The sequence below is a fragment of the Agromyces mediolanus genome, from assembly GCF_044917495.1.
In the GTDB taxonomy this organism is placed as follows: domain Bacteria; phylum Actinomycetota; class Actinomycetes; order Actinomycetales; family Microbacteriaceae; genus Agromyces; species Agromyces mediolanus_B.
Genome location: NZ_JAVSSI010000016.1, coordinates 1 through 56,188 on the forward strand (window position 1 = coordinate 1; position 56,188 = coordinate 56,188).

The following is a 56,188-nucleotide window of genomic DNA, read 5'->3' on the forward strand; positions in this document are numbered from 1 at the left end:
TTGTGGATGTGGGGGGGTCTGCGGGAAGAACAAGAAGACAAGCACACCCCCCCTAGAATTTTGATAGTTTTTTTATAATCCCCCGAGAGGTGTGAGGCGGCACCGAGCACCAACGCCCGGGGTGTGGCGGCGCGGGGTGGGCGCGCACGCGGGCGGGGGCGCGAAACGACTGGGGGGCCGCCCCCCCCCCGCTCGTATCGCCCGGCGCGCCGGGCTGCGCTCAGGCCTTGCTCAGCCCGTAGATCGGGCTCTTCGCCTGCTCGGCCTCGTGGTCGGGCCCGAGCGGGATGCCGCTGCGGTCGCGCAGCAGCAGGCTCGCCACGAGCCCGAGGAGCGTCATGCCCGCGAGATACCAGGTGACCGACATCGTCGTGCCGGTCGCGTCGACGAGGGCCGTCGCGATCGACGGCGCGAACGCCCCGCCCAGGATGGCGCCGATCGCGTAGGAGATCGAGACGCCGGAGAAGCGGATCGACGCGGGGAACAGCTCCGAGTAGAGCGCCGCCTGCGGCCCGTACGTGAAGCCGAGGCCGATCGTGAGCACCGCGAGCCCGAGGAAGAGCAGTCCCACCTCGCCCGTGTTCACGAGCGGGAACAGCGCGAACACGCCGCCGAGCTGCAGCACCCAGCCGATGAGGTAGGTCGTGCGGCGTCCGATCCGGTCGCTCAACCAGCCCGCGAACCACGTCGAGAGCAGCCAGGTGACGGCCGAGCCCGCGACCGCCCAGAGCACCGGGCCGCGCTCGAGCGCGATCGGGCCCTCGGGGTTCGTCGCGTAGTTCTGGATGTATCCGCCGGTCGTCATGTAGCCGACCGCGTTGTTGCCGGCGAAGACGAGCGCCGCGATGATCACGAGCAGCAGGTGCTTGCGGAACAGCTGGATGATCGGCATCCGCGTCTGCTCCTTGCGGTCCGCGATCTCGACGAAGACCGGGCTCTCCTCGACGCTGCGGCGCACGTAGTAGCCGATCAGGATGAGCACGACGCTGAGCAGGAACGGGATGCGCCAGCCCCACACGAGGAAGGCGTCGCCGGGCGCGATGACGGCCATCAGGGCCATGGTGCCCGAGGCGAGCAGCAGGCCGAGCGGCACGCCGATCTGCGGGGAGGCACCGAAGAGGCCGCGCTTCGTCCGCGGCGCGTGCTCGACCGCCATCAGCACCGCGCCGCCCCACTCGCCGCCCGCCGAGATGCCCTGCACGACGCGGAGCAGGATCAGCAGGATCGGCGCCGCGACGCCGATCGCGGCGTAGGTCGGCAGGAGACCGATGAGTGCCGTGGCGACACCCATCAGGATGAGCGTCAGCATGAGCACGAGGCGGCGGCCGTACTTGTCGCCGAGGTGCCCGGCGAGGAACGCGCCGAAGGGGCGGAACAGGAAGCTGATGCCGACGGTGAGGAAGGAGAGCAGCGTGCCGACGCCCGGACCCGCCGGGGCGAAGAACAGCTCGCCGAACACGAGGCCCGCCGCCGAGGCGTAGATGAAGAAGTCGTACCACTCGACGGTGGTGCCGACGACCGTGGCGAAGACGACTCGCCTGCGGTCGGCCGCCTGCGCGATCGTGCCGGTCGGGGTGAGCCCCGGAGGGTGCTCTGCTGCGCTCATGGCTGACTCCTTCGTCTGATCAGGGGCTCGGTGAGCGAGCGCCGCACGATCACCGAGGGCGGTCGCGACGAGGGGGTCGTCGACGACCGGCATCCATGATGATATACGATTTCAGATTTCTTCTCGACCCGACCGCACGCGAGCACGCTCAGGCGTGGTGCAGGGCCGCGAACTCCTCCGGCGGGAACGTGGTGTCCGTGTCCCCCAGCAGCAGCGCGCGGTACGTCGCGGTCGCCGCCTCCTCGAGGTTCAGCGCCCGCCGGAACGCCATCGCCACCGAGTCCCCGAGCGCCGAGCAGCCGTGGTGCCCCATCACGATGCAGTCGTGCTGGCGCGCCTGCTCGGCGGCGCTGTCGGCGAGCGCGTCGGAGCCGTTCGGGAAGAACGGCGTGCGGCCGATCGAGCGCACGTAGTACGCGTGGTCGAGGGTGATCAGGCGGATGTCCCGGCCGAGCGCGTCGAGCAGCACCGCGTGCTGCGGGTGCACGTGCACGACCGCGTGCACATCGGGGCGCACGGCGTAGCTGCGCTGATGCAGCTTCCACTCGCTCGACGGCGTCGCGCCGGCGAGCACCTCCCCGTCGAGCGTCATGACGGCGAAGTCGTCCGGGGTCAGGCGGTCCAGCCAGGTGCCGGCGCCGGTCACGACGAAGCGCTCCTCGTCGATGCGGGCCGAGAGGTTGCCGCCGGATGCGAGGGCGAGCCCGCGGGCGACGATGTCCGAGCCCACGCCCACGAGTTCGGCGACGAGTTCCCGCGTGCGGGCGTCGAAGGCGGCGGATGCGGCGGGCGCCGGGGATGCGGCGGTCATGCGGTGATCCTCTCGGGGGTCGGGAAGGTGCCGAGCCCGTCGTCCTTCGGCGAGCGCAGCAGGAAGGTGAGGCCGAAGCCCACGAGGTACAGCGAGGCGATGATCCAGACCGTGCCCTGGATGCCGATCGGCGTGACGAGCCCGGCGATGACGGGGCCGACGAACTGACTGAGGCCCGCACCGAGGTTCAGGATCGCGACGGCGGCCGCCTTGTGCTGCGGGGCGAGCAGCGGCACGATCGCCGAGAGCGGCACGAACATGCCGAGCGCGAGGCCGTAGACGATCGCGATGGCGATGGTGATGCCGAAGTTCGGGCCGATCGCGGTCGGCACGTAGTAGAGAGCGAGCACGGTGACGAAGCAGCCGATGCCGCCGGCCCAGGCCACCACGTTGACTCGGCCGATCCAGTCGGACAGGTACCCCGAGATGAGGTTGGCCGCGACGTTCGCCGCGAGCATGGTGCCCCAGATCGCCTGCCACTCGGCGAGGCCGAAGCCAACGTCGCGCACCATGTACGTCGTGAGGAAGACGACGAAGGCGTAGAACGAGAGCGTGTTGATGATGCGCACGACGCCGCCGACGCCGACCTTCGGATTCGACGCGACGATCGTGATGCTCGAGACGACGCCCTTGACGCTGTTCGCGAGCGTGACCTTCTGCGTGACGGGGTTCCGCAGGAGGAAGAGCACCATGAGGCCGCCGACGACGACGAAGGCGAGCGCCATCCAGAGCGTCGCGAGCTCGCCGATGACCGGGATGACGGCGCCGGCGAAGTAGGAGCTCAGCACGCCGAGGCCGAGCGTCGAGAAGAACCAGTACCAGCCGACCGCGCGGCCCATGACCTGCTCATCGGTGCCGATGGTGATCCAGACGAGGAAGCCGTAGGCGAACATCGGGTAGCCGAGGCCGCGGATGCCGAAGGCGAGCAGCATGACGCCGTAGTTGCCGCCCATCACGCCGAACACGAGGAAGACGAGTTCGAAGACCACCCAGATGGCGAAGCCGAGCATCATCACCCGCTTCGGCCCCCAGGCCTCGGCGAGGGCGCCGCTCAGCCAGGCGGCGACCGCGACGACGATGCCGTAGACGGCCCAGAGCGTGGCGACCTGGCCGGCCTCGAAGCCGAGCTCGTCGAGGTAGGGCGACAGGAAGCCGGCCTCGATGCCGTCGCCGATCATGAAGATCGTCAGGGCGACGAAGCCCCAGGCGAGCGGGCGGGCGATGCCCTGCGTGCGGAGCAGCCGGCCGAACCAGGTCTCGGTGCCGGCCGTGGGGGTGGCGGTCATGGGTGGACTCCTCATTGAGTGCGCAGTCTCGCTGCGATACATCGGGGGATCGTGTACATTTGTTCACAAGAATGAACTTCTGCTCAGTCATCATCCGGCGAAGCCGTGGCGCTGTCAAGCCCGGACCCGGGACTGGGCCCGGCACGACGGTCGCGCCGGGGCAGCGCATGGGAGGATGACGGCATGCTCTTGGGTCGCGTCGCACGCATGTACTACGAGCACGGCTTGACGCACCAGGAGATCGCCGACACGCTCGGCGTCTCCCGCATCCGCGTCACCCGGCTCCTCGCCGAGGCCCGCGAGACCGGCGTCGTCGAGATCATCGTGCACGTCGAGGAGTCGCTCTTCGCCGACGACGAGCGCGACCTCGCCGCCGCGTTCGGGCTGCGCCAGGTGTGGATCTCCCCCAGCGTCGCCGACGAGCAGAAGGCCGCCCGCGCCTTCGCCAGCGTCGGCGCCGAGGCGCTCGCCGCGAAGCTCGACCGCGACGCGGTGGTCGCGCTCGGCCTCTCCACGGCCGTCGCCCTCGTCGCCGAGGAATTCCCGGAGCAGCCGCTCGCCGCGAGCTTCGTGCCCGTCGCCGGCAGCGTCAGCGGACTCGTCAACGGCGCGAACCCGCACGAGCTCGCCCTCGCCTTCGCCCGCCGCACGAACGGCCGCGCGTTCCACCTGCCCGCCCCGCTCCTCGCCGCCTCCCCGGAGGCGGCCGCGGCCTCCCTGGCCGACCCCGGCGTCCGCGAGGTGCTCGAGCTCGCCGCCCGTGCCGACACCCTCGTCGCCGGCATCGGCGGCACGGCGCGCGGGCAGGGCCTGCTGCTCTCCTCCCTCGGCGAGGCCGAGCGCGAGCGGCTCCTCGCCGACGGGGCGGTCGGCGACCTCGCCGGACGGTTCTTCGACGCGGATGGCGAGGCCGTGCACGGCGCGCTCGATGCGCGCGTCGTCGGTCTCGGCCTCGACGAGCTGCGGGCCATCCCGAACCGCCTCGGAATCGCCCGCGGCGAGACGAAGCTCGCCGCGCTGCGCACCGCGCTCTCCAGCGGGCTCGTGAACCTGCTCGTCACCGACTCCGACACGGCGAAGGCGCTCCTCGCCGGCTGAGCGCGGCGCGCGCAGCCGGCGAGTCCCGGGACCGGCTACACCGCCCGCTCGGCGAGCGCGCGGGCATTGGCCACACCCGGCACCTCCTCGCCGGCGAGCCAGCTCCGCAGCGCGGTGGCCGCGATCCGGGAGTGCTCGGCGATCACGTCGTCGGAGGCGCCCGCGATGTGCGGGGTCATCGTGACGTGCTCGAACGAGAACAGCTCGGAGTCGCGCGGCAGCGGCTCCTCGTAGAAGACGTCGAAGCCGGCGCCCGCGATGCGCCGCTCGCGCAGCACCTCCATGAGCGCGGCCTCCTCGATGATCGCGGCGCGGCCGGCGTTCACGAGGAACGCGCTCGGCTTCATGAGCGCGAGCTCGCGGGCGCCGATCAGCCCCTCGGTCTCGGGCATGAGCGGCACGTGCACGGTCACGATGTCGGCGCTCGACATGACCTCGTCGAGCGGGGCGATGCGCGCCTCCTCGCCGAAGGCGTCGGCGGGCAGGAAGGGGTCGTAGACGAGCACGTCCATGCCGAAGCCGCGGGCCCGCCGGACCATCCGCCGCCCCACCGCGCCCCCGCCGAGCACGCCGAGGGTGCGCCCGCCGAGGCCGATGCTGCGGAAGCGCTCGTACGGTTCGAACACGTCGTCGGCGGTCCAGTTGCCCTCGCGGAGCCAGCGCTCGGAGGCGCTCACGTGGCGCACGGTCGCCATCAGCAGGGCGAAGCTCAGGTCGGCGGTGACCTCGGCGTTGCGGCCGGGCGTGGTGATGACGGGGATGCCGCGGGCGGTGCAGGCGTCGAGGTCAACGTTGACGGGCTTCGCACGGCAGGAGACCACCGCCTTCAGCGCCGGCGCGAGCGCGAGCGTCGCCGCGTCGACGACGTCGAGCTCCGCGACGATGACCTCCGCGCTCGCGAGCTCGGCCTCGAGGCCGCGGCTCGCGAGGGAGGCGCCGTCCATCGTCGCCTCGACGAGCACGACGTCGAAGGCGTCGGCGAGGGCGGCCGCGACGCCGGCGTCGAAGGCGGCGGTCACGAGGATCTTGGGTCGGTGGGTCACGGGGGCTCCTCCTCGGAGTGGATCGGTGAGTCGGTGGTCGGTGGGCCGGGACGGGCGCGCGGCGACGGGGCGCGGACGGAGGGCGGTGGGATGCCTCAGCCGGCGAGCCGCGTCGAGGCGGCACGGAGCCTCCGCAGCGCGGGCCAGTGCGGGCGCATCGCGTCGCGGATGGCGAGGAAGTCGCCGTACGCCTCGGCGTAGACGGCGGAGCGCTCGGCATCCGGTGCGAACACGCTCGTGTCGGGCGCGAGGGCCTCGACGGCCGAGGCGAGATCGTCCGCGTGCCCGGAGGCGACGAGCGCGAGGCTCGCGACCCCGCGCGCGCCGACCTCGGGGGCGTCCTGCCGGACGATCTCGCGGCCGGTCACGTCGGCGAGGATCGCGCAGAGCAGGTCCGACTCCGAGCCGCCCCCGCAGACGAGCAGCGCGCCGGCGACGCCGAGCACGTCGAGGCTCTCGCGCAGCGAGAAGGCGATGCCCTCGTAGCCCGCGCGCAGCAGCTCGGCGGGCGTCGTGGTGACGCTCATGCCGTGCCACGAGGCCGAGGCCGCCGAGTCGAGGAAGGGCGCGCGCTCGCCGCTCGGGGAGCCATAGGGCAGGTAGAGCACGCCGCCGGAACCGGCCGGAACCGCGGCGGCCTGGCGCTCGACCTCGGCCCAGTGGTCGCCGGTCAGCCCGAGCGTGGCACGCACCCAGTCGAGGTTCGGCGTGCCGGTCATGGGCGCCATCGACTCGAGCACCTGCGTGCCGCGACCGGTCGAGAGCACGATGCCGGCGTCACTGCGCACGTGCGCACGGCTCGGCTGATTGACGCCGACGAAGCCGGTGGTGCCGAGGATCGCGTAGCCCTGGCCGTCACCGATCGCCCCGAGGCCGACGCCGGCGGCCGCGGTGTCGACGAGGCCGACGGCGACGGGCGTGCCCTCCGGCAGCCCGAGCTGCGCGGCCGCGGCGGCGGTCACCCGACCGGCGAGCGACTGCGGATCGCGCACCTCCGGCAGGCCCGCCCGGATGCGCTCGTGCCCGAGCGCGTCGACGAGTTCGGCCGAGTAGGCGCCGGTCGCGGTGTCGAGGTAGGTGCGGGACGCCTCGCTCGGGTCGGTCGCGATCTCGCCGGTGAGCCGGTAGCGCAGCCAGTCCTTGCAGTTCAGCTGGTGGGCGAAGCGCTCCCGGGTCTCGGGCTCGGCCTCGAAGAGCTCCTCGGCGAGGAGCGGCAGCGCGCCCGCGAACAGCGGCGACCCGGTCGCACGCTGCACGGCACCGGCGCGGCCGTCGGCCCGCCAGGTCTCGAGCCGTTCCGTGGCGCGGCCGTCGAGCCAGAGCGCGGCGGGCCGCACGGGCCGCCCCTCGCGGTCGACGAACCAGGCGCCGTCGCCCTGACCGGTGATGCCGATGGCGAGGATCTCGGGGTCGTCGTCGGCGCGCACCTCCTCGAGCACCGCGGTGATCGTGGCGGACGCGGCATCCCAGATCCGATCCAGGTCCGCCTCGGCGCGGCCGCGGGCGTCGCGCTCGATGCGCACGCTCGATCTGGCGACGCCGGCGATCGTGCCGTCGAGCCGGAACGCGACCGACTTGACCGAGGTCGTGCCGGCGTCGATTCCGAGGACAATCGGGGTGCGTCTCTGCATGGGCCCATCCGAACATTAGTACGCGTGCGTGATCGATTGTTCACAGCGTACCTCGCGAACCGCGATCGGTCCAATGCCGTCCGCCCGCGGCGCATCCGTCCGCGCACCGCGATGCATCCGCCCGCGCGTTGCGTCCGCGCCAGTTCGGCCGCGTTGCGCCACCACTACTGACGCGCCGCCACGGAACTGGCGCTCGCGCGCGGCCGCAGCAGCCACCAGGCGATCGAGACGACGAGCACGCCGAGCAGCGCGCCCGCGGCGACATCGTGCGCGTAGTGCACTCCCTCGAGCACCCGGGCCGACGCCGCGACGATCGCGAGGACGAGCGCGAGCCAGACCGTGACCCGGCGCTCGGCGGCCAGGGCGATCACGGCGGCCAGGGCGAAGGCGACCGTCGCGTGGTTCGAGGGGAACGACCAGTCCCCCGCCGGCGGACAGTCCGCCGCGATCCCGCTCGACCAGCACGGCCGGCCCTGCCCGACGAGCAGCTTGATCCCCTCGCTCGCAGCGTAGGCGAGCGGCACCGCGGCGCTCGCGACACCGAAGCCCAGCAGCCGACGGCGGTCCCGGCCGCGCAGCAGGCGGATGGCGACGAGCAGCCACAGCCCGCCCAGCGATCCGAGCGCGACGAGCGTCAGCGCGCCGATTCCCGGCAGTGCCGCCGCCGGGGCGACCGCCTCGTGCATCCTCCCCGGCAGATTGCCCGGAACGACGGACAGGAGCAGGAACGCCGCGGCGAGCGCGAGCAGCAGGACGGCGGGCAGGAGGAGCGGATGGCGGAGCGACATGGACCTCGACCGTACGTGGACGGGCGTGAGGCGTCATCCGCCTCGAGTCGGCCCCCGCGTCATCCGTTCGATCGACATCGACCGCCGACCCTGAGTTTCATCAGGGGTGGTACTCGCTCCGGAACACGTCGTTCAACGTGACCGTCGTGAGCCCGCGATCGGCGATGATGCCGTGCAGCTGCGGGAACACCTTCGTCACCGGGTCGAAGTTCAGATGCCCGATCACGATGTGCTGCGGCAGGAACCACTCCCCCGCGAGGTCCACGATCTGCTGCTCCGACACGAGCCCCGAGTCGGCGAGCGAGCCGTACCAGAGCGTCGGCGTCGTGTATCCGATCGACGCGGCCGCGGCGATCACGCGGTCGTCGTAGTAGCCGAACGGCGGCCGGAAGAAGGGGCGCGCGTCGACGCCGTAGAGCGTTCCGAGCAGATCGTGGGTGCGCTGCAGCTCGTCGACGATCTCCTGGTCGCCGAGTTCCGTGAGGTCCGGGTGGCTCCAGGTGTGGTTCGCGAGCTGCACCTGCCCGGCGTCGACGAGGGGTCGCAACGCGTCGGCGTTGTCGGTCCAGGCGTCGTAGCAGCCCGTTGCGAAGAGGGTGAGCCGCACGCCGGTCGTCGCGGCGAAGGCGGCGTACGCGGCGACGACGGCGGAGTCGGTGCCGTCGTCGGCGGTCCACGCGAGCAGGGTCCCCTCGCCGGGCAGCCCCGTGATCGGCTCGGACGGGGCGTCGACCCGGTCGAGCACCGGTGCCGCCTGGCGGGTCTCGACGTGCACCGCGCCGGGCACCGCGGCCGGCCCCGGTCGCGGCGGCGGCGCGGTCGGCGTGCTCGGCGCCGTGGCGACCGGTGCCGCGGGACGCTCTCCGGCGCACGCGGCGAGGGTGCCGCTCACGAGCGCGGCGGCACCGAAGCCGAGGACGGCGCGGCGGGACGGTTCGCCGTGGTTCGCTCCGCTGCGCATGCCCACTCCCCCCGGGTGAACGTCGATGCCCTGCTCGCGGCGATCTTCGCACGGCGCCTGCGGCCGCGGCCGCCCCGGCGCGGCATCTCCCCGCGTTCTGGGGGTGCCGCTCGCGAGCGAGATCGCCGCTCGGATCGGCACGACGTGCGGGCGCGCATCGGGCTGACTAGGCTGCCCGGATGACGCGCGAGCACGACGCCCCGGACGACCACGAGCACCCCGGCGCACCGGAGCCGACGCAGGAGGAACCGCACGCGCACGGGCATGCGCCCGCGCACGACGAGGCCCACGCCTTCGACGGCGCCTACTGGGAGGCGCACTGGACCGAGGCCGACCCGCACGGCGCCGCTCCCCCGAACCCGCACCTCGCCGAGCTCGCCGGCCTCGCGCCGGGCACCGCGCTCGAGGCGGGCTGCGGCGAGGGCGGCGAGGCCCTCGCGCTCGCCGAGCGCGGCTGGCGGGTCACGGCGGCTGACGTCTCGGCTGAGGCGCTGCGGCGAGCGCGGCGCCGACCGGGGGCCGAGCGCGTCGAGTGGCGGCAGGCCGACCTCGGGAGCTGGGCGCCGAGCGAGCGCTTCGACCTCGTCACGACCTTCTACGCGCACCCGGCGATGCCGCAGCTCGACTTCTACGCGCGGATCGCCGAGTGGGTCGCGCCCGGCGGCACCCTGCTCGTCGTCGGCCACCAGCACGACCACGGGCATCCCGAGCAGGCGAGCGCGAGCGCCGACGCCGTCGTCGCCCGGCTCGACGCCGACGAGTGGTCGATCGCCGCCGCGTTCGAGCGCCCCCGCCGCGCCGTGGCACCCGGCGGGCGCGAGATCGAGCTGCACGACGTCGTGGTCCGCGCGGTCAGGGCGGCCTCCCCGGAGCAGCGCGCCGGCAGCCCTACGCTGGACGGATGATCGAGTCGGAGAAGCCCCGGTCCGCCGCCCCCGCCGTCGCATCGCTCTCGACCGGGGCCGTTCGCGGCCTCGAGGAGGGCGGCGTCCGCCGCTTCCTCGGCATCCCCTTCGCCGTGCCGCCCACCGGGACCCACCGCTTCGCCGCCCCCGTCCCCGTCGCGCCCTGGGAGGGCGTCCGCGCGGCCGAGCGGTTCGGGCCGACGGCGCCGCAGCCGCCGTACCGCGGCGCGCTCGGCGAGCTGCTCAGCTGCCCCGTGATCGAGGGCGACGACGTGCTCACCGTCAATGTCTGGACCGCGGCGGCCGCCGCCCCTGCCCCGGCGCCGGTCGTGCTCTGGCTGCACGGCGGGGCCCTCGAGCGGGGCGCTGCGGCTCAGCCCGGGTACGACGGCACGACCTTCGCGCGCGACGGCGTCGTCTTCGTCTCGGCGAACTACCGGCTCGGCGCCGAGGGCTTCAGCGTGCTCGACGGCGCACCCCGGAACCTCGGGCTGCTCGACGCGGCCCTCGCACTCGAGTGGGTGCACCGGGAGATCGCGGCGTTCGGCGGCGACCCCGCCCGCATCACGATCATGGGCGAATCGGCGGGCGGCGCGCTCGTCGCCGCCCTGCTCGCGCGCCCGGCATCCCGCGCCCTCGTCGCCGGCGCCATCATCCAGTCGGGCCCGCTCGAGGCGGTCGTGCCGGCGAAGGCGCGACGCGCGTCCGATGCGATCGCGGAGCGGCTCGGCATCCCGGCCACCCGCGAGGCCTTCGCCGCCGCGCCGACCGGCGAGCTGCTGCGGGCCCGCTCGGAGATCGCCGCCGGATCCTCGCCGCTGAACGGAGCGCCGGGCTTCGCGCTCGCGATCGACCCGGACACCCTGCCCGCCTCCCCGATCGAGGCGCTGGTCGATGCCGAGGTGCCGATCCTCATCGGCACCAACACCGACGAGTACCGGCTCTGGCTGAGCCCGGAGGCCCTCGGCGAGATCGGCCGGATGAAGGCCTGGCTCGCCCGGCGCGTGATGCGCATCCCCGAGCGCGCCGCGCGGGCGGTGCGCCGCGCCTACCCCGACGCCTCGCCGGGCGAGGTCCTCGGCCAGCTCGTCACCGACCGGCTGCTGCGCGCCCCCGCCACTCGCCTCGCCCGGTCGCGGATCGCGCCGACCTTCGTGTACGAGTTCGCCTGGCCGAGCCCGGTCCGCGAGCTCCGCGCGGCGCACGCGATCGAGATCGCGTTCGCCTTCGATCGGCTCGACGACGAGGACGCGGTGCGTCTGAGCGGGACGGATGCCCCGGCCGCGCTCGCGCGGGACATGCACGCTGCCTGGGTCGCCTTCATCGCGACGGGCGACCCCGGCTGGCCGGCGTTCACCGACGGGCGGATGACCCGGGTGTGGGACGAGCGCGCGCAGACGGTGCCGCAGCGGCGGGCCGAGGTGGTCGACGCACTCGGGTAGCGCGAGCGCCGGGGCGGGTGCCCCTACTCCGGCACGCGGTACGCGTACAGGTGGTCGTTCCTGGTGTCGTTCATCGCGTTCTTCAGGAAGACCGGCAGCATGAGGTCGCGGACCGCCGTCGCGAATCGGGATCCCCCGCCCTGCTTCTGACGGCCGAGCTTCCGCGCGTAGGCGACGACCGCCTCGACGCGCGGCCGACGCAGCCGCTCGAACTCGTCGAAGGCGGCGGTGGGATCGGCCTCGCGGCGGAGACAGCCCGCGAGCGTCGCCGCATCCTCGAGCGCGAGGGAGGCACCCTGGCCGGCGTTGGGCGAGGTCGCGTGCACGGCGTCGCCGACGGCGACGACGCGGCCCCGGTGCCAGCGCGGCACGTGCGCGAGGTCGAAGATGCCGTACGCCCCGATCTCCCCCTCCACGCCGTCGAGGATCCGCGGCACCGGGTCGGGATCGGCGGCGTGCGCCCGGCGCAGCTCGTCGAGCCAGGCGGATGCCGGCACGTCCCGCAGCGCGGCCCGGTCCCCCGCGGGGCGGCTCGGATTGGCGAACCAGTACACCGTGCCGTCCTCGCGGACGAGGTAGCCGAAGAATCCGCGGTCGCCGAAGACCATGTGCTGGCGGAGCGGGGTCGGTTCGAGCCCCGGCACCCGGGCGAAGCCGCCGACGCTGAGGATGCCGGTGTACGAGGGCTCCGGGGCGTTCGGGTCGATCCAGCTCCGCGTGAACGAGCCGATGCCGTCGCAGCCGATGAGCACCTCGCCCCCGGCACTGCCGCCGTCGGCGAAGCGTGCCGTGACGCGACCCGCCGCTTCCTCGATGCCGTCGAGCCGCGCACCCCAGGCGATCGGGATGCCCGCAGCCTCGACCGCGTCCCGCAGCACCTGGTGCAGCCAGGCCCGGCGGACGCCGACCGAGCCGCGTTCGGGCGCCCCTGCGGGGCCGTTCGGGACGGTGCCGAGCTTGCGGCCCCGGCCGCTCCACATCTCGAGGTAGGGGCTGAGGTGCCCGTCGGCGACGAGCCGCTCGCGCAGCCCGAGGGTTTCGAGCACCGCGAGCCCGTTGCTGGCGACGTTCAGGAACAGCCCGCCGTAGGAGTCGGGTTCGCCGCGCGATTCGAACAGCCGCACGTCCCAGCCGGCCCGGTGCAGGAACAGCGCGGTCGCGGGCCCGGCGACACCGCCGCCGATGATGAGCGCCTCTGGCATGGCTCGCCCTTCGCTAGATTGGAGGTGGACAGAGTCTCGAAGTTCGAGTCTCTCTATTTTAGAGAGGTTATCAGGTGGTCGACTCCTCCTCAAGCCGCGCGCGCGCCATCGCCGAGCACGCCGAGGCGATGCGGGGCTTCATGGCGCACGCCGTGCTGTTCCAGGACGCCGTCGCGCGCTCCGCCGGGCTCAACGGCACCGACCTCCAAGCGCTCGGCCTGCTGCTGAGCGAGGGGCCGGCCACGCCGGGCGAACTCGCACAGCGCACCGGTCTGACCGCAGGCGGGGCGATCACCACCATGCTCGACCGGCTCGAGCGGAGCGGATTCGTCACGCGCAGCCGCGACGAGGCCGACCGCCGCCGAGTGCTCGTGGCCGCCCTGCCGGAGGCCATCTTCGCCGCGGTCGGCCCCGTCTACGGGGGCGTCGCGGATCGCTGGAACGACTACCTCGACACCCTGAGCGAGGAGCAGATCCGCTTCGCGACCGAGTTCCTCGAGCGCGCCGCCGCCTTCAACCGCGACGAGACCGAGCGCCTGCGCCGGGAGCCGCGCGCGCGATCCTGACCCGAACGTCCGGCGGCCGGACTCCGTGCTTGCTCGCGTCGAGGCATCCTCGCTATGGTGCTTTGGATACTGAATCCAATGGAGGAATCAGCCCATGACGCCTGACGCCGGATCGCGCTCGCAGCTCAGCAGACGCGGCATGCTCACCGGAGCCGCCGCCCTCGGCGCCGGCTCCCTCGCCCTCGGGGCGGGCCCCGCCGCAGCCTCCCCGCTCCGGGCGCCGAACCACCGCACCAGGGTCGTGCTCGCGGGCACCGCCGGCGGCCCGCCGCCGCAGGAGGGCCGGCTCGGCATCTGCACCGCGCTCGTCGTCGAGGACCGCGTCTACCTGATCGACCTCGGCCCGGGGGCGGTGACCGCGTACGCCCAGGCCGGCCTCACGATGGAGCAGATCCGCGCGGTCTTCGTCACGCACCTGCACTCCGACCACCTGGCCGAGGTCTACAACCTGTTCTGGCTGAACTACGGCGCGCCCGGCGCCCGCGGGAACATCTCGCAGCGCGTCGACGTCTACGGGCCCGGGCCGGCCGGCGCCGTCCCGCAGGCGCCCGGCGCTCCCGTGCAGCAGCCGGATGCCCCGACGCCGGGACTCAGCGATTTCCTCCGCACCGCGGTCGCGGCGACGGCGTACGACCTGAACACGCGGATGGCGGAGAGCCGCAAGCCCGACATCTGGAACGTCATCGCGCCGCACGATCTCGAGCTGCCCGACGTCGGCGCGAGCCCGGCGAACCGCGTACCGATCATGGAGCCGTTCCAGATCCTCGACGACGGATTCGTGCGCGTCAGCGCCATCCTCGTCGACCACCCGCCCGTGTTCCCCTCCTTCGCGTTCCGCTTCGACACCGCCGACGGCTCGGTCGTCGTGAGCGGCGACACGGCCCCGTCGGACAACCTGGTCCGGCTCGCCCAGGGCGCCGACGTGCTCGTGCACGAGGCGTACGACCACGACTACTTCGCGGCGATCAACCCGCGGTTGGCGGAGACGTTCTCACGCACGCACACCCGGTCCGAGCAGCTCGGCGAGCTCGCGACGCGGGCCGGCGTCGGCACGCTCGTGCTCAGCCACCTCGTGCCCGCCGGCATCCGCGAGGTGCGCGACGCCGTCTGGAAGCGCAAGGCGCGCACCGGCTTCCGCGGCGAGGTGATCGTGGGCCGCGACGGCGACGCGATCGGCGTCGGCCGGAAGCGGAGGTAGTGATCTGCCGAGAGCGGAACGAAGTCGAGGCCCCGGCCGCCCTTGCTAGCGTCGGAGGATGGACGAACTCCTCGCGCCCGTGCTCGCCCACCTCGATCGTGCCGAGCCGGGTGAGTTCGCCGGCGTCTACCTGTACGGCTCATCCGTGTCGGGCGGCCTCAGGCCCGACAGCGACATCGACCTCCTGGTGCTGACGAGGCGCTCGCTGACGACGACCGAGCGCGAAGAGTTGACCCGCGTGCTGCTCGACTCCTCGGCCTGGTCGGGGCACGCCGACACGTTCCCCGAGGCGGCGGAGGGGCGCTCGCTCGAGCTCACCTGCGTGGTGATCGGGGCGGATGGCCGCTGGCCCGAGCCGGCGGTGCACGATTACCAGTTCGGCGAGTGGCTGCGCGCCGACATCCTGGCCGGCTCGACGCTGGAGCCGACTGACGACCCGGACGTCCCGATCCTGCTCGCGACCGCGCAGACCGCGCACCGCGTGCTGCGCGGCGCGCCGCTCGCCGACGTCGTCCAGCCCGTGCCGATGTCGGCGCTCACCGAGGCGATGCTGGGGATCATCCCCGACATCCTCGAGGAGATCGTCGGCGACGAGCGCAACACGCTCCTCGCCTTCGCGCGCATCGTCACGACCCTGCGCACCGGGGGCGACATCGTGCCGAAGGATGTCGCGGCCACCGCCGTGGCCGCCACGCTGCCGCCCGACGCACGGGCGCTCATGGAACGCGCGCGGGACGGCTACCTCGGCGTCGCGGCCGATGACTGGACGGGACTCGGCGAGGAGGTCACCGCGCTCTCGCACGCGCTCGCGCGGCACGCCGAGGAGCTCGCCGGCCGCGCCGCGACGCCGGGGCGCGAGTAACCAGCACGGAGCCCGCCTGGCCAGCGGTACCCTGGCCGGTGACGCGGAACGGAGGACGAGTGCGGGAGGTCTCTCGTGGCGGCATCGCCCTCTCCGTCGCACTCGGGCTCATCGCCGGCTACGTCGACGCGGTCGGGTTCATCGAGACGAGCGGGCTGTTCGTCTCCTTCATGAGCGGGAACTCGACGCAGGCCGGGGTCGAGCTCTGGGACGTGGGGCTCGCCGACGCGCTGCTGCCGCTAGGGCTCGTCGCCTCGTTCGTCGTCGGCGTCGCCCTGGGCGGCGCGCTCGGTGCGCACGGGACGAGGCGCGCCTGGATCATCGCCGCGGCCGCAGCGGCCGTCGCGGCGACCGCGGCGCTCGCTCTGGTCCCGGACGCCGCCTGGCGGTTCGGGCTCCTCGCCGCCGCGATGGGCGCGCTCAACACGCTCTACCTCGCCGACGGGCGTGCACGCGTCGCGATCACCTATGCGACAGGGACGCTCGTGAGCCTCGGCCTGGCGCTCGCGGCGCTCGTCACCGGACGCTCCAGGACGGCGTGGCGGCGCCCGCTCCTGCTCTGGGGCTCGCTGGCCGGCGGTGCCGTCATCGGGGCCGCCGCGCACCGCGCGCTCGACGGGCTCGCGCTCCTGCCCGCAGCGGGCGGGCTCGCGGCGATCGCGATCACCATCGCGGTCACCGTCGCGCAGGCAGGGCGGGCCGGCCGGGCCTAGGCGGGCGGGGCGATGGCTGCGCGCCGCGAGGTCTCGGCCGACGCATGACGTGGACCGCCGGCGACCGCTCGGGCCGGCGCTCGCTCCGCTCGGCTACGCCGGCACGCGGTTCAGCAGCACGTATCCCTCGGGCACGGCCGCTTCGAGCGCCGCGTTCGCGGTCGCATAATCGGGGCCCTCCGCCTCGATGGGCTCGCTGCGGTCGGCGCGGATCACGCCCTTCGCCGTCGTGATGCCCTCCTTCATCGAGAAGTGCGCCTGGATGAGCACGTGCCCGGCAGGGACGAGCGCCACGAGGGCGTCGTACGCGGAGCCCCGGTCGTGCCCCTCGGCGACGAGCTCGGTCGTGGCGACGGGGCGGATGGATCCGATGAGGCGCATGCCTCGATCGTAGGGCTCGCTGCGGCCCCGCCGAGCCAGGACGAGCGCGGCCCCGAGGTGCCGCCCCGCGAAAGCCCAGGGATGCACGCCCCGGGAGGCCAGGTAGGATGGAATGCGCTTTCCCACACACGACCTCGATGGGAGACTCTCTGATGCGGATGACCATCCTCAGCGGCGCGGGTCGATCGGCCGACCCCTGGCACCCGTACGCGGAGACATCTGCGGCGATCGCCGAGCTCGGTTCGGCGACCGGTTTCGAGGTCGAGGCCGTCCCCGGCGCCCTCGAAGGACTCGCCGAGTTGTCGGAGCGCTCCTCGCTCGTCGTCGTGAACGCGGGCGATCCCGAGGGCCCCGGCCTCGATGGCTCCGTGCCGAGCGCCCCGGCCGACGCCGAGCTGAGCGCCCTGGCCGCCGAACGGTTCGATGCCGCACTCGATCGCGGCATCGGCATCCTCGTCGTGCACTCGGGGGCGGCCGCCCTGCGCGAGGTGCCGGCCTTCGGCGCTGCGCTCGGCGCCCGCTGGGAACGTGGCCGTTCATGGCACCCCGACCAGGGTGATGCCAGGGTCCTCGTCGTGGGTGATCACCCGATCGTGCGGGGCCTCGGCGACTTCGAGGTCTTCGACGAGCGGTACACCGACCTCGTCCCGAACGCCGGCTTCGAGGAGACGAGCACGGTGCTCGCCGCCCACGAGGAAGCCGGCCGGATGCATCCGCTCGCGTGGGCCCGCGAGCTCGGGCGGTCGCGGCTCGTGTACTCAGCACTCGGGCACGACGCACGGTCGTACCGATCGGCCGGGCATCGCGCGTTGCTCACCGGCGCGCTGCGCTGGCTCGCTGCGACCTAGCAGCGTTGCGGGCGAGTCCGGCCACTCAGCGCTCGGCGGGGCCGTCCTGCCAGCCGCCCGACCAGGCGGCGCGATCGAGCGGGAGCTCGCGGAGCGCGTCGAGCAGCCCACCGGGCAGCTTCACGGCGAGCAGCGCGTCGGTCGCGTCGAGATCGGCGGTCGTGCGCATGCCGATGATCGTGCGGTCGATGCGCGGATCGTCGGTCGAGAAGCGGAGCGCGGCCGCGGCGAGCGGCACTCCGGCCTCGGCGCAGAGCAACGCGGCGACGGCGGCCGCCTCGACGATGCGCGGGTCGGCGATGTCGTAGGCGTAGCGGTCCGTCGGCGGCGGCCACGCCGTGAGGAACCCGCCACCGTACGGTGAGGCATTCGCCGTGTCGACGCCGAGCGAGTGGGCGAGGTCGAGGAGCGCGTCGGCGCTCCGGTCGACGAGCGTGAAGCGGTTGTGGGTGATGAGCGCGTCGAAGTGCCCGGTCTCGAGAAAGCGCCGCATCAGCGCGGCGGGGCCGCCCGCGACGCCGATCCGCAGCACCGTGCCCGCGGCGCGCGCTTCCACGAGCGCCGCCATGGGGCCGTCGACGGCGGTCACCTCGGCCCACGAGATGTTCTCCGGGTCGTGCAAGTAGACGAGTGGGAGGACGTCGAGACCGAGCCGCTCGCGGCTCTCATCGATCGAGCGGCGAACCCGGGCGCCCGTGAACTCCCCGCTGCGCATATCGCGGTCGGCCTTCGTCTGGATCACGATGCCGTCTGGCACTCCGCCGAGGGCCTGAATCGCCCGCCCGATCCGGCGTTCGGTCTCCCCGTGCCCGTAGTTGTTCGAGGTGTCGATGGCGCGGACGCCGCTGCCCCCGAAGATCCGTGCGACGAGCCCGGCGGTCTCGGCTTCGGGGGTGTCCACCGTCGGAGAGGCCTCGTTCCATGCCACCCACGAGCCGGTGCCGGCTGCGAGTGCGGGTGCCGTCGTCGTGGTCAATCGAGCTCCTTCGATCCGACCCCGACCGCCACGGCCGGGAAGATGCTGCTACATTCGCTCGAGCAGGAATGCGTATTCCTGCTCGATCGAGGCGATGCTAGCCCGCCCTCGGTCTCGTCTGCAAGGAGGCTTGATGCGCACCGACCCGATCGCAGGGCGAGCCCGCCCCCGCGCCGCCTTCGTGATGCGCGACGGGCTCGTCGACCGGCTCTTCACCCCATCGCAGCTCGCGGCCCTCGACGGGCTGCTCGCGGTCGAGGGAACCGGTTCGTTCGACTCCCTCGCCCCGGTGCCTCCCGAGACCGAGGTGCTCATCTCCGGCTGGGGCTGCCCGGCCATCACTCCGGCGGCGCTCGAGCGCCTTCCCGGGCTGCGCGCGATCTTCCATGCGGCCGGGACCGTCAAGGAGCACATCGATCCGTCGGCCTGGGAACGCGGGATCCTCGTCACCACGGCCGCCGCGGCGAACGCCCTGCCCGTGGCCGAGTACACCCTCGCCGCGATCCTGCTCGCAGGCAAGGGGGTGCCGTCGATCATCGAGGCCTACCGGGATCGGCCGGAGCTCGATCTCGAGCAGGAGTTCCCTCGGATCGGCAACCACCGCCGCCGGGTGGGGATCCTCGGCGCCTCGAAGATCGGGCGGCGCGTGATCGAACTCCTGCAGCCCTTCGACGTCGAGGTGCTCGTCAGCGACCCGTACCTCCGAGCCGACGATCCGCTCCACGGCCAGGCGACCGAAGTCGGGCTCGAGCGCTTGTTCGCCGAGTCCGAGGTGCTGAGCGTGCACGCCCCGCTCCTGCCGGAGACGGTGGGACTCGTGAGCCGCGAGCTCATCTCGACGCTGCCCGGCGGAGCGGTGCTCATCAACACCTCCCGAGCGCCGATCGTCGATCAGGACGCGCTCGTCGAGGCCGCGACGGCGGGGCGGATCAGCGCGATCCTCGACGTCACCAGCCCCGAGCCCCTGCCGCTCGACCACCCGCTCCGGTCGACGCCCGGCATCGTGCTCACCCCGCACGTGGCCGGCGCCCTCGGCAACGAGCTCCACCGCCTCGGCGCCCAGGTCGTCGACGAGGTCCGCCGCTACGTGGCCGGCGAACCCGCCGCCCACCCCGTCGGACTGGCCGATCTCGCCGCCATGGCGTGATCGGGTTGACAGCGGGCAAGCGCATGCCTAGCATCAGGAAAGCGCATTCCCGCAGAGTTCCATCCCGAACCGGTCGACGGAATGCCCACCGGAGTTCCAAGCTGGTCACCCATCAAAGGAGATGCCCCCAAATGAGAAGAACCCTCACGGCGATCGGCGCAAGCGTCGCCGCGCTCGCCCTTCTTGCCGGTTGCAGCGCCGGCGGCGCCGGTGAGCAGCCGGCCGATGGCGAGGTCACCCTCGAGATGTGGTCGTGGGACCCGGGGATGGCCGACATCGTCGACGTCTGGAACTCGGAGAACCCCGACATCCAGGTCAAGCTCAGCGACCCTGCCGGCGGCGACGAGCTCGTCAGCCGCATCCTCACCGCCCACAAGTCGGGCGACGCGGCCGACATCGTCAAGGTCGAGTACCAGTCGCTCCCCGCGCTGATCGCGAACGGCGTGGCCGCCGACATCACCGAGTACGTGCCCGACGCCGCGAAGGACTTCACCCCCGGAGCGTTCGCGCAGGTCGAGTTCGAGGACAAGACCTACGGTCTCCCCCAGGACTTCGCACCGCTCGTCTTCTTCTACCGCCAGGACATCTTCGAGCAGTACGGCCTGAAGGTCCCGACCACCTGGGACGAGTACGCGGCGACCGCTCGTGCGCTGCACGCCGCCGACCCCTCGAAGTACCTCGGCACCTTCAGCTCGACCGACCCGGGCTGGTTCACCGGGCTCACCCAGCAGGCCGGCGCCAACTGGTGGAGCGCCTCCGGCGAGACCTGGACCGTCGACATCGACGACGACGCCTCCGTCAAGGTCGCCGACTACTGGCAGGGGCTCATCGGCGAAGGCGTCGTCAAGGGCGACCCCTTCTGGTCCCCGCAGTGGAACAAGGAGATGGACGACGGCACCTACGCCGGCTGGATCTCCGGCGCCTGGGCCCCCGCGCAGTTCGGCGGCATCGCGCCGAACAGCGCCGGCAAGTGGGTCATGACCTCGCTGCCCGCCTGGACCGCCGGCGACACGACGACGGGCATCTGGGGCGGTTCGGCCACCGCCGTCACGACGGACTCGAAGCACCCCGCCGAGGCTGCGAAGTTCATCGACTGGTTCAACACCAGCGACGAGGCGCTCGCCCTCCAGGTCGAGAAGATCAACATCTTCCCCGCCGCCCTGAACGGACAGCAGCTCGACGCGCTGAAGACCCCGCCGGCCTACATGCCGAACCAGCCGAGCTACTACGCCGACGTGGCCGCGATCGCCGAGAGCGCGCGCAGCTTCGACATCTGGGGGCCGAACGCCACCGTGACCTTCGGTGCCTACAACGACGGCTTCGCCAAGGCGATCACCGACGGGACGGCCTTCAGCGAGGTGCTGAAGACTATGCAGACCGTCACGGTCGACGACATGGAGAAGCTCGGCTTCTCGGTCGAGAAGTGACCCCGGCGGGGAGGCCGGCTCGGCCTCCCCGCCCCATCCAGTCCCCACCCGGGCCACGAAGGAGCAAAGTGGGCACCAGCACCGCGCCCGAGACGGCGGCCTCGAGCCGTCGCCGATCGGCGACCACCCGGCGGCGATCCCGCAGAAACACCGGCTTCGCGCTGGCCCTCCTCGCACCCGCGCTCGTGCTGCTCGCGTTGTTCACCTTCGCGCCCGGCATCTACGCCTTCATCCTGAGCCTGCTGCAGCGCCGCGTCTCCGGGGGCCTGCTCGGCGGCGAGACCAGCCTGGAGTTCGTCGGATTCGCGAACTACCTGGCCACACTCGGCGACGCCGAGTTCTGGGCGAGCCTCGGACGCATGCTCGTCATCGCCGGCATCGGCGTGCCCGCCACGATCATCCTCGCCGCCCTCTTCGCGCTCTGCCTCGACGCCGACCGCACGCGCCTCGTGGGCGCCTGGCGCATCGCGATCTTCCTCCCCTACGCGGTGCCCGGGGTGATCGCCTCGCTGCTCTGGGGCTTCCTCTACCTGCCCGCGACGAGCCCCATCGGCGGCGAGGTCGTGGACTACTTCGGCGGCACCGAGGTCTTCTTCTCCGTCGCGAACATCGCGGTGTGGGGCGTGGTCGGCTTCAACATGGTCATCATGTACACGGCCCTCCGCGGACTGCCCCGCGAGATGTACGAAGCCGCGAAGCTCGACGGCGCCGGCGAACTGCAGATCGCGCTCCGCGTCAAGCTGCCCATGATCAAGCCGGCCATCGTCATGTGCTCGCTGTTCTCCGTGCTCGGCGCGCTGCAGCTGTTCAACGAGCCCACCACGCTACGGCCCCTCGCGAACGCCATCTCGTCGACCTGGGTCCCGCTCATGAAGGTCTACACCGACGCGTTCGTGCACGACGACATCTACGGCGCCGCGGCGACGTCGCTGCTGCTCGTGGCGCTCACCGTCGCCGCATCGGTGCTCGTCAACAGCATCGGCTCCGCCATCGGACGCTCCGGCCAGAGGAAGAAGTCATGACCATCGCCCTCGACCGCACCGAGACGCCCGTCGCGCACGGCGACGCCGGGCACCCCCGCGGACGCACCGCGCGCACGACCGCGCGCCGCCGCACCAACCTCTTCTCGACGGCCGTCCTCGTCATCGGCGCGCTCTACTGCGTGCTGCCGGTGCTCTGGATCCTCGTCGCCGCGACCAAGTCCCCCGCCGAGCTGTTCTCGACGCCGACCGCGGTCCCGTCGTTCACCGGCGGCTTCTGGGAGAACCTCACCGGGTTGTTCGCCTACAAGGACGGCGTCTTCGGCCGTTGGATGCTGAACTCGGCGCTCTACGCGGGCGGCGGTGGACTGGCGTCCACCCTCATCGCCGCGGCCGCGGGCTACGCGCTCGCGAAGTACCGGTTCCGCGGCTCGACGTGGATCTTCCGCCTCATCGTCGCGGGCGTGCTGCTGCCCCAGATCATGCTCGCCATCCCGCAGTACCTGCTACTCGCCCAGGTGGGCCTCACGAACAGCTACCTCTCGGTGATCCTGCCCCTGCTGGTCAGCCCGTACGCGATCTACCTCTGCAAGATCTACGCCGAGTCCTCGGTACCCGACGAGATCATGGAGGCCGCCCGCATCGACGGCGCCTCGGAGTGGCGCATCTTCGTCTCGACGGGTCTCCGCTTGATGGCACCGGCCCTGGTGACGGTCTTCCTGCTCCAGTTCATCGCGATCTGGAACAACTTCCTGCTGCCGTTCATCATGCTCACCGACGACACGAAGTTCCCGCTCACGCTGGGCCTGTTCGCGATGCTGCGCTCGGGGGCGTCCCAGGCGGCGCTGTACTCGCTCGTGATCATGGGCACGCTGCTCGCGATCATCCCCGTGGCGATCCTGTTCCTGTCGCTGCAACGCTACTGGCGGCTCGACCTGCTCTCGGGCGGCGTGAAGGCGTAGCGGCCGGTGGATGCCTCGTGCGGCCAGCCGCCCGAGGCATCCGCTCAGCGCTGCGGAGTGCTCTCGCGGAGCATCGGCCGGGTCGGGATGACGTTGCGGCGGAGCTCGCTCGGGCCCGCCGTTGCGCGATGGACCGCCTCTCGTGCGACCTCGTCGAGCGGCACGTGCACGGTCGTGAGCTTCGGCACGACATCGCGCAGCGTCGTGATGTCGTCGAATCCCGCGACGCCGAGCTCCTGCGGCACGGCGATGCCACGCTCGCGCAGGCTGGCAAGAGCGCCGAGCGCGACGTCGTCGGAGATCGCGAAGACCAGGTCGGCCGCGGCGAGCGCATCCCGGTCGAAGCCGTGCAGCAGCGAGTGCGCACCCTGCCAGCTGAACTCGGGATGCAGCACGCGCTCGGCGGGGATCTCGACGCCGACCGAGGCGAAGCCGGCGATGAAGCCGTCGACGCGTTCCTGCAGCGAGCGCAGCGGGGCCGCGGAGCCGAGCACCAGTGGTGTGCGGTACCCGCGCCCCGCGAGCTCCACGGCGAGTCGGTGCGCGCCGTCGTAGTTGTCGAAGTCGACGGTCTCGAAGGGCATGTCCGAGCGGCTGATCAGCACGACCCGCCCGCCCGTCTCCTGGTACCGGGCGAGCTCGGTCTCGAGCGCGCGGTCGGCCGGGGCGTCCAGGTAGCCGGTGCCGGCGAGGATGATCGCCCGCGGCTGCTGCCCGCGAAGCTCGCGCACGAGCTCGAGCTCGCGGTCGAGGCGGCGGTCGCTGACGGCGAGGGAGACCCTGAGGCCCACCTCCTCGGCCGCTCGCATGATGGCTGCGGTCATCGCCGCGAAGTAGGCGTCGGCGACGCTGCTCGTGATCAGAGCGATCGTGCGCGACGCGCCGCGGGCGACCGCCTGGGCGGCGAGGTTGGGGGTGTAGCCGAGTTCGCGTGCGGCATCGAGCACGAGCGTGCGCGAACGGTTGTCGACGCGCTTGGCCGATCCGTTGATGACGCGGGACGCGGTCGACTGCGAGACGCCGGCGAGGCGAGCGACGTCGCTCAGTGTCACCGGTCGGCGGGAGGAGCTGGCATCGGCGGTCACGAGGGAAGCCTACCGGGCGGAGACGGGAATGCGCATTCCTGCTACGATCTGATGCATGCATAGTGGCGACCGCGCGTACCCGGACCTGCAGCTGCTCATCGACGGGCGGTGGATCGGCGCCGACGAACGAGACACCGTCGACGTCGAGAACCCGGCCACTCGCGAACACATCGGGCGGGTGCCCGTGGCCGTGGAGGCCGACGTCGAGCGCGCGCTCGACGCAGCCGACCGTGCCTTCGTGCCGTGGCGCGACACCTCACCGCACCGCCGGGCGGCGATCCTCATGCGGGGTGCGCAGCTGCTGCGCGAACGGCGCGAGGAGATCGCCGTCGCGATGACGCTCGAGAACGGCAAGCCGTACGGTGACTCCCTCGGAGAAGTCGACTACACCGCCGACATCATCGACAGCCTCGCCAGCGAGGCGCCGCGCACCTACGGCCACGTGCTGCCGACGGCGGCCGCGGACGGCCGCACGCTCGTCGTCTCGGAGCCCATCGGCCCGGTCGCCGCCTTCACACCCTGGAACTACCCGCTCACCGTGCCCGGGCGCAAGGTCGCCGCCGCGCTGGCCGCGGGCTGCACCGTCGTGATCAAGCCGGCCGAGGAGACCCCTGCGAGCGCCGTAGCGCTCGCCCGGGCGCTGACCGACGCCGGCCTGCCCGACGGCGTCCTGAACGTGCTCTTCGGCGACCCCGCGGCGATCTCGGCCCGGCTCATCGCCTCGCCCGTCATCCGCAAGGTCTCGTTCACCGGATCGATCGGCGTCGGCACGCTCGTGGCGAAGCAGGCGGCCGGGCTCGCGAAGCCCGTCATGCTCGAGCTCGGCGGGCACGCCCCGGTGCTCGTCTTCGACGACGCCGATGTGGAATCGGTCGCGGTGCAGGCGCTCGGGGCGAAGATCCACAACACCGGTCAGTCGTGCGGCTCGCCCGTCCGCTTCTACGTGCACGAGCGCGTGCACGAACGCTTCGTGGAGCGATTCGCCGCCCTGCTCGACGCCGTTCGCGTCGGCGACGGCTTCGACGACGCCACCGAGATGGGCCCGCTCGCGAACTCCCGTCGGCTCGCCGCGATGGCCCCGTTCATCGACGACGCGCTGGCGCGGGGGGCGACGCTCGCCGCGGGCGGTCCGGCCGATGGCGCCGGCTACTTCGTCCGCCCCACGCTCCTCGCCGGGGTGCCGGACGACGCACTCGTGATGCACGACGAGCCGTTCGGCCCGATCGCCGCGACCAGCACCTTCACCGACGAGGACGAGGTCCTCGCCCGAGCGAACGGGCTGCCCTACGGGCTGGCCGCATATCTGTTCACCGCGGACGCCGACCGCGCGTTGCGCATTCCCCGCGGGCTCGACGTCGGCATGGTGAGCGTCAATCGGTTCGGCGTCGGCGCGAGGGACACCTTCTTCGGTGGCCGGAAGGCGTCCGGCTTCGGCTCGGAGGGCGGCCCTGAGGCCGTCGACGAGTACCTGGTCCGGAAGCTGATCGCGCAGGGCTGACCCGGACGGCGTCCCCGGACGCTCTCGTCCGGGGACGAGCGCCGCACACCAGGGCACGGCAGCCGAGCGTCCGCTTGCGCCCGCCGAAACGCGACGAGGGGGCGGATGCCGAAGCATCCGCCCCCTCGTTCGCGAGAAGCGGGACCCTAGAAGTCCCAGTCCTCGTCCTCGGTGTTGACCGCCTTGCCGATGACGTACGACGAGCCCGACCCGCTGAAGAAGTCGTGGTTCTCGTCGGCGTTCGGCGACAGCGCCGAGAGGATCGCCGGGTTCACATCGGTGACCGACTTGGGGAACATCGGCTCGTAGCCGAGGTTCATGAGCGCCTTGTTGGCGTTGTAGTGCAGGAACTTCTTGACGTCCTCGGTGAGGCCGACGCCGTCGTACAGGTCCTGCGTGTACTGCACCTCGTTGTCGTAGAGCTCGTAGAGCAGCGAGAAGGTGTAGTCCTTGATGTCCTCGCGCTCGGCCTCGCTCACGAGCTCCAGCCCGCGCTGGAACTTGTAGCCGATGTAGTAGCCGTGCACGGCCTCGTCGCGGATGATGAGGCGGATGAGGTCGGCCGTGTTGGTGAGCTTCGCCCGGCTCGACCAGTACATCGGCAGGTAGAAGCCGGAGTAGAACAGGAAGCTCTCGAGCAGGGTCGAGGCGACCTTGCGCTTCAGGGGCGAGTCGCCGCGGTAGTACTCCATCACGATGGAGGCCTTCTTCTGCAGGTTCTCGTTCTCGACCGACCAGCGGAACGCGTCGTCGATCTCCTTCGTCGAGCAGAGCGTCGAGAAGATCGAGGAGTAGCTCTTCGCGTGCACCGACTCCATGAAGGCGATGTTCGTGTACACCGCCTCCTCGTGCGGGGTGAGCGAGTCGGGGATGAGCGAGACCGCGCCGACGGTGCCCTGGATCGTGTCGAGCAGGGTGAGGCCGGTGAAGACGCGCATCGTGAGCTGCTGCTCCTCGGGCGTCAGCGTGTTCCACGACTGGATGTCGTTCGACAGCGGCACCTTCTCGGGCAGCCAGAAGTTGTTCACCAGGCGGTTCCAGACCTCGAGGTCCTTGTCGTCCTGGATCTTGTTCCAGTTGATCGCGTTGACGTGGTCGACGAGCTTGATCTTGCCGGCGTGCGCCGGGTCGTTCCGCGCAGAGTTGACCGGGTCGGTGAGAGTCATCGGTGGGGGTCCTTCGTTCCAGCCGTTAGAGCGTGCAGCTCACGCACATGTCGAGCTCGGTGCCCTCGAGGGCCATCTGCCGCAGGCGGATGTAGTAGATGGTCTTGATGCCCTTCTTCCACGCGTAGATCTGCGCGCGGTTGATGTCGCGCGTGGTCGCCGTGTCCTTGAAGAAGAGGGTGAGCGAGAGGCCCTGGTCGACGTGCTGCGTCGCCGCGGCGTAGGTGTCGATGACCTTCTCGTAGCCGATCTCGTAGGCGTCCTGGTAGTACTCCAGGTTGTCGTTCGTCATGAAGGCCGCCGGGTAGTACACGCGCCCGAGCTTGCCCTCCTTGCGGATCTCGATCTTCGAGGCGATCGGGTGGATCGACGCCGTCGAGTTGTTGATGTACGAGATCGAGCCGGTCGGCGGCACCGCCTGCAGGTTCTGGTTGTAGATGCCGTGCTCCTGGATGGAGGCCTTCAGCGCGCGCCAGTCGTCCTGCGTGGGGATGTGCACGTTCGAGTCGGCGAACAGGCCCGCCACCTTCTCGGTCGCCGGCACCCACTCCTGCTCGGTGTACTTGTCGAAGAACTCGCCCGAGGCGTACTTCGAGTCGGCGAAGCCGTCGAACACCTCGCCGCGCTCGATCGCGATCGTGTTCGAGGCGCGCAGCGCGTGGAACAGCACCGTGTAGAAGTAGATGTTCGTGAAGTCGACGCCCTCCTCGGAGCCGTAGAAGACGCGCTCGCGGGCGAGGTAGCCGTGCAGGTTCATCTGGCCGAGGCCGATGGCGTGCGACTTGTCGTTGCCGTCCTCGATGGAGCGCACCGAGGTGATGTGGCTCTGGTTCGACACCGAGGTGAGGCCGCGGATGGCGGTCTCGACGGTCTTGCCGAAGTCGGGCGAGTCCATGGTGAGGGCGATGTTCAGCGAACCGAGGTTGCAGCTGATGTCCTTGCCGATGACGTCGTAGGAGAGGTCCTCGTGGTAGGTCGTCGGCGTGTTCACCTGCAGGATCTCGCTGCACAGGTTCGACATGTTGATGCGGCCCTTGATCGGGTTCGCCTTGTTCACCGTGTCCTCGAACACGATGTACGGGTAGCCCGACTCGAACTGGATCTCGGCGAGGGTCTGGAAGAACTCGCGCGCATTGATCTTCGTCTTCTTGATGCGGGCGTCGTTCACCATGTCGCGGTAGTTCTCGGTGAGCGGCACGTCGCCGAAGGGCTTGCCGTAGACCTTCTCGACGTCGTACGGCGAGAAGAGGTACATGTCCTCGTTGTTCTTCGCGAGCTCGAAGGTGATGTCCGGCACGACGACGCCGAGGGACAGCGTCTTGATGCGGATCTTCTCGTCGGCGTTCTCGCGCTTGGTGTCGAGGAAGCGCATGATGTCGGGGTGGTGCGCCGAGAGGTACACTGCGCCGGCGCCCTGACGCGCGCCGAGCTGGTTGGCGTAGCTGAAGCTGTCTTCCAGCAGCTTCATCACGGGGATGATGCCGGAGGACTGGTTCTCGATCTGCTTGATCGGCGCACCCGACTCGCGGATGTTCGAGAGGAGCAGCGCCACACCGCCGCCGCGCTTGGAGAGCTGCAGCGCCGAGTTGATGCCTCGGGCGATCGACTCCATGTTGTCCTCGATGCGGAGGAGGAAGCAGGAGACGAGCTCGCCGCGCTGCGCCTTGCCCGTGTTCAGGAAGGTCGGCGTGGCCGGCTGGAAGCGGCCGGCGATGATCTCCTCGACGAGGTCGATCGCGAGCTGCTCGTCGCCGCGGGCGAGGCCGAGCGCGGTCATCACGACGCGGTCCTCGAAGCGCTCGAGGTAGCGCTTGCCGTCGAAGGTCTTGAGCGTGTAGCTCGTGTAGTACTTGAACGCGCCGAGGAAGGTCTCGAAGCGGAACTTCTTCGAGTAGGCGAGGTCGTTGAGCTTCTGGATGAACTCGAACGAGTACTCGTCGAGCACCTCCTGCTCGTAGTACTCCTTCTCGACGAGGTAGTCGAGCCGCTCCTTCAGCGAGTGGAAGAAGACGGTGTTCTGGTTGACGTGCTGGAGGAAGTACTCGCGCGCCGCCTCACGGTCCTTCTCGAACTGGATCTCGCCGTTCGGGCCGTAGAGGTTCAGCATCGCGTTGAGCGAGTGGTAGTCCATTCCGCTCGACACCCGGGGCGCCTCGATCAGCGCTACGCCGTCAGTCGTTGCTGCTGTGCTTGCCAAAATGCGTCCAATCCCTCGTCGACGGCGCGAACGTCGTCTGGTGTTCCGAATACTTCGAAGCGATACAGATGCGGCACGGCGCACTTGGCGGCGATGATGTCGCCGGCCAGGCAGTAGCCGGTGCCGAAGTTGGTGTTGCCGGCGCCGATGACGCCGCGGATGAGCGCCCGGTTCGCCGGGTCGTTCAGGAAGCGGATGACCTGCTTCGGGACGGCGCCGTTGCCGTCTCCTCCGCCATAGGTCGGGACGACGAGCACGAACGGCTCGTCGGCGCTGAGCGGCTCATCGCGCGCGAACAGCGGGATGCGATCGGCCGGGCGGCCGAGCTTCTCGATGAAGCGCTGCGTGTTGCCCGAGACGCTCGAGAAGTAGACCAGGTTCGTCATGTTCCCTCCCTCACGTCGTGCACGGCCGGATCTCGTGGAGCTCACCGACCGCCATGACTACGCGAGGCGGGCGGCCAGCTCGTCGATCTTGTCGGGACGGAAACCCGACCAGTGGCCGTCGTCGGTGATGACGACCGGGGCCTGCAGATAGCCGAGCTCCTTGACCTGCGCGAGCGCCTGCTCATCGACAGACAGGTCGAGCACTTCGTACTCGATGCCCTTGCTGTCGAGGGCGCGATACGTCGCGTTGCACTGCACGCAGGAAGGCTTGGTGTAGACCGTGACCGTCATGGGTTCCCCTCGTTCTCTCGAGCCCCGCGGAGGAGCTCGCCCCCGGTTTCTAGCTGATGTCTTCGATACTACATCTTGTGTTCACCCGACGGTGAGGCCACAACATGCTGTAGTTACATTCGTGTAGTTATCCACGGGGTTATCCACTGGATTTCCCCAGGACGACCGAGCCAGATCGGCGGAAATCCGCCCTTCCGACCCCTGTTATCCACAACGTCGGCGGACTTCGAAAAAGTCCATGTGGAGAGTCGCCCCGGCGTGTCGCGGCGTGTCGCCGATCCCCAAGACCTTGGGGCTCCTGCTGAGCCGACCCCTACATCTGGTGTTGTGGGATCAGCTTCCCACCGACCACCGACATTCCGGCGTCGACACGCGCCGCGAGCGCTGCACGTCCGTGCATCCGCGGCGCTCGGGCGCCCAGCAGCGCGACGCCGAGCAGCGCGAGCGAGACGAGGGCCGGCGCGGGGGCGAAGCCCACGACGAGCGCCGTGCCGACACCGAGCACTCCGGCCGGGACGGCGAGCCAGGCGGGCACGCGCGGCAGCGCGTCCGCGAGGGCCGTCAGGAGGGGCATCCGCTCCGAGCCGGCCGGGCCCGCACCCGCGGGCCGATCGTTCCCGGACCCCGGTGCCGGGCGGCGCGGCACCCGCTCCCAGCGGGCGAAGGCGCGCACCGCGAGCGCGGTGACCGCCGCGGCCCCGACGAGCCAGAGCGGACGGCTCGCCCACCACTCGGCGCTGAGCGGCTCGGGCAGCGCGAGCCCGAAGCTCGCGTTCGCCGCGAGCAGCCCCGCCGCGAGCAGCACGAAGGCGGGCAGGTGCCAGAGGTACATCGTCATGCCCCACTCGCCGAAGCTCGCGACCGCGCGCGCGGGGCCGCGGCGCTCCGCCCAGCGACCGAGGGGCCGGCGCACGAGCGAGAAGAGGGCGAGCTGCGCCGTGCCGAGGAGCACGAGGCAGATCGTCGGCGGGTTGAGGTTCTGCAGCAGGTCCGGCGTGTACGGGCCGGAGAGGGTGATCGCGAGCAGGCCGCCCAGCGCGCAGGCCGCGAGCCGCAGGCGGGCAGCCACCGGCATCCGGTCGACCGTCCCGTCGGCGAGCAGGAAGCCGAGCTGCTGCATCGCCAGCCAGACGAAGGCGAGGTTCAGGAAGCCGAGCGCCTCCACGCCCGTGGCGAAGCGCAGCGCGTCGACGGCGACGACCGCGGCCACGAGCGCGCCGATCGTCACGCCCGGGCGCCACTCGTGGAGGCGCACCATGAGCGGCACGAGCGCGGAGGCGCCGAGGTAGACGGCGAGGAACCAGAGCGGCTGGCCGATGCGGAACGACGCCGTCTGCACGATCTCGGCCGGCACCCCCGCCGCGGCGAGCGCGGCCAGCGCGAGCCCGACGACCGCGACGAGCGGCACCGCGGGACGCACGAGCCGCGTGATCCGGTCGCGCACGAAGCTCGCCGGTCCGATGCCGCGGGCCCGGCGCCGCTGCCAGGCGGTCCAACCGGAGAAGCCGCCGATGAGGAAGAAGAGGGGCATGATCTGCACGACCCAGGTCGCCGGGGCGAGGAAGTCCCAGCCCTCGAGCGCGTTCTCGAGCACCGGCCCGCCGGGTCCGACGCTGACGCCGACCATCATCGCGTGCAGCAGGAAGACGACGGCGAGGCATCCCGCCCGCGCCGCATCGATCGCCCGGTCACGTGTCGGCGTGGCGCCCGTCGCAGTGCGTCCAGCGGCACCCGCCTCGATCGTCGCGTGCATCGGGATCCCCTCCGCCGGCGGTCCCTCCCCCGGCTCCCGCAGGCTATGGACGCGGTACGGGCCGGGGCATCACCCGGTGGAACGGTTCGTGCCCCCTACCGCGGTAGGGGGCACGGAGCGGCGGATGGCCCGCCAGTCGGATGCGAGGCGAGGATTCCGCGAAGACCGGATGACGCGGATGACGCACGATGCGAACGCCGCGAACGACGCGGATGCCGCCGACGCCGTGGACGCCGCGGGTCCCGCCGCTCAGCGCGCGGGCGAGACGAGGCCGGTGTCGTAGGCGAAGACGACGGCGTGCACCCGGTCGCGGAGCCCGAGCTTCTGCAGGATCTTGCTGACGTGCGTCTTCACCGTCTGCTCGGCGATGAACAGCTCGGCCGCGATCTCCTGGTTCGAGCGCCCCCGCGCGATGCGCACGAGCACCTCGCGTTCGCGCTCCGTGAGCGCCGAGAGCAGGTGCTCGTCGACGGGGCGCGCGGGCGCCTGCTTCGCGACGTCCTCGATGAGCCGCCGGGTCACGCTCGGCGCGAGCAGGGCCTCCCCCGCGGCGATCACGCGCACGGCACGGGCGACCTCGTCGGGCAGCGCGTCCTTCAGCAGGAACCCGCTCGCCCCGGCGCGGAGCGCCTGGTACACGTACTCGTCGATGTCGAAGGTCGTGAGCATCAGCACCCGCGGCACGTAGTCGCTCGACCGCGGCGGCGTCTGCAGGGCGCGGGTCGCCTCGATGCCGTTCACCCCGGGCATCCGCACGTCCATCACGACCACGTCGGGCCGCAGCTCGTGCGCGAGCCGCACCGCCTCCTCGCCGTCCGAGGCCTGGCCCACCACCTCGATCCCGGGCTGGGCGTCGAGCACGGCGGCGAAGCCGGCGCGCACCATGGCCTGATCGTCGGCGACGAGCACGGTGATGGTCATCCGGCGGTTCCTCCATCGGCACGGTCTGCGGTGGACGGCCCGGAGGCCGCCGCCGCGGCGACGGGGAGCACGGCGCTCACCCGGAAGCCGCCCGGCTCGGTCGACCCCGCCTCGATCGTGCCACCGACGAGGCGCGCCCGCTCGCGCATCCCGAGCAGACCGTGCCCGCTCCCGCCCTCCGCGCGGCCGGCGGCCGCACGCTCGGCGGCCTCTGCGTCGGGAGCCCGGGTGTTCACGACCTCGACGACGAGGCGCGCCCCGTCGCCGTGCACCTCGACGGCGGCCTCCGCGCCGGGCGCGTGGCGGAGCACGTTGCTGAGCGCCTCCTGCACGATCCGGTAGGCGGCCTGACCGACCGCCGTCGACACCGGCGCCGTCGTCACGATGCGGGCGTCGACGACGAGGCCGGCGCGCCGCACGCTCGACACGAGGGGGCCGATCTCGGCGAAACCGGGCTGCGGAGCGGTCTCCGCCTCCGCGTCCGGGTCGCGGAGCACGGCGAGGAGCTCCCGCATCTCCGCCATCGCGGCCCGCGCGTTCGCGGCGATCTCGCCGAACTCCGCCGTCGCGGCCTCGTCGAGGCCGCTCAGCCGGTACGGCGCGCTCGTCGCCTGCACCTGCACGATCGACATGCGGTGCGCGACGACGTCGTGGAGCTCGCGGGCGATGCGGGTGCGCTCCTCGGCGACGATCCGGCGCTCGTGCTCGTTCGCGCTCGTGCGCCGCTCGGCCTCGAGCGTGTCGGCGACCCGCGCGCGGAGCACCCGGAGGAGCCAGGCCAGTCCGAGCACGCCCGCGCTCACCGCGGCCCCGGTGACGAAGCTCGCCGCGATCGTCGAGGGCTCCTCGGCGCGCGCGGGCGGCAGCACCGCGGCGATCGAGCCGAAGACGGTGCCGCCCCAGAGCACGACGGCCGGCAGGAAGCGGCCGCGCAAAGCGAGGATCACGAGACCGGCGCAGAGCGCGAGCAGCATCGGGACGCTGATCGGCCAGGGGGCGCCGGGCGGCGGCACGGCGAGCGCGAAGAACGCGGCCTGCCCGCCCAGCCCGGCGATCGCGCCAGGCCAGGCCCAGTGCATCGCGAGCGGCAGGCTGCCCGCCGCGAGCAGGGCGACGCCGAACGCCGCGGCGACGGGCACCCCGTAGAGGGAGGCCGAGACCGGCACCAGCACGGAGAAGAGCGCGACCGCGACGAAGATCACGGCGAACCAGCTGAGCACGAGGCCCGGCCAGGCATCCGTCTCGGTGAGCCGGGGGCGGCGGCGCGGCGGCGCCGGCGCGGTCGCGGGCTCGGCGGATGCCGCGACGAAGCCCTCCGGCGGCGCGGGCGCCTGCGGGGCTGCGGGGGCGGCGGGATCGGTCATGGCACCATGCTCGCACCGGCGCGGGCCCGGGGCATCCCCCGGCGGTGGTGTTCGCGCCCCCTACCGCGGTAGGGGGCGCCGGCTCAGCCCTTCGCCGCCTTCGCGGCCTTCGCCTGCGCCTTCATCTCCTGCTTGTGCGCCCGCACCTTCTGCAGCGACTCGGGACTCACGATGTCGGCGACCGAGGCGAAGCTGCCCGCCTCGCCGTAGCCGCCGGCCGCTTCCCGCCAGCCCGGCGCCTCGAGGCCGCACTGCTTGCCGAGGAGGGCGAGGAAGATGCGCGCCTTCTGCTCGCCGAAGCCGGGCAGCGCCTTCAGCCGCTTCAGCACCTCGGCGCCGCTCGGCTCGCCGCGCGTCCAGATCTGGCTCGCGTCGCCGCCCCACTCCGTCTCGACCGCGGCTGCGAGCTGCTGCACGCGGCCCGCCATCGAGCCCGGGTAGCGGTGCACCGCCGGCGTCTGGCTGAAGAGCTCGACGAGTCGCTCCGGATCGGTCGCGGCGATCGTCGCCGGGTCGATCGAGCCGAGGCGCTCGCGGATCTTCTGGGGACCGGCGAACGCGGTCTCCATGGCGACCTGCTGGTCGAGCAGCATGCCCGTGAGCAGGGCGAAGGGATCGTTCGAGAGCAGCTCGTCGGCCGACTGCTCCCCCGTGATGTGCAGTGCCATGCCGTCCATCCTCCCACCCGATCCGGCCGATCGGGGATGGCGGATGTCGGCGGATCGTGCTCGGATGGCCCCGTCGGAGGCATCCGGCGATCCACGATCCCACCGCACCCCGCGAACCAGGAGGAGGCATCATGCCGCTCGAGATGGACGTGAAGATCGAACTCATCCACGTGCCCGTGAGCGACGTCGACCGCGCGAAGGCGTTCTACGTCGAGCAGTGCGGCTTCGTCGCCGACCACGACGTGCGGGTCAGCGAGACGCTGCGCTTCGTGCAGGTGACCCCGCCGGGCTCCGCGTGCTCGATCGCCTTCGGCGAGGGGCTCGGCGCGACGCTCGCACCCGGGTCGCTCGACGTCATCCAGGCGGTGATCGCCGACGCGGATGCCGCGCTCGCGCAGCTGCGGGCGGCGGGCGTCGACGCGCAGGGCGTCGACGAGCAGGTCTGGGGGCGCTTCGTGACGTTCACCGATCCCGACGGCAACCGCTGGACCCTGCAGCAGCTGCCCGCGCGCGACTGAGCGCCGGCGGCCGAGCGCCGCCGTCGTCGACGCACCGGGGGCGGACCGGGACACCGCCCGCCCCCGGCACGCCGACGGCCCCCGCCCCATGCGGAGCGGGAGCCGTCTGCGGGCTTCGGGTCTGCCCCGGCATCCTCAGGACGCCGTTGCCGATCCGATCAGCCGGCCTGCTTGACGATGTCGAGCAGGTTGGGGTTGTTCGCGTACGCCTCCGCCGCGTTCTCCTTGGTCACGATGACCGGAGCGAGGAGGTACGCCGGCACGACCTTCACGCCGTTGTCGTACTGCTCGGTGTCGTTGACCTCGACCTCTTCGCCCTTCTGGAGCTGCTGGATCATCTTGATCGTCTGCTCGACGAGGAGCGAGGTGTCCTTGTTGATGGTCGAGTACTGCTCACCGGCCATGATCGACTTCACCGACTCGACCTCGGAGTCCTGACCGGTCACCGTGATCTTCGAGATGTCCTTGCCGGCCTGCTTCGCAGAGGTGATGATGGCGCGGGCGAGGGTGTCGTTCGGCGACAGGACGCCGTCGATGTTCGCCGAGGTGTAGTTCGCGGCGAGGATCGAGTCCATGCGGCTCTGCGCGTTCTCGGCCTTCCAGCCCTGCGTCGCCGTCTGCTGGATGTCGGTCTGCCCCGAGGCCACCACGAGCGTGCCGTCGTCGATCTTCGGCTGCAGCACCTTCATCGCGCCGTTGAAGAACACGGCCGAGTTGGCGTCGTCCGGCGAGCCGGAGAAGAGCTCGATGTTCCACGGCGCCTCGTGGCCCGAGCGGGCGGCGAGCCCGTCGAGGAGCGCCTGGCCCTGCAGCTCGCCGACCTTGAAGTTGTCGAACGCGACGTAGTAGTCGACGTTCGGCGTGTTCTCGATGAGGCGGTCGTAGGCGATGATCTTCACGCCCGCGTCGGCGGCCTGCTGGAGCTGGGTGCCGAGCTGCTTGCCGTCCTTCGCGCCGATGACGATGACCTTCGCGCCGTTCGTCACCATCGCCGAGATCTGGTTCTGCTGCTCTGCGACGGTGTTGGAGGCGGGTGCGTACTGCACGTCGGGGGTGAAGCCGGCCGCCTTCAGGCCGTCCTCGAAGAGCCCGCCGGCGAGCACCCAGTTCTCACTGGTCTTGTCGGGCAGCGCGATACCGATCGTGGCGTCGGCGGCGAAGCCGGCCGCGTCGGTCGCCTCACCGCTCGACCCGCCGCCGCGGTCGGACGAGCAGCCCGAGAGCGCGAGGGCGGCCGCTGCGGCGACCGCGGTGGCTGCGAGAGCGATCTTCTTCATTGATCAGTCACTTTCTCTTGGTGTCCCGGGGCAGCTGCCACGGGAGGGGGAGGTGCGTTCCGGCGTCCGTCGCGGCCGGGGCGGCGACGGTGCCGGGTCAGAGCCGGGCGACGTCGCGGGGCTCGGACGATTCGTTGGTGCCGGAGCTCGGCACGACGGCGGGCGGTTCGGTGGGACCCTGCTCCTCCAGCCGGGCGCGGCGACGGCGCGACGACCAGAGGCCGAGGATCGACGGCCGGCCCTGGCTCTTGCTCCAGACGTCGACGCCGACGGCGAGGAGGAGCACCATGCCCTTGATGATCTGCACCCAGTCGGCGCCGACGCCGAGCAGCTGCAGGCCGTTGTTCAGGAACGCCATCACGAGGCCACCGATGATCGAGCCGATCACGGTGCCGATGCCGCCCGAGACCGCCGCGCCGCCGATGAAGACGGCCGCGATGGCGTCGAGCTCCCAGCCGTTGCCGTCCTGCGGGCCCGAGGCGGTGGAGCGGGCGACGAAGATCATGCCCGCGAGCGAGGCCAGCACCGACATGTTCATCATGACGAAGAAGTCGACCCGGCGGTCCTTCACGCCCGAGAGCGTCGCCGCGAGGCGGTTGCCGCCGACCGCGTAGATGTGGCGGCCGAAGACGGTGCTGCGGGTGATGAAGGAGTAGAGGATGACGAGGAGCACGAGGATGATGCCCGAGATCGGGAAGCTCGTGCCGGGGCGGCCGGTGGCGAAGAGCCAGGCGGCCCAGAGGATGACGCCGGCGAGCAGCACGATCTTCACGACGCTCACCCACATCGGCGCCTGCGGCGAGCCCATCTTCTTCTGCACGCTGCGCAGCCGCAGCTCGTTGTAGACGATCCAGGCGGCGCCGAGGAGACCGAGCGCCATCGTCGCGTAGTTGAACGCGGAGCCCGCGACGTCGGGCAGGTAGCCCGCGCCGATGTAGGTGAACTCGACCGGCACCGGCGTCGTGGTCGACTGGCCGATCCACTGGTTTCCGCCGCGGAAGATCAGCATGCCCGCGAGGGTCACGATGAACGCCGGCACCCCGACGTAGGCGACCCAGAAACCCTGCCAGGCGCCGACCGCGGCGCCGACGAGGAGGCCGAGCACGATGGCGAGCGGCCAGGGCAGGTTCCAGTCGGACATGGCCTTCGCGACGATGATGCCGGTGAACGCCGCCACCGAACCGACCGACAGGTCGATGTGGCCCATGATGATGACCATCACCATGCCGATCGCGAGGATCAGGATGTAGCTGTACTGGTTGACGACGTTGATCAGGTTCGTCGAGGAGAGCGTGAGGCCGGTCCCCTTGATGAGCCACGTCAGCAGCTGGAACAGCGCGATGATGACGACGAGGCTGCCGAGGATGCCGAACTGGCGGAGCGTCGACTGGCCGTTGCCGAACATCTTGCGGAGGTCGGCGAGGCCGCCGCGCTTCTCGGTCGTCGTGGCGCCCGTGGGGGTCGCGCCGGTCGGAGTGGTCATGCGTTCGCCTTCTTCTTCGCGGAGGTCATGCTGCGCATGAGCGCCTCCGGGGTCGCCTCGGACACGGGCAGGTTGTCGGTGATGCGGCCTTCGAAGACCGTGTAGATGCGGTCGGCGATGCCGAGGAGCTCCGGCAGCTCGCTGGAGATGAGGATGACGCCCTTCCCCTGCGCGGCGAGCTGCTGGATGATCGTGTAGATCTCGTACTTCGCGCCGACGTCGATGCCGCGGGTGGGCTCGTCGAGGATCAGCAGGTCGGGGTCGGTGAACATCCACTTCGCCAGCACGACCTTCTGCTGGTTGCCGCCGGAGAGCTTCGCGACGCCCATGTCGACGCTCGGCGACTTGATGCGCAGCTGCTTCCGGTAGCTCTCGGCGGTCTGCGCCTCCTTGAACTCGTCGACGACGGCGAGCCGGGAGATCTTCCGGAGCTTCGCCGAGACGATGGAGCGCTTGATCGTGTCGAGGAGGTTCAGCCCGAGCACCTTGCGGTCCTCGCTGACGTAGGCGAGGCCGTGGTCGATCGCGGACTCGACGTCCTTCAGCACGATCTCCTTGCCGTCCTTCACGATCGTGCCGGCGAGGTAAGTGCCGTAGGAGCGGCCGAAGATGCTCATCGCGAGCTCGGTGCGGCCGGCGCCCATGAGGCCGGCGAGGCCGACGATCTCGCCCCGGCGCACCTCGAGGTTCGAGCCCTTCGCGACGAGCCGCTCGGGCACCTGCGGGTGCTGGATGGTCCAGTCGCGCACCTCGAAGAACACCTCGCCGATGTGCGGCGTGCGGTCGGGGTAGCGGCTCTCGAGGGAGCGGCCGACCATCCCGCGGATGATCCGGTCCTCGTCGACGTCGCCGCCGTGCACGTCGAGCGTCTCGATCGCGTGCCCGTCGCGGATGATCGTGATCGCGTCGGCGATCTGCTCGATCTCGTTGAGCTTGTGGCTGATCATGATCGACGCGATGCCGCGGCCCTTCAGCCCGAGGATGAGGTCGAGCAGGTGCTGCGAGTCGTCCTCGTTCAGCGCGGCGGTGGGCTCGTCGAGGATGAGGAGCTTCACGTCCTTCGCGAGCGCCTTCGCGATCTCGACGAGCTGCTGCTTGCCGACGCCGAGGTGCTTGATCTGCGTGTCGGGGTTCTCGGAGAGGCCGACGCGGGCGAGCAGGTCGAGGGCCTTCAGCTTCGCCGCCGACCAGTCGATGCGGCCGCCGCGGGCGATCTCGTTGCCGAGGAAGATGTTCTCGGTGATCGACAGCTCCGGGATGAGCGCGAGCTCCTGGTGGATGATCGCGATGCCGGCCTGCTCGCTCTGGCGGATGTCCCGGAACTGCACCTCTTCGCCCCGGAAGAAGATCTCGCCGGTATAGGTGCCGTGCGGGTAGACCCCGGAGAGCACCTTCATCAGCGTCGACTTGCCGGCGCCGTTCTCGCCGCAGATCGCGTGGATCTCGGCGGGCATCACCGTGAGGGAGACATCGCTCAGCGCCTTCACGCCGGGGAACTCCTTGGTGATGGAGCGCATCTCCAGGATGGGCGGCGGCGCGTTCATCGGCTGCCCGCTCGGGCGCTGGTCGTCATCGACGGAATCACTGATCTGGACCTCGGTGTCAGGGTGTGCTGCTGTGTGTGACGTGCCCGTGTGACCGTTCACATCGACACCATGCTGCATCCGCCGGGCGGGCGTGTCAAGCCGATGCTCCGAACGGGCCGGATGTGCCGCTCAGCGCGAGGCGGCCGTCGAGCTCGGCCGGGCGGGCGCGTGGGCGGCCGCGGTCGAGCCGCGCACGACGAGTCTCGGCACGATGTCCTCGACCTCGATCCGCTCCGCACCGTGCACCTGGTTCAGCAGCAGCGCGACCGCCCGGCGGCCGATCTCGTGGAAGTCCTGGTACACGGTCGTGAGCGTCGGCGCGACGTGCTTCGCGACCGGGATGTCGTCGAATCCGACGACGCTGACGTCGCCCGGGACGTCGAGTCCGGCGTCCCGGAAGGCGTGCATCAGCCCGATCGCCATCTCGTCGTTGGCGGCGAACACGGCGGTGAAGTCCCGGCGGCGGACGAGCTCGCTGCCCGCGTAGTAGCCGAAGTCGGCGGTCCAGTCGCCGAGGATCGGCGGATGCAGGCCGAGCTCGGCGTCGTCGATCGCCTCGAGGAAGCCGCGCATCCGCGCCTCCGCCTCGATCCAGTCCTGCGGGCCGGCGAGGTGCACGATCTCGCGATGACCGAGCCCGATCAGGTGCTGCGTCGCGCGCCTGGCGCCCGTCACCTGGTCGACGGAGAGCGCGAGGTGGTCGCGCCGGCCCGTCGACTGCAGGCTCACGAACGGCACGCCGATCGACGAGGCGGCGAGCACCTCGAACACCCGCACCTGCGGCGCGATCACGACGAGCCCCTCGATCGCCTGGAGCATCAGGTGCTCGATGGCGTCGGCGATGCCCGCCGGCGAGGTGTCGGCGAGGTTCGCGGTGTTCACGTGGTAGCCGTGCTCGCGCGCGGCATCCTCGATGGCGGCGATGCTGGTGGCGGGCCCATAGGTGGTGCTCATCGCGGCGAGCACGCCGATCGTGTTCGAGCGGCTCGTCACGAGCGTGCGGGCGGCGCGGTTCGGCCGGTACTGCAGCGTCTCCATCGCCTGGAGCACGCGCTCCCGCGTCTCCGGGCGGATGCTCGGGTGATCGTTCAGCACCCGGGAGACGGTCTGGTGGGAGACCTCGGCCAGGCGCGCGACATCGCGGATGCTGGGCGCACGCCCGCGGTCCTGGGGAGGAGACACCTGTTCGCCGATCCGGATGTGCACGTTCACATCGCTGTCGCATCCATTATGCACGCCCCGCCCCCGGCGTACAGCTCGACGATGTGACAGTCACAACGGGCGGTCGAATCGAATCGACTCTGCTCCCGGGCGTGAGAGCGCGCTCACCAAATCCCTGCGACGGCATTCGGGTACTTTCTGCGGGTCAGGCCTTCCCGGCACGCGCAAATACCGACCGCACGTCGCGGGACGTCGCGCAGGAGGCACGCGCGCGGACCGCGGGAAGCGGGGCGACAGTGGATGCCGGTCGCGGGATACAGTGTTTGCAGTTCAGGTCGAAACGCTCTTCTGCGGAGAAGGCCTTTCGCCGTCACCCGAAAGGCAGCCCATGACCAACGGAACTCCATCGCGCATCGCCCTGCCCCGGCCTCGGGACTGGGCGATCGCCGGCGCACTGTTCGGCTCCGCCGCTGCCGCAATGGTGACTGCACTCGCGCTGCTCGTCGGCGGAGTCGCGCTGGTCGTCGCGATCCTCCGGCTCCGTCAGCGTCCGCCGCGCACCTCGATCGTGCTGGTGAGCATCGCGATCGCCGTGTGGCTCCTCGTCACGATCGTCGCGGTCGCGGCGGGGATCACGGCGATCACGCAGACCGGTACTCCCGACGTCGTCCTCGAGCCATCCTGAGCTGCGGACCGCGCCCGCTCCCCCGGCTCAGCCCGCGGCGACCGGGCGCACCCGCGCGGCGAGGAGCACCGCGACGACCGCGATCGCGAGGGCGACCGCGAAGTCGGGGGCGAAGCCGCCCCAGACCACCGCGCTCGACACGAGCGCCGTGATGGCGAGCGCGATCGAGGCGCCGAGCGACTCCGCGATCGAGAGCGCCGCGCTGTTGAAGCCCTGCGCGGAGACCGGCGAGAGGCTCAGCACCGCCACCGAGAAGCGCGGGTACATGAAGCCCATCGCACCGCCGGCGAGCGTCCACGCCACGAACGCGATCGCCGGGTGCAGGTGCAGCGCGGCGACGCCGAGCACCACCGCGAGCGCGACGACCAGCAGCGTCGAGCCGATGACGACGGCCCGCACGTTCGAGATGCGGTCGCCGAGCCGGCCCTGCAGCCACGACGCGGCGGCCCAGCTCACGCCCGCACCGGTGAGCACGGCGCCCGCGAGGCTCGGCTCGAAGTCGTAGTCCTCGATGAAGAGGTACGGCAGGTAGATCTCGCTGCCGAAGAAGGCGCCCGCGACGACGAGCCGCATGAGCACGGTCGCGGGCAGGCCGCGCGCGGCTCGCAGCGTCCCGGCGGGGAGCAACGGCCGCACGGCGACGACGACCACGACCACCGAGAGCACCGCGACGATCCAGCGCAGCGGCGAGTCGAACTCCTTCGCGAGCGAGACGCCGAGGGCGGCGGCCGCGGTGAGCACGGCCCAGCCGACGCGCGACGGGCTCCACACGACCGACGGGTCGCCCTGCACCTTGTCCCGCGCGCGGAGGAGCGGCGGCAGCAGCATCGCGGTCGCGGGCAGCACGATGCCGATCACGCCGAGGAACACCCAGTGCCAGCTCGCCTGCTCCGCGACGACTCCGGCGAGCGCCGGACCGATGATCGAGGGGATGACCCACGCGGCCGCGAACCCGGCGAACACCCGGGCCCGGATCGCCTCCGGGTAGACCCGGCCGACGATCACGTACAGCGGCACGATGACCGCGGCCCCGGCGATGCCGTGCACGAACCGGCCGACGATGAAGACGACCATGTCGGTCGCCGTTCCGGCGATCACGAGTCCGACGACGAAGAGGATGCCGGAGGTGAGCAGCGACGGGAGCGGACCGTTTCGGTCGGTCCAGTTGCCGGCGATGACCATGCCGATGATGCCCGCCGCGAGCGGCACGGCGAAGGCGAGGGCGTAGAGCGCCTCGCCGTCGAGGTCACGGGCGACGAGCGGCATGATCGTCGTGACGGCCATCGCTTCGAAGGCGGCGAGGAAGATCAGGGCGAACATGCCGATCGAGAGCCAGCGGTAGGGCTTCGCGAGCGGGCCGCCCGCAGAGACCCGAGGCGCGGTTCCCTCACCGCCGTCGCTCGCGCCGGCCAGTGCGGCGGCGTCGATCGGACCGGGCGCGTCGACGGGGACCGACGAGGTGCGGTCGGGGCTGGTGGAATCGCTCACTCGATCGACCCTAGGACTTCAAGGGCCCTTGAGGTCAACTGCCCGCGCCGGGCGGCGGAAGCTCGGCGAAGGCGCGCACGGGGAAGGTGCCGAAGCCTTCGACGCGGGGCGGCACCGCGGTGAAGCGCGCCCCGCGCGCGGGGAGTCGCTCGAGCGCGGTCAGATGCTCGACGACGTGGATGCCGGCGGCGAGGAGGAGCGAGTGCGCGGGGCGCTCCCCGCCGCCCTCGGTGTCGTCGATGTTCAGCGAGTCGATGCCCACGAGCGCGACGCCGGCGTCGACGAGAAATTGCGCCCCGGCCGCGCTGAGGAACGGCGCGCCGACGGCGTACTCCGGCGTGCCGAAGCGCCGGCTCCAGCCGGTGTGCAGCAGCACCGCGGCGCCCGCGAGCTCGGCGGCGGTGCGCTCGAAGAAGACCTCGGCGGGGATGCCGCGCGCGGCGGCATCCGCGAGGTGCAGCACCTGCGCCGGGAGCCCCACGAGCGAGTCGAGCTCGAGCGAGGCGAGGTCGCCGCCGTCCGCGTAGCGGTGGTACGGGCTGTCGAGGTAGGTGCCGGTGTTGCCCGCCATCGTGAGGACGTCGATCGCGAACTCGGTGCCGGGCGCGTAGACCGCCCGCGAGGCCGCGCGGGTGAGGTGGGGCGCGATGCTCGGGGCGGGGATGCCGGGGTAGGTGACGAGACCCGCGCGGATCGGGTGGCTGAGGTCGACGAGGCGGGATGCCGGAGCGGCACCTGCTGCGGAGTCGCCGGTCGAGGCATCCGTCGCGACGCCCCGCGAGCCCTTGTGCGGCTCGGCGACGATCTCGAACGAGGGGAACTCGACCGAGCCGACGAGCGCGAGCCCGAGGTGCCGCACCAGGAGCTCGGCGACGCCGGCTTCGCCGATGTCGGGCCCCGGCACGTCGAGCCGGAAGCCGCGGGCGCTCAGCCCGCCGCCGTTCACGAATGCGATCTCGGCGTCGACGACGGCCCGGTACTCGGTCATACGCGCTCCTCGGTTCTCGATGCGGTCGGGGATGCGGTCTCGGCTGCGGTCCGGGATGCGGCTCCACCGTCCGGCACCGCGGCGTCGCGCCCGCGACGCCCGCGGACCCGCCGCACGACGGTGACCGCGATCGCGGCGACGGCGAGCAGGCCGGGCACGACGAGGTTCGGGCCGGCGAGGACGAGCAGGCCCGCGGTGAGCACCGTGGCCACGACGGCGAGCCACCAGCCGACGCTCCAGCGGCGGAGCAGCAGGGTGGCTGCGAGCATCCCGACGAAGTAGATCGCGACCATGTTGCTCGTGTGGATCAGGATGAACGCGCCGAGCGACCCCCCGTTCGCGACGACGAGCACGAAGTAGGCGAGCGAGACGACACCCGTGAGCGCGAGCGCCCGGCGGGGTACCTCGCCGCCGGCGGCCCCCTTGGCGAAGAAGCGGGGCAGATCGCCGTCGCGCCCGAGCGCGGCGCCGAGGTTGCCGAAGGCGGGCAGGTACGCGTTCATCACGCCGACGGTGACGATGACGGCGATCACCGCCACGATGGCCGGGCCGATCCCGGGCAGCACCACGTCGACGAGGTCGATGAGCGGCACGACGCCCTCCCCCGCCCGGTCGCCGAGCACGCCCACCGTGACGAACTGGAGCGCGAGGTAGCCGACGCCGACCACGACGATGGCGATCGCGGTGGCGATCGGGATCACGCGCCGGGGGTTCCGGAACTCGCCGGCGATGTGCGTGCCGACCTCCCAGCCGGCGAACGCCCACACGAACAGGCTGATCGCGGTGCCGACGCCGACCCAGCCGTTCGGCAGGAACGGGGTGAACGCCGCGGCCTCGACGTGCGGGAAGGTGAGCGCGACGACCGCGACGACGACCGCGAGCAGCAGCCCCGTGAGCACGAGCTGCACCCAGCCGGCGACCCGCACGCCGAACCAGCTGATGACGTACGGCGGCACGAAGATCGCCGCGGCGATGAGCGGCACCGCCGAGCGGTCGACGCCGAGCGCCGCGACGACGTACTCGCCGCAGAGGAGGGTGACGACGGGGGCGCCGACGCAGACGCCGAAGTAGAACCAGTACCCGGTCATGCGCGCGACGGTGCCGCCGAGGACCCGGCGGGCGTAGCTCGCGACGCCGCCCGGGTCGGGGAATCGGGCGGCGAGCGCGGCGAAGGTGCCGGCCAGCGGGATCGACAGGACGAGCACCGCGGCGACGGCGAGCACCGAGGCGGGGCCGGCGGCGGCCGCCGCGAGACCGGGGAGGGCCAGGATGCCGGTGCCGAGCACGCTCGCGATGTAGAGCGCCGTGCCCTGCCCGAGGCCGAGGGTGCCGTGACCTGTGGCCGGGGTCTCCGGTGCGGTCGCGGGGTGCTGGGTCGAGGTCACCCGCCAAGTCTCGCGTACGGGGCATCCGCTCCGCACTGGCAGGAACGACACTCTCGGTGCATATCCTGCCAAGCTCGGCCGGGCCGGGCCGGGCCGGGCTGGGCTGGCTGGGCCGGGCCAGCACTCACCGGCCCCACCTGCCCGCTCCCGCCGGCCCGACCTGCCCAGTCCCGGCGACCCGACCTGCCCACTCCCGGCGACCCCACCCACCCCGCGGGAGGAGATTCGCACCGAGGGAGGGGTTGCGGGGCCGTTTCATCCTCCCGGCGGCACGTTCTCCTCCCGCCCGGGGGGAAAGAGGGGGGAAGAGAGGGGGCGGGAGGGGGCCGGGCCGGGCGCGGCGGCGCGCTACAGGCGGGCGAGCGTCTGGTCGATGTCGGCGAGCAGGTCGTCGACATCCTCGATGCCGACCGAGAGGCGCACGATCGAGGCCGGCACCTCCGCCTCCGTGCCGCGCACCGAGGCGTGCGTCATCTCCGAGGGGTAGTTCACGAGGGACTCGACACCGCCGAGCGACTCCGCCAGCTGGAACAGCTCGGTCGACTCCGCGAAGCGGCGGGCCGCCTCGCCGCCGCCGGCGAGCTCGATCGAGAGCATCCCGCCGAAGCCCGACATCTGCCGCGCGGCGAGCTCGTGGCCGGGGTGCGACTCGAGGCCCGGGTAGTAGACGCGGGCGATGCCGGCGTGCTCCTCGAGCCGGCGGGCGATCGCGAGCGCGTTGCTGCTGTGCCGCTCCATCCGGATGCCGAGCGTCTTGATGCCCCGCGAGGTGAGGAACGCGTCGAAGGGGCCCGACACGGCGCCCGCGGCGAACTGCGTGAACTGCACCCGCTCGTGCAGCTCGTCGCGCCCGGGCGCGAACACCACGGCGCCGCCGATCACGTCGGAGTGCCCGCCGAGGTACTTCGTGGTCGAGTGCACGACGACGTCGGCGCCGAGCGCGATCGGCTGCTGCAGCGCCGGGCTCGCGAAGGTGTTGTCGACGACGACGAGGAGGCCGGCCTCGTGCCCGAGCTCGGCGAGCGCGGCGATGTCGGAGATCTTCATCAGCGGGTTCGAGGGGGTCTCGATCCAGAGCACCTTCGTGGCGTCCGGCTCGATCGCCGCGCGCACGAGGTCGAGGTCGCTCGTGTCGACCGTCGAGTGCCGCACGCCCCAGGCGCCGTGCACCCGGCGGATCAGCCGGTGCGTGCCGCCGTAGACGTCGTTGCCGATGACGACGTGGTCGCCCGGGGCGAGCACGGTGCGGAGCAGGGCGTCCTCGGCGGCGAGGCCGGACGCGAAGGAGAGCGCGTGCGCCCCACCCTCGAGCGCGGCGAGCTGGGTCTCGAGCGCGGTGCGGGTCGGGTTGCCGCCGCGGGAGTACTCGTACCCGCTGCGGAGGCCGCCGATGCCGTCCTGGACGTAGGTGGAGGTCGCGTAGATGGGCGGGATGACCGCGCCGGTGGTCGGGTCGAAGGCCTGGCCGGCGTGGATGGCGCGGGTGTCGAAACGGGCGTCGTCGGAGTTCATGGCGAGTTCGCTTTCGGAGTCGTTCGGGGAGTCGAGGGAGGTGGGAGGCGGAGCGCTCAGTGCGAGAGGTAGCCGAGCAGGTCGCTCCGGGTGACGACCCCGAGCGCCTTGCCGCCGTCGGTGACGAGCATCGCCGAGGCATCCGTGAAGGCCTGCCGCGCTGCGGCGACGGGCTCGTTCACGCCGATGAGCGGGAGCGGCGCGCCGAGGAACTGGCCGATCTCGTCGGTGAGCTTCGCCTCGCCGGAGAAGACGCGTTCGAGCAGTTCTTCCTCGTGCAGCGCGCCGAGCACCTCGCCGAGCACGACGGGCGGCTCGTGGCCCACGACGACGAGCTGGGAGACCCCGGTCTCGGTCATGCGGTCGATCGCGTCGCGCACCGTGTCGTGCGGGAAGACGTGCACGAGCGGCTCGGTGCGGTCGGCCTTCGCGGCGAGCAGATCGGCGACGGTGTGCCCGCTCGGCGCGTTGCCGAAGCCGTAGGCGCGCAGCCACTTGTCGTTGAAGATCTTGCCGAGGTAGCCGCGGCCACCGTCGGGCAGCAGCACCACGAAGACGTCGTCGGGCCCGGCGTCCGCCGCCGCCTCGAGCGCGGCGACGACGGCCATGCCGCTCGAGCCGCCGACGAGGATGCCCTCTTCGCGCGCGAGCCGGCGGGTCATCGCGAACGACGCGGCGTCGGAGACCTCGATGATCTCGTGCGGCACGGCGGGGTCGTACGCGGTCGGCCAGAAGTCCTCGCCGACGCCCTCGACGAAGTAGGGGCGCCCGGTGCCGCCCGAGTAGACCGAGCCCTCGGGGTCGGCGCCGATGATGCGCACCCCGTCGCCCGAGACCTCGCGGAGGTAACGGCCGGTGCCGGTGATCGTGCCGCCCGTGCCGACGCCGGCGACGAAGTGCGTCACCTTGCCCTCGGTGTCGCGCCAGATCTCCGGGCCGGTGGTCTCGTAGTGCGAGCGCGGGCCGTTCGGGTTGGAGTACTGGTCGGGCTTGAAGGCGCCAGGGATCTCGCGGACGAGCCGGTCGGAGACCCCGTAGTACGACTCGGGGCTGTCGGGCGCGACGGCGGTGGGCGTCACGACGACCTCCGCGCCGTACGCGGTGAGCACGTTGCGCTTGTCCTCGCCGACCTTGTCGGGGCAGACGAAGATGCAGCGGTAGCCGCGCTGCTGGGCGACGAGCGCGAGGCCCACACCGGTGTTGCCGCTCGTCGGCTCGACGATCGTGCCGCCCGGCTTCAGCTTGCCCTCGCGCTCGGCGGCGTCGATGATGCGGCCGGCGATGCGGTCCTTCGAGGAGCCGCCGGGGTTCAGGTACTCGAGCTTCACGAGCACCGTCGCCTGCGTGACGCCCTCGGTGACGCGCGAGAGCTTGACGAGCGGGGTGTCGCCGACGAGGTCGACGATCGATTCTGCGTACTTCATTGCCGTGTGTTCATTCCTCGTGTGGGGTGCGTCGCATCGAACGGATGCTGCGCGCGACGCGATGAATAGGGGTCGCGGAGATCAGCGACAACAACACAGCGAAGAGATCACGGACGACAGCCTAGCCGGTCGCCTCGGCTCGGCGCTTGGCCGATCCCTTCGCGGGGAACAGCGTCTCGGATTCCTCGAGCGACATGCCGTTCGTCTCGGGCACCTTGAAGAACACGAAGAGGAAGGAGAGCGCCGCGAACAGGGCGTACATCCCGTACGTGAAGAGGAGCGAGAAGTCGCTGAGCGCCGGGAAGCTGACGGTGATGAGGAAGTTCGCGATCCACTGCGCGGCCGCGGCGAGACCGAGGGCCCTGGCCCGGATGCGGTTCGGGAAGATCTCGCCGAGCAGCACCCAGACGAGCGGGCCCCAGGAGAAGCCGAAGAAGACGACGAAGAGGTTCGCCGCGACGAGCGCGATCGGACCCCAGCCGCCCGGCAGCGAGACCTCGCCGTCGACCGTCACCGAGTTCGCGAAGGCGAGCGCCATCGCCGCGAGCGAGATCGTCATGCCCGCGGAGCCGATGAGGAGGAGCGGGCGCCGGCCCACCCGGTCGACGAGCGCGATCGCGACGAAGGTGACGACGATGTTCGTCACCGAAGTGATGACCGAGATGAGCAGCGAGTTCGACTCGTCGAAGCCGACGGCCTTCCAGAGCGTCGTCGAGTAGTAGAAGATCACGTTGATGCCGACGAACTGCTGGAAGACGCTCAGCAGGATGCCGATCCACACGATGCCCTGGAGTCCCAGCACCGGCCCCCGGAGCGCGCCCTTCCGCTTCGCGTAGGCGTCCTGCTGCATCGAGTCGTGGATGTCGCGGATGGCGCGGTCGACCTCGTGCGGCTGGATGCGGGCGAGCACCTCCTTCGCCTTCTCCTCCTTGCCGATCTTCACGAGGAAGCGCGGCGACTCCGGGAGCGTCAGTGCGAGCAGGCCGTAGACGAGCGACGGCACGATGCAGGCGAGGAACATCCAGCGCCACGCTTCGAGGCCGAACCAGAACGCGTTGGACGCGCCGCCCGCGGCGGTCGCGAAGAGGGCGTCCGAGAGCAGGGCGGCGAAGATGCCGAAGACGATGGCGAGCTGCTGCAGGGAGGCGAGCCGCCCGCGCGCCTTCCGCGGCGAGATCTCGGCGATGTACGCCGGCGCGACGACGGAGGCGATGCCGATGCCGACGCCGCCGATGAGCCGCCAGACGATGAGGTCGACGACGCCGAAGGCGAAGCCGGAGCCGAGGGAGGAGACGAGGAAGAGGATGGCGCCGAGCACCATCACGGGGATCCGTCCGAAGCGGTCCGCGAGCCGCCCGGCGAGCTCCGAGCCGACGGCGCAGCCGAGCAGTGCGCTCGCGACCGCGAACCCGGTCACCCCGGAGCTCAGATCGAACTGGTGCTGGATGGCGTCGACGGCCCCGTTCACGACGGAGGAGTCGAAGCCGAAGAGGAATCCGCCGACGGCCCCGGCGGCCGCGAGGCCGATCACCTTCGCGTTGAGTCCGTCTCCCCCGGTGCCGGACTGCGGCTCGGCTGCTGCGCTGGTCATCTCGCTCGCTCCCCTCGCTCGCCGGCCCACCCCGGCGTCGGGCACAGACTATGCCTTCCGCCCACCGCGGCACGAGGGGTTGACGACCGGGGTGGTATCCCGAACAGCCTGCGAATGCCCTGGGAGTACCCCATCCGGTACCGGCTGGAAGTCCATGCATCCGTATCATCGGAGCGACGCGTCGAGAGAGGTCCCCCCAGTGAGCGCCAGCCCCAAGCAGCCGTCGATCAAGCAGCAGCGCGCTGCCGCCCGCGAGGCGAAGCTCGCGGAGTTCCGCGCCAAGGAGGCCCGCCGCAAGCGGGTCCGCACGATCGGCATCGCCTCGGGCATCGTCGCGGTGGTCGCCGTGATCGGCCTGCTCGTCACCGCGATCGTGCTGACGCCGAAGCCGGCGAGCTACAGCAAGGGCGGCACCGGGGCCGAGATCGAGGGCGTCGAGACCTTCGAGAACGGCGCCGGGCACGTCGAGGGCGTGGTCGACTACCCGCAGAGCCCGCCCGCCGGCGGGGAGCACAACCAGATCTGGCTGAACTGCGGCGTCTACGAGCAGCCCGTGCCGAACGAGAACGCGGTGCACTCGATGGAGCACGGCGCCGTCTGGGTCACGTACGACCCCGAGCGGGTCTCGGGCGACGAGCTCGCCGCGCTGAAGTCGAAGCTCCCCTCCAGCTACGTGATCCTCTCGCCCTTCGAGGGGCTCGACACCCCCATCGCGCTCAGCGGCTGGAACTCGCAGCTGAAGCTCGACGACGCGGACGACCCGCGCATCGCCGAGTTCTTCGAGGAGTACTGGCAGAGCCAGAACGTGCCCGAGCCGGGCGCGCTCTGCACGGGCGCGTACGACGCCCCCGGCAAGGTCTCCTGAGCCGTGAGCCGCACCCGGGTCGTCGCGGCCTCGGTCGCCGGCGTCGTCGCGCTCCTGCTCGTCGCCGTCGCCGCGTTCGCGTTCGGCCGCCTCTCGACGATCCCGGACGCGACCCCCGCCGAGGGCAGCGCCGAGGCTGGCTTCGCCCGCGACATGCAGGTCCACCACAAGCAGGGCGTCGAGCTGGCGCTCATCGTGCGTCAGGTCACCGACGACGCCGAGGTGCGCCTCCTCGCCGACGACATCGCCGCGACCCAGGCCCAGCAGTCGGGTCAGCTCGCGGGCTGGCTGAACGTCTGGGGACTGCCGCAGTACAGCGCCGAGCCGCAGATGACGTGGATGACCGACGGCGGCGCGCACGCGCACACGGCGGGCGAGCCGATGCCCGGCCTCGCGACCCCCGAGCAGATCGCCGCGCTCCGCGCCGCGAGCGGCGTCGAGGCCGAGCGCGAGTTCCTCGAGCTGATGATCGCCCACCACCTCGGCGCGGTCGAGATGGCCGAGGCCCTCGAGGAGCGGTCGAGCCATCCGGTCGCCCTCGCCTTCGCGCGCGCCGTGATCGCCTCGCAGCAGTCCGAGATCGAGCTCATGCAGCGCATGCTCGACGCGCGGAGCTGAGGGGCGGCGCGACCCGCGCGGAGCTGAGCGCGCTCAGTCGAGCGCGGGCAGCGCGGTGTCGGCCTGCTCCCGGTAGAGCGAGGCGTACACCCCGCCGAGGCCGAGCAGCTCGGCGTGCGTGCCGCGCTCCACGATGCGGCCGGCGACCACGACGAAGATGACGTCTGCGGCGACGACCGTCGTCAGCCGGTGCGCGATCGCGATCGTCGTGCGCCCCTTGGCCGCATCGTCGAGGGCCGCCTGCACCACCCGCTCCGAGATGGTGTCGAGCGCGCTCGTCGCCTCGTCGAGCACGAGCACCGGCGGGTCCTTCAGCAGCACCCGGGCGATCGCGATGCGCTGTTTCTCGCCGCCGGAGAGCCGGTAGCCGCGCTCGCCGACGACGGTGTCGTAGCCCTCGGGGAAGCTCGCCACCGTCTCGTGGATGTTCGCCGCCCGGGCCGCCGCCTCGAGCTCGGCCGCCGTGGCATCCGGCTTCGCGTAGCGCAGGTTGTCGGCGATGGAGGCGTGGAAGAGGTAGGTCTCCTGGCTCACGATGCCGATCTGGCCGACGAGCGACCCCTGGCGGAGCTCGCGCACGTCGACGCCGGCGAAGCGCACGGCCCCGCTGCTCGCCTCGTAGAGCCGCGGCACGAGGTAGGAGACGGTCGTCTTGCCCGCGCCCGAGGGGCCGACGAACGCCGCGAACTGCCCCGGCTCGATGGTGAACGACACCTCGTCGAGCGTCGGCCGGCTGTCGGCCTCGGCATCCGGGTAGCGGAACGACACCCGGTCGAACTCGACCCGGCCGAGCTCGGGACCGCCCGGCACCTCGCGCGCGCCGGGCGCGTCGGTGATCGCCGGCTTCAGGTCGAGGTACTCGAAGATGCGGGCGAACAGCGCGCTCGAGGTCTGCAGGTCGAGGGCGACGCGCATGAGCCCCATGAGCGGGAACAACAGCCGCGCCTGCACGGTCGTGAACGCGACGATCGTGCCGGCCGTGACGTCGGCCGCGCCGCCCGTGATCAGCCAGCCCGACACGAGGTAGACGATGGCGGGGATCGACGACATGAAGATGTTCACCATCGCGAAGAACCACTGACCGGTCATCTGCTGGCGCACCTGCAGCGCGATCTGGGTGCGGTTCTCGTCGGCGTAGCGGTCGATCTCGCTCTGCTGGCGGGTGAAGCTCTTCGAGAGCAGGATGCCGGAGACCGACAGGGTCTCCTGGGTGATCGCGGTCATCTCGGACAGCGACTCCTGCGTCTTGCCGGCGATGCGCGCGCGCACCTGGCCGACCCGTCGCTGCGCGATGACCATGAACGGCATGAGGAGCAGCGCCACGAGCGTGAGCTGCCAGTTGAGGATGAGCATCGCGACGAACGCCGAGATGACGGTGACCGTGTTGCCGAGCACGCTCGAGACGGTGTTCGTCAGCACCCCGGCGACGCCGCCGACGTCGTTCTGCAGCCGCGACTGGATGACGCCCGTCTTCGTGCGGGTGAAGAAGCTCAGCTCCATCGACTGCAGGTGGGAGAACAGCCGCACCCGCAGCGCCCCCATCACCTTGTTGCCGATCGTCGAGGTGAGCCAGGTCTGCCACACCCCGAGCAGCGCCGAGACGATGAAGACCGCGATCATGCCGACGACGAGCCAGGTGAGCTGGGGCACGTCGGGCGGCAGCGCGTCGCCCGCGGCGTTCTTCGGGAACAGGCCGTCGTCGAAGGCGCGCTGGGTGAGCAGCGGCGGGATGACGCTGAGCGCCGCCCCGATGAGCACGAGCACGATCGTGGTGATGAGCGCGGCCCGGTGCGGCGCGAACAGCTCGGCGATGCGGCCGAGCAGGTTCGGGATCTTCGGCGCCTCGGCGTTCTCGGCGCGCTGGGCGGCCTCGTCGGCCGAGGCGATGCGCGTGCGGGGCTTGCCCATGCGCCCGCTCTGGCCGCCCGGCGCCGTTCGGTTCATGCTCACGGCTTCACCCTACGCCGCACCGGGGACACCCCGGCCGGGCGGCCGCGATCGGCCCCGGCGGCCGGTGCGGACGAGCGGATGCCGCGAGCCTCGGCCCGCGGCATCCGCTCCCCCCTGCCCGGTCTCAGCCCTTGGTCGACCCCGCCAGCAGGCCGCGCACGAAGTACCGTTGCAGCCCGAAGAAGACGGCGAGCGGGATGATGATCGAGATGAACGCGCCGGCCGTGAGGCGCTCCCACTCCTGCCCGCGCGAGCCCACCATCTCCGCCAATCGTTGCGTGAGCGGCGCGACGTCCTGCGTGCCTCCCGAGAAGATCAGCGCGACGAGCAGGTCGTTCCACACCCAGATGAACTGGAAGATCGCGAAGGACGCGATCGCCGGCGTCGCGAGTGGCAGCACGATGCGGAAGAAGATCTGCCCGTGCGTGGCGCCGTCGACCCGGGCGGCCTCGATGACCTCGCCGGGGATCTCCGCGATGAAGTTGTGCAGCAGGAAGATCGCGAGCGGCAGCGCGAACATCGCGTGCGCGAGCCACACCGGCGCGTAGTTCTGCTCCGGGATGATCGGCACGACGTCGTGCAGCCAGGCCTGCATCGGCCGCAGCCAGGTCGAGAAGACCTGCAGCAGCGGCACGAGGGCCATCTGCAGCGGCACGATCTGCAGCGCGAACACGAGGATGAACAGCACCCCGGCGCCCTTGAACTTGATCCAGGCGAACGCGTAGGCGGCCATCGTCGCGAGCACGAGCGGGATGAGCGTGCCGACGAGCGAGATGGCGATCGAGTTCACGATGTAGGCGCCGAGCTGGGGCGACGACTGGGACGTCGAGAGGAGCACGTCCTTGTAGTTGTCGAGCGTGAAGCCCCAGTTCTCGAAGATCGTCCACCAGCCGGTGGTGCGGACGAGCTCCGCGGGCCGGAACGAGGAGATCAGCAGCCCGAAGGTCGGGATCGTCCAGAGCACCGCGATGATGAGCGCCGCGATCGTCGCGGTGCGGGACGTGAGCCGCTTCTTCACGCGGGCGGACTTGGTGCCGACGACCTCTTCGAGGGCGGTCGTCTCCGCGGCCCCCTCGATCGAGCCGCGGTCCTTGCCGGTGGGCAGGTCGGCGGGCGCGATGCTCATCGGATCTCCCTCTGCTTGCGGAGCACGTTGATGTTGTAGACGACGATCGGCAGCACCAGGAGGAACAGGATGAGCGCGAGCGCCGAGCCGCGCCCGACCTCGCTCGCCCGGAACGCCTGGGTGTACATCTCGTTCGCGATGACCGAGGTGTTGAAGTTGCCGGCCGTCATCGTGCGGACGATGTCGAACACCTTCAGCGTCGCGATCGAGATCGTCGTGAGCACGACGACGAGCGCCCCGCGGATGCCGGGCACCGTCACGTTGATGAAGCGCTGCCAGCCGTTCGTGCCGTCGAGCTGGGCCGCCTCGATCTGCTCCGTCGGCACGCCCTTGATGGCCGCGCTCAGCAGCACCATCGCGAAGCCCGTCTGGATCCAGATCATCACGATGATGAGGAGGAAGGTGTTCAAGGGATCGGTCTGCATGAACTGCACGGGTTCGCCGCCGAACGCGGTGACGATCGCGTTCAGGAGGCCGATCTGCTCCCGGTCGCCCGAGCGGTACTCGTACACGAAGCGCCAGATGATGCCGGCGCCGACGAACGAGATCGCGATCGGCATGAACAGGATGACCTTGTAGTACTTCTCCCCGCGGGAGCGGTCGATGAAGACCGCGTAGGCGAGGCCGATCGCCGTGGAGACCGTCGGCACGAGCAGCACCCAGATCACCGTGTTGATGAGGGTGCGGATCGCCGTCGGCTGGGTGAACGTCCAGACGAAGTTGTCGAGGGTCCACTCGCCGCCCGAGGTCTGGAAGGCGAGCAGCGAGGTGCGGATGGCCGGATACACGAGGCCGATCGCGAGGAAGATGAGCGCCGGGGCGAGGAAGCCCACGAGCTGCCAGTAGTCGCGGCCCTTCTTCGGCGCCTTGTCGATGAAGAAGATGAGCAGGCCGACGACGGCCGCCAGTACGGCGAGCCCCATCACCACCTGCAGGAGCTTGCCGAGCAGATCGGCGGTCGTCATCGTGCCTCCCGGGTTTTCATCGTCGAAACCAGCCGCGGCTGGAGGGGGGTGCGAGGGGCGGGGCCGTGCGGCCCCGCCCCTCGATCATGCCGCGCTCGGCGCTGGGTCTGCGACCGGCGCGCGGCGTTCGGTCAGCTGGCGGGCCAGCTGGACTCGATGGTGTTCAGCGTGTCCGCGGTGCTCTGCCCCGTGGTCCAGGCGACCATGCCCTTCCAGAAGGAGTCGGCGCCGACGGCACCGGGCATGAGGTCGGAGCCGTCGAAGCGGAACGTCGTCTCGGGGTCCTGGAGGATCTCGATCGACTGCTCCAGCAGCTCGCTCGACGCGTTCTTCGGGTCGAGGCCCTTGTTCGCGCTGATGACGCCGCCGAGCTTCACGCGGTTGTTCGCCCAGGTGTCACTCGAGAGGTAGGCGCGCACGGCCTCGACCTCTTCGGCGTCGCGGAAGGCGACCGGGAACTCGCCGCCGCCGGTGACCGACAGCGGGTCGTCGGCGTTGGCCGGCGGCATCAGGAAGGCGAAGACCGAGCCGTCGCTCGCGACCGTGTTGGCGTCGCCGCCGTCCGGGTTCCAGAAGGTCTCGTAGAACGAGGCCTGGTGGTGCAGCGAGCACTGGCCGTCGAGGATCGGGAGACCCGCGGTCTGGAAGGCCTCGGTGACGATCGTCGAGACGTCGCCGATGCCGCCGTTCACCATGTCCGGGTTCTTCAGGATCTCGCCCGCGGCGTCGAAGGCCTCGGCGACCTTCGGGTCGTTGAACGGGATGCCGTGGGTGACCCACTGGTCGTACACGTCGGCGCCGTGCAGGCGCAGCATGTAGTCCTCGATCCAGTCGGTGCCCGGCCAGCCGGTGGCGTCGCCCGACTCGAAGCCGACGCACCAGGGCTTGTGGTCGCCCTCGGCCGCGATCTTCTCGGACAGCGCGTTCAGCTCGTCGAGGGTCTTCGGGATCTCGTAGCCCTTGTCCTTGAACTCGGACGGCGAGTACCAGATGTAGCCCTTGATGCTCGCCATGAGCGGTGCGGCGTAGAAGGTGTCGTCGTAGGTGCCGTACTGCTTCCAGTCCTCGCTCCAGAACTCGTCGACGTTCGCCTCGACCTTCTCGGATGCGGGGATCAGCCAGCCGCCGTCGGCGAGCCGGCCGAGCAGGCCCGGCTGGGGCACGATGCCGATGTCGGGGGCGTTGCCGCCCTCGGCGAGCACGGCGATCTGGGCCTCGAACTCGCTCGAGCCCTGGTAGGTGATCTCGATGCCGGTGCAGGTCTGGAAGTCCTTCCAGGACTCGACCAGGCGGTCGGCCTCGAGGTCGAGGATGGTGCCGCTGATGGACACCTTCTTGCCCTCGAACGTGCCGTACTGCTCGTAGGGCGCGCAGTCGACGTCTGCGGCGTCCTCGTTGGCGATG

Annotated in this window: 50 protein-coding genes (1 of these 50 cut by a window edge); 17 read left to right on the forward strand and 33 right to left on the reverse strand. The window is 71.3% G+C overall.

The annotated features are described in order from the left end of the window. Positions 1-220: 220 nt before the first annotated feature. From ROT00_RS16650 to ROT00_RS16660, 3 genes are all read right to left on the reverse strand, one after another. Positions 221-1,606 (reverse strand): MFS transporter, encoded by a 1,386-nt coding sequence (locus ROT00_RS16650; protein ID WP_404776156.1) that lies wholly within the window; start codon positions 1,604-1,606, stop codon positions 221-223. 148 nt (positions 1,607-1,754) lie between these two features. Next, complete coding sequence (locus ROT00_RS16655; protein WP_404776157.1) at positions 1,755-2,417, reverse strand: class II aldolase/adducin family protein; 663 nt, start codon at positions 2,415-2,417, stop codon at positions 1,755-1,757. Then, positions 2,414-3,703 carry an MFS transporter gene (locus ROT00_RS16660; protein WP_404776158.1) on the reverse strand — a complete coding sequence of 430 codons (1,290 nt, stop codon included), beginning with the start codon at positions 3,701-3,703 and terminating at the stop codon, positions 2,414-2,416. Before ROT00_RS16660 ends, ROT00_RS16655 begins: the two co-directional genes overlap by 4 nt. 183 nt (positions 3,704-3,886) lie before the next feature. Between ROT00_RS16660 and ROT00_RS16665 the strand changes: the two genes are divergently transcribed. Next, positions 3,887-4,801 (forward strand): sugar-binding transcriptional regulator, encoded by a 915-nt coding sequence (locus tag ROT00_RS16665; protein ID WP_404776159.1) that lies wholly within the window; start codon positions 3,887-3,889, stop codon positions 4,799-4,801. A 35-nt stretch (positions 4,802-4,836) separates the two neighbouring features. On the opposite strand, the gene ROT00_RS16670 is transcribed toward ROT00_RS16665, so the two are convergent. The 4 genes from ROT00_RS16670 to ROT00_RS16685 all read right to left on the reverse strand — a co-directional run bounded on the left by ROT00_RS16670 (position 4,837) and on the right by ROT00_RS16685 (position 9,224). Beyond that, a complete protein-coding gene (locus tag ROT00_RS16670) occupies positions 4,837-5,844 on the reverse strand; it encodes an NAD(P)-dependent oxidoreductase (RefSeq protein WP_404776160.1) in 1,008 nt (335 codons plus the stop codon). 95 nt (positions 5,845-5,939) lie between these two features. Then, the gene (locus tag ROT00_RS16675) at positions 5,940-7,475 is read right to left on the reverse strand and encodes an FGGY family carbohydrate kinase (protein WP_404776161.1); all 1,536 of its coding nucleotides are present in this window, start codon (positions 7,473-7,475) and stop codon (positions 5,940-5,942) included. A gap of 164 nt (positions 7,476-7,639) precedes the next feature. Continuing rightward, positions 7,640-8,263 carry a phosphatase PAP2 family protein gene (locus tag ROT00_RS16680; RefSeq protein WP_404776162.1) on the reverse strand — a complete coding sequence of 208 codons (624 nt, stop codon included), beginning with the start codon at positions 8,261-8,263 and terminating at the stop codon, positions 7,640-7,642. A gap of 100 nt (positions 8,264-8,363) precedes the next feature. After that, positions 8,364-9,224: a polysaccharide deacetylase family protein gene (locus ROT00_RS16685; RefSeq protein WP_404776163.1), complete on the reverse strand. Its 861-nt coding sequence runs from the start codon at positions 9,222-9,224 to the stop codon at positions 8,364-8,366. A gap of 179 nt (positions 9,225-9,403) precedes the next feature. Here ROT00_RS16685 and ROT00_RS16690 point away from each other — a divergent pair, with 179 nt between their 5' ends. Both ROT00_RS16690 and ROT00_RS16695 read left to right on the forward strand, forming a co-directional pair. After that, positions 9,404-10,129 (forward strand): class I SAM-dependent methyltransferase, encoded by a 726-nt coding sequence (locus ROT00_RS16690; RefSeq protein WP_404776164.1) that lies wholly within the window; start codon positions 9,404-9,406, stop codon positions 10,127-10,129. Continuing rightward, on the forward strand, positions 10,126-11,571 hold the full coding sequence (locus ROT00_RS16695; RefSeq protein WP_404776165.1) for a carboxylesterase/lipase family protein: 1,446 nt from the start codon (positions 10,126-10,128) through the stop codon (positions 11,569-11,571). Before ROT00_RS16690 ends, ROT00_RS16695 begins: the two co-directional genes overlap by 4 nt. A 23-nt stretch (positions 11,572-11,594) precedes the next feature. On the opposite strand, the gene ROT00_RS16700 is transcribed toward ROT00_RS16695, so the two are convergent. Continuing rightward, positions 11,595-12,773 carry an FAD-dependent oxidoreductase gene (locus ROT00_RS16700; protein WP_404776166.1) on the reverse strand — a complete coding sequence of 393 codons (1,179 nt, stop codon included), beginning with the start codon at positions 12,771-12,773 and terminating at the stop codon, positions 11,595-11,597. A 74-nt stretch (positions 12,774-12,847) separates the two neighbouring features. Here ROT00_RS16700 and ROT00_RS16705 point away from each other — a divergent pair, with 74 nt between their 5' ends. The 4 genes from ROT00_RS16705 to ROT00_RS16720 all read left to right on the forward strand — a co-directional run bounded on the left by ROT00_RS16705 (position 12,848) and on the right by ROT00_RS16720 (position 16,112). Beyond that, complete coding sequence (locus tag ROT00_RS16705; RefSeq protein WP_404776167.1) at positions 12,848-13,339, forward strand: MarR family winged helix-turn-helix transcriptional regulator; 492 nt, start codon at positions 12,848-12,850, stop codon at positions 13,337-13,339. 94 nt (positions 13,340-13,433) lie between these two features. Continuing rightward, positions 13,434-14,537, forward strand: a complete 1,104-nt coding sequence (locus ROT00_RS16710; RefSeq protein ID WP_404776168.1) for an MBL fold metallo-hydrolase — start codon at positions 13,434-13,436, stop codon at positions 14,535-14,537. Between the two features lie 58 nt (positions 14,538-14,595). Then, a complete protein-coding gene (locus tag ROT00_RS16715) occupies positions 14,596-15,399 on the forward strand; it encodes an aminoglycoside adenylyltransferase domain-containing protein (protein WP_404776169.1) in 804 nt (267 codons plus the stop codon). A 38-nt stretch (positions 15,400-15,437) separates the two neighbouring features. Beyond that, positions 15,438-16,112, forward strand: coding sequence for a YoaK family protein (locus ROT00_RS16720; protein ID WP_404776170.1), 675 nt, complete (start codon positions 15,438-15,440; stop codon positions 16,110-16,112). Positions 16,113-16,205: 93 nt separating this feature from the next. Here the strand turns inward: ROT00_RS16720 and ROT00_RS16725 are convergent, their stop codons facing one another. Beyond that, positions 16,206-16,493 (reverse strand): hypothetical protein, encoded by a 288-nt coding sequence (locus ROT00_RS16725; RefSeq protein ID WP_404776171.1) that lies wholly within the window; start codon positions 16,491-16,493, stop codon positions 16,206-16,208. Positions 16,494-16,651: 158 nt separating this feature from the next. Here ROT00_RS16725 and ROT00_RS16730 point away from each other — a divergent pair, with 158 nt between their 5' ends. Beyond that, complete coding sequence (locus tag ROT00_RS16730) at positions 16,652-17,341, forward strand: ThuA domain-containing protein (protein WP_404776172.1); 690 nt, start codon at positions 16,652-16,654, stop codon at positions 17,339-17,341. A gap of 25 nt (positions 17,342-17,366) precedes the next feature. Here the strand turns inward: ROT00_RS16730 and ROT00_RS16735 are convergent, their stop codons facing one another. After that, entirely contained in the window at positions 17,367-18,317 is a 951-nt protein-coding gene (locus tag ROT00_RS16735; protein ID WP_404776173.1) for an aldo/keto reductase, read from the reverse strand. A 133-nt stretch (positions 18,318-18,450) separates the two neighbouring features. Between ROT00_RS16735 and ROT00_RS16740 the strand changes: the two genes are divergently transcribed. The 4 genes from ROT00_RS16740 (at position 18,451) to ROT00_RS16755 (ending at position 22,833) form a co-directional block, all read left to right on the forward strand. Beyond that, entirely contained in the window at positions 18,451-19,464 is a 1,014-nt protein-coding gene (locus tag ROT00_RS16740) for a hydroxyacid dehydrogenase (protein WP_404776174.1), read from the forward strand. A gap of 131 nt (positions 19,465-19,595) precedes the next feature. Further along, positions 19,596-20,891, forward strand: coding sequence for an ABC transporter substrate-binding protein (locus ROT00_RS16745; RefSeq protein ID WP_404776175.1), 1,296 nt, complete (start codon positions 19,596-19,598; stop codon positions 20,889-20,891). A 68-nt stretch (positions 20,892-20,959) separates the two neighbouring features. Then, positions 20,960-21,913, forward strand: coding sequence for a carbohydrate ABC transporter permease (locus ROT00_RS16750; protein WP_404776176.1), 954 nt, complete (start codon positions 20,960-20,962; stop codon positions 21,911-21,913). Next, a complete protein-coding gene (locus ROT00_RS16755; RefSeq protein WP_404776177.1) occupies positions 21,910-22,833 on the forward strand; it encodes a carbohydrate ABC transporter permease in 924 nt (307 codons plus the stop codon). The genes ROT00_RS16750 and ROT00_RS16755 overlap by 4 nt, the downstream gene beginning before the upstream one ends. A gap of 44 nt (positions 22,834-22,877) precedes the next feature. Here the strand turns inward: ROT00_RS16755 and ROT00_RS16760 are convergent, their stop codons facing one another. Further along, the gene (locus ROT00_RS16760) at positions 22,878-23,918 is read right to left on the reverse strand and encodes a LacI family DNA-binding transcriptional regulator (RefSeq protein WP_404776178.1); all 1,041 of its coding nucleotides are present in this window, start codon (positions 23,916-23,918) and stop codon (positions 22,878-22,880) included. 55 nt (positions 23,919-23,973) lie between these two features. On the opposite strand from ROT00_RS16760, the gene ROT00_RS16765 reads away from it, so the two are divergent. Beyond that, entirely contained in the window at positions 23,974-25,416 is a 1,443-nt protein-coding gene (locus ROT00_RS16765; RefSeq protein ID WP_404776179.1) for an NAD-dependent succinate-semialdehyde dehydrogenase, read from the forward strand. A 146-nt stretch (positions 25,417-25,562) separates the two neighbouring features. Here ROT00_RS16765 and nrdF read toward each other — a convergent pair whose 3' ends face one another. From nrdF to ROT00_RS16805, 8 genes are all read right to left on the reverse strand, one after another. Then, on the reverse strand, positions 25,563-26,582 hold the full coding sequence (nrdF, locus tag ROT00_RS16770; RefSeq protein WP_404776180.1) for a class 1b ribonucleoside-diphosphate reductase subunit beta: 1,020 nt from the start codon (positions 26,580-26,582) through the stop codon (positions 25,563-25,565). Between the two features lie 25 nt (positions 26,583-26,607). Next, on the reverse strand, positions 26,608-28,713 hold the full coding sequence (nrdE, locus tag ROT00_RS16775) for a class 1b ribonucleoside-diphosphate reductase subunit alpha (RefSeq protein WP_404776208.1): 2,106 nt from the start codon (positions 28,711-28,713) through the stop codon (positions 26,608-26,610). Between the two features lie 32 nt (positions 28,714-28,745). Next, positions 28,746-29,165: a class Ib ribonucleoside-diphosphate reductase assembly flavoprotein NrdI gene (gene nrdI, locus ROT00_RS16780; RefSeq protein ID WP_404776181.1), complete on the reverse strand. Its 420-nt coding sequence runs from the start codon at positions 29,163-29,165 to the stop codon at positions 28,746-28,748. 57 nt (positions 29,166-29,222) lie between these two features. Further along, the gene (gene nrdH, locus ROT00_RS16785) at positions 29,223-29,456 is read right to left on the reverse strand and encodes a glutaredoxin-like protein NrdH (protein ID WP_189085724.1); all 234 of its coding nucleotides are present in this window, start codon (positions 29,454-29,456) and stop codon (positions 29,223-29,225) included. Positions 29,457-29,769: 313 nt separating this feature from the next. Further along, positions 29,770-31,209 carry an acyltransferase family protein gene (locus ROT00_RS16790; protein ID WP_404776182.1) on the reverse strand — a complete coding sequence of 480 codons (1,440 nt, stop codon included), beginning with the start codon at positions 31,207-31,209 and terminating at the stop codon, positions 29,770-29,772. A 249-nt stretch (positions 31,210-31,458) separates the two neighbouring features. Beyond that, positions 31,459-32,130, reverse strand: a complete 672-nt coding sequence (locus ROT00_RS16795; RefSeq protein ID WP_404776183.1) for a response regulator — start codon at positions 32,128-32,130, stop codon at positions 31,459-31,461. Continuing rightward, complete coding sequence (locus ROT00_RS16800) at positions 32,127-33,494, reverse strand: sensor histidine kinase (protein ID WP_404776184.1); 1,368 nt, start codon at positions 33,492-33,494, stop codon at positions 32,127-32,129. Before ROT00_RS16800 ends, ROT00_RS16795 begins: the two co-directional genes overlap by 4 nt. Before the next feature lie 83 nt (positions 33,495-33,577). Then, on the reverse strand, positions 33,578-34,171 hold the full coding sequence (locus tag ROT00_RS16805; RefSeq protein WP_404776185.1) for an HhH-GPD-type base excision DNA repair protein: 594 nt from the start codon (positions 34,169-34,171) through the stop codon (positions 33,578-33,580). 134 nt (positions 34,172-34,305) lie between these two features. On the opposite strand from ROT00_RS16805, the gene ROT00_RS16810 reads away from it, so the two are divergent. Continuing rightward, positions 34,306-34,680 (forward strand): VOC family protein, encoded by a 375-nt coding sequence (locus ROT00_RS16810; RefSeq protein WP_404776209.1) that lies wholly within the window; start codon positions 34,306-34,308, stop codon positions 34,678-34,680. A 158-nt stretch (positions 34,681-34,838) separates the two neighbouring features. Here ROT00_RS16810 and ROT00_RS16815 read toward each other — a convergent pair whose 3' ends face one another. From ROT00_RS16815 to ROT00_RS16830, 4 genes are all read right to left on the reverse strand, one after another. Next, complete coding sequence (locus ROT00_RS16815) at positions 34,839-35,957, reverse strand: substrate-binding domain-containing protein (RefSeq protein ID WP_404776186.1); 1,119 nt, start codon at positions 35,955-35,957, stop codon at positions 34,839-34,841. A 97-nt stretch (positions 35,958-36,054) separates the two neighbouring features. Further along, positions 36,055-37,440, reverse strand: a complete 1,386-nt coding sequence (mmsB, locus tag ROT00_RS16820) for a multiple monosaccharide ABC transporter permease (protein WP_404776187.1) — start codon at positions 37,438-37,440, stop codon at positions 36,055-36,057. After that, positions 37,437-38,957, reverse strand: a complete 1,521-nt coding sequence (gene mmsA, locus ROT00_RS16825; protein WP_404776188.1) for a multiple monosaccharide ABC transporter ATP-binding protein — start codon at positions 38,955-38,957, stop codon at positions 37,437-37,439. The genes mmsB and mmsA overlap by 4 nt, the downstream gene beginning before the upstream one ends. 198 nt (positions 38,958-39,155) lie before the next feature. Continuing rightward, positions 39,156-40,208: a LacI family DNA-binding transcriptional regulator gene (locus ROT00_RS16830; RefSeq protein ID WP_404776189.1), complete on the reverse strand. Its 1,053-nt coding sequence runs from the start codon at positions 40,206-40,208 to the stop codon at positions 39,156-39,158. A 457-nt stretch (positions 40,209-40,665) separates the two neighbouring features. Between ROT00_RS16830 and ROT00_RS16835 the strand changes: the two genes are divergently transcribed. After that, positions 40,666-40,872 (forward strand): hypothetical protein, encoded by a 207-nt coding sequence (locus tag ROT00_RS16835; RefSeq protein WP_404776190.1) that lies wholly within the window; start codon positions 40,666-40,668, stop codon positions 40,870-40,872. A gap of 27 nt (positions 40,873-40,899) precedes the next feature. On the opposite strand, the gene ROT00_RS16840 is transcribed toward ROT00_RS16835, so the two are convergent. From ROT00_RS16840 to ROT00_RS16865, 6 genes are all read right to left on the reverse strand, one after another. Continuing rightward, positions 40,900-42,360: an MFS transporter gene (locus tag ROT00_RS16840; protein WP_404776191.1), complete on the reverse strand. Its 1,461-nt coding sequence runs from the start codon at positions 42,358-42,360 to the stop codon at positions 40,900-40,902. Positions 42,361-42,394: 34 nt separating this feature from the next. After that, positions 42,395-43,348 carry a cyclase family protein gene (locus tag ROT00_RS16845; RefSeq protein WP_404776192.1) on the reverse strand — a complete coding sequence of 318 codons (954 nt, stop codon included), beginning with the start codon at positions 43,346-43,348 and terminating at the stop codon, positions 42,395-42,397. Then, the gene (locus ROT00_RS16850) at positions 43,345-44,733 is read right to left on the reverse strand and encodes an APC family permease (RefSeq protein ID WP_404776193.1); all 1,389 of its coding nucleotides are present in this window, start codon (positions 44,731-44,733) and stop codon (positions 43,345-43,347) included. Before ROT00_RS16850 ends, ROT00_RS16845 begins: the two co-directional genes overlap by 4 nt. Before the next feature lie 348 nt (positions 44,734-45,081). After that, positions 45,082-46,245, reverse strand: a complete 1,164-nt coding sequence (locus ROT00_RS16855) for a cystathionine gamma-synthase (protein WP_404776194.1) — start codon at positions 46,243-46,245, stop codon at positions 45,082-45,084. A 56-nt stretch (positions 46,246-46,301) separates the two neighbouring features. After that, entirely contained in the window at positions 46,302-47,669 is a 1,368-nt protein-coding gene (locus tag ROT00_RS16860; RefSeq protein WP_404776195.1) for a cystathionine beta-synthase, read from the reverse strand. Positions 47,670-47,790: 121 nt separating this feature from the next. Then, positions 47,791-49,260, reverse strand: a complete 1,470-nt coding sequence (locus ROT00_RS16865) for a sugar porter family MFS transporter (protein ID WP_404776196.1) — start codon at positions 49,258-49,260, stop codon at positions 47,791-47,793. 199 nt (positions 49,261-49,459) lie between these two features. Between ROT00_RS16865 and ROT00_RS16870 the strand changes: the two genes are divergently transcribed. Then, positions 49,460-50,125 carry a DUF3105 domain-containing protein gene (locus ROT00_RS16870; RefSeq protein ID WP_404776197.1) on the forward strand — a complete coding sequence of 222 codons (666 nt, stop codon included), beginning with the start codon at positions 49,460-49,462 and terminating at the stop codon, positions 50,123-50,125. A gap of 3 nt (positions 50,126-50,128) precedes the next feature. Further along, the gene (locus ROT00_RS16875; protein ID WP_404776198.1) at positions 50,129-50,743 is read left to right on the forward strand and encodes a DUF305 domain-containing protein; all 615 of its coding nucleotides are present in this window, start codon (positions 50,129-50,131) and stop codon (positions 50,741-50,743) included. Positions 50,744-50,776: 33 nt separating this feature from the next. On the opposite strand, the gene ROT00_RS16880 is transcribed toward ROT00_RS16875, so the two are convergent. The 4 genes from ROT00_RS16880 to ROT00_RS16895 form a co-directional block, all read right to left on the reverse strand. Continuing rightward, positions 50,777-52,687, reverse strand: coding sequence for an ABC transporter ATP-binding protein (locus ROT00_RS16880; RefSeq protein ID WP_404776210.1), 1,911 nt, complete (start codon positions 52,685-52,687; stop codon positions 50,777-50,779). Positions 52,688-52,817: 130 nt separating this feature from the next. Next, entirely contained in the window at positions 52,818-53,819 is a 1,002-nt protein-coding gene (locus ROT00_RS16885; protein ID WP_404776199.1) for a carbohydrate ABC transporter permease, read from the reverse strand. After that, the gene (locus ROT00_RS16890; protein WP_230764598.1) at positions 53,816-54,784 is read right to left on the reverse strand and encodes a carbohydrate ABC transporter permease; all 969 of its coding nucleotides are present in this window, start codon (positions 54,782-54,784) and stop codon (positions 53,816-53,818) included. The genes ROT00_RS16885 and ROT00_RS16890 overlap by 4 nt, the downstream gene beginning before the upstream one ends. A gap of 131 nt (positions 54,785-54,915) precedes the next feature. Continuing rightward, positions 54,916-56,188, reverse strand: the 3' portion of a protein-coding gene (locus tag ROT00_RS16895) for an ABC transporter substrate-binding protein (protein WP_404776200.1). Its footprint extends 86 nt past the window's final position; only the last 1,273 of its 1,359 coding nucleotides appear in the window; its start codon lies off the right edge, out of view; it ends in the stop codon at positions 54,916-54,918.

What these genes read in the sequence shown, in the direction of transcription:
- ROT00_RS16665 (WP_404776159.1), top strand. Translation starts at nt 3,887, where the DNA reads ATGCTCTTGGGTCGCGTCGCACGCATGTACTACGAGCACGGCTTGACG.
- ROT00_RS16860 (WP_404776195.1), bottom strand. Translation starts at nt 47,669, where the DNA reads ATGAAGTACGCAGAATCGATCGTCGACCTCGTCGGCGACACCCCGCTC.
- mmsB (WP_404776187.1), bottom strand. Translation starts at nt 37,440, where the DNA reads ATGACCACTCCGACCGGCGCGACCCCCACGGGCGCCACGACGACCGAG.
- nrdH (WP_189085724.1), bottom strand. Translation starts at nt 29,456, where the DNA reads ATGACGGTCACGGTCTACACCAAGCCTTCCTGCGTGCAGTGCAACGCG.
- ROT00_RS16765 (WP_404776179.1), top strand. Translation starts at nt 23,974, where the DNA reads ATGCATAGTGGCGACCGCGCGTACCCGGACCTGCAGCTGCTCATCGAC.
- ROT00_RS16745 (WP_404776175.1), top strand. Translation starts at nt 19,596, where the DNA reads ATGAGAAGAACCCTCACGGCGATCGGCGCAAGCGTCGCCGCGCTCGCC.
- ROT00_RS16795 (WP_404776183.1), bottom strand. Translation starts at nt 32,130, where the DNA reads ATGACCATCACCGTGCTCGTCGCCGACGATCAGGCCATGGTGCGCGCC.
- ROT00_RS16730 (WP_404776172.1), top strand. Translation starts at nt 16,652, where the DNA reads ATGACCATCCTCAGCGGCGCGGGTCGATCGGCCGACCCCTGGCACCCG.
- ROT00_RS16755 (WP_404776177.1), top strand. Translation starts at nt 21,910, where the DNA reads ATGACCATCGCCCTCGACCGCACCGAGACGCCCGTCGCGCACGGCGAC.
- ROT00_RS16845 (WP_404776192.1), bottom strand. Translation starts at nt 43,348, where the DNA reads ATGACCGAGTACCGGGCCGTCGTCGACGCCGAGATCGCATTCGTGAAC.
- ROT00_RS16680 (WP_404776162.1), bottom strand. Translation starts at nt 8,263, where the DNA reads ATGTCGCTCCGCCATCCGCTCCTCCTGCCCGCCGTCCTGCTGCTCGCG.
- nrdI (WP_404776181.1), bottom strand. Translation starts at nt 29,165, where the DNA reads ATGACGAACCTGGTCTACTTCTCGAGCGTCTCGGGCAACACGCAGCGC.
- ROT00_RS16715 (WP_404776169.1), top strand. Translation starts at nt 14,596, where the DNA reads ATGGACGAACTCCTCGCGCCCGTGCTCGCCCACCTCGATCGTGCCGAG.
- ROT00_RS16700 (WP_404776166.1), bottom strand. Translation starts at nt 12,773, where the DNA reads ATGCCAGAGGCGCTCATCATCGGCGGCGGTGTCGCCGGGCCCGCGACC.
- ROT00_RS16695 (WP_404776165.1), top strand. Translation starts at nt 10,126, where the DNA reads ATGATCGAGTCGGAGAAGCCCCGGTCCGCCGCCCCCGCCGTCGCATCG.
- ROT00_RS16805 (WP_404776185.1), bottom strand. Translation starts at nt 34,171, where the DNA reads ATGGACGGCATGGCACTGCACATCACGGGGGAGCAGTCGGCCGACGAG.
- ROT00_RS16835 (WP_404776190.1), top strand. Translation starts at nt 40,666, where the DNA reads ATGGTGACTGCACTCGCGCTGCTCGTCGGCGGAGTCGCGCTGGTCGTC.
- ROT00_RS16710 (WP_404776168.1), top strand. Translation starts at nt 13,434, where the DNA reads ATGACGCCTGACGCCGGATCGCGCTCGCAGCTCAGCAGACGCGGCATG.
- nrdF (WP_404776180.1), bottom strand. Translation starts at nt 26,582, where the DNA reads ATGACTCTCACCGACCCGGTCAACTCTGCGCGGAACGACCCGGCGCAC.
- ROT00_RS16880 (WP_404776210.1), bottom strand. Translation starts at nt 52,687, where the DNA reads ATGAACCGAACGGCGCCGGGCGGCCAGAGCGGGCGCATGGGCAAGCCC.
- ROT00_RS16855 (WP_404776194.1), bottom strand. Translation starts at nt 46,245, where the DNA reads ATGAACTCCGACGACGCCCGTTTCGACACCCGCGCCATCCACGCCGGC.
- ROT00_RS16790 (WP_404776182.1), bottom strand. Translation starts at nt 31,209, where the DNA reads ATGCACGCGACGATCGAGGCGGGTGCCGCTGGACGCACTGCGACGGGC.
- ROT00_RS16725 (WP_404776171.1), bottom strand. Translation starts at nt 16,493, where the DNA reads ATGCGCCTCATCGGATCCATCCGCCCCGTCGCCACGACCGAGCTCGTC.
- ROT00_RS16890 (WP_230764598.1), bottom strand. Translation starts at nt 54,784, where the DNA reads ATGACGACCGCCGATCTGCTCGGCAAGCTCCTGCAGGTGGTGATGGGG.
- ROT00_RS16740 (WP_404776174.1), top strand. Translation starts at nt 18,451, where the DNA reads ATGCGCACCGACCCGATCGCAGGGCGAGCCCGCCCCCGCGCCGCCTTC.
- ROT00_RS16810 (WP_404776209.1), top strand. Translation starts at nt 34,306, where the DNA reads ATGGACGTGAAGATCGAACTCATCCACGTGCCCGTGAGCGACGTCGAC.
- ROT00_RS16660 (WP_404776158.1), bottom strand. Translation starts at nt 3,703, where the DNA reads ATGACCGCCACCCCCACGGCCGGCACCGAGACCTGGTTCGGCCGGCTG.
- ROT00_RS16685 (WP_404776163.1), bottom strand. Translation starts at nt 9,224, where the DNA reads ATGCGCAGCGGAGCGAACCACGGCGAACCGTCCCGCCGCGCCGTCCTC.
- ROT00_RS16865 (WP_404776196.1), bottom strand. Translation starts at nt 49,260, where the DNA reads ATGACCAGCGCAGCAGCCGAGCCGCAGTCCGGCACCGGGGGAGACGGA.
- ROT00_RS16690 (WP_404776164.1), top strand. Translation starts at nt 9,404, where the DNA reads ATGACGCGCGAGCACGACGCCCCGGACGACCACGAGCACCCCGGCGCA.
- nrdE (WP_404776208.1), bottom strand. Translation starts at nt 28,713, where the DNA reads ATGGACTACCACTCGCTCAACGCGATGCTGAACCTCTACGGCCCGAAC.
- ROT00_RS16815 (WP_404776186.1), bottom strand. Translation starts at nt 35,957, where the DNA reads ATGAAGAAGATCGCTCTCGCAGCCACCGCGGTCGCCGCAGCGGCCGCC.
- ROT00_RS16885 (WP_404776199.1), bottom strand. Translation starts at nt 53,819, where the DNA reads ATGAGCATCGCGCCCGCCGACCTGCCCACCGGCAAGGACCGCGGCTCG.
- ROT00_RS16800 (WP_404776184.1), bottom strand. Translation starts at nt 33,494, where the DNA reads ATGACCGATCCCGCCGCCCCCGCAGCCCCGCAGGCGCCCGCGCCGCCG.
- ROT00_RS16655 (WP_404776157.1), bottom strand. Translation starts at nt 2,417, where the DNA reads ATGACCGCCGCATCCCCGGCGCCCGCCGCATCCGCCGCCTTCGACGCC.
- mmsA (WP_404776188.1), bottom strand. Translation starts at nt 38,957, where the DNA reads ATGCGCTCCATCACCAAGGAGTTCCCCGGCGTGAAGGCGCTGAGCGAT.
- ROT00_RS16675 (WP_404776161.1), bottom strand. Translation starts at nt 7,475, where the DNA reads ATGCAGAGACGCACCCCGATTGTCCTCGGAATCGACGCCGGCACGACC.
- ROT00_RS16650 (WP_404776156.1), bottom strand. Translation starts at nt 1,606, where the DNA reads ATGAGCGCAGCAGAGCACCCTCCGGGGCTCACCCCGACCGGCACGATC.